The 56,141-nt window shown below is 66.6% G+C and carries 54 protein-coding genes (1 of these 54 only partly in view); 8 read left to right on the top strand and 46 right to left on the bottom strand.

The annotated features are described in order from the left end of the window. Positions 1-28: 28 nt before the first annotated feature. From ftsA to dksA, 18 genes are all read right to left on the bottom strand, one after another. Entirely contained in the window at positions 29-1,258 is a 1,230-nt protein-coding gene (ftsA, locus tag BMW87_RS21875) for a cell division protein FtsA (protein WP_007832444.1), read from the bottom strand. 30 nt (positions 1,259-1,288) lie between these two features. After that, a complete protein-coding gene (locus BMW87_RS21870) occupies positions 1,289-2,077 on the bottom strand; it encodes a cell division protein FtsQ/DivIB (RefSeq protein WP_093078611.1) in 789 nt (262 codons plus the stop codon). Between the two features lie 2 nt (positions 2,078-2,079). Continuing rightward, a complete protein-coding gene (locus tag BMW87_RS21865; protein ID WP_093056262.1) occupies positions 2,080-3,051 on the bottom strand; it encodes a D-alanine--D-alanine ligase in 972 nt (323 codons plus the stop codon). After that, on the bottom strand, positions 3,048-4,526 hold the full coding sequence (murC, locus tag BMW87_RS21860) for a UDP-N-acetylmuramate--L-alanine ligase (RefSeq protein WP_093056264.1): 1,479 nt from the start codon (positions 4,524-4,526) through the stop codon (positions 3,048-3,050). The genes BMW87_RS21865 and murC overlap by 4 nt, the downstream gene beginning before the upstream one ends. Beyond that, the gene (gene murG / locus BMW87_RS21855) at positions 4,523-5,584 is read right to left on the bottom strand and encodes an undecaprenyldiphospho-muramoylpentapeptide beta-N-acetylglucosaminyltransferase (protein ID WP_093078610.1); all 1,062 of its coding nucleotides are present in this window, start codon (positions 5,582-5,584) and stop codon (positions 4,523-4,525) included. The genes murC and murG overlap by 4 nt, the downstream gene beginning before the upstream one ends. Continuing rightward, positions 5,581-6,879, bottom strand: coding sequence for a putative lipid II flippase FtsW (ftsW, locus tag BMW87_RS21850; protein ID WP_093056268.1), 1,299 nt, complete (start codon positions 6,877-6,879; stop codon positions 5,581-5,583). Before ftsW ends, murG begins: the two co-directional genes overlap by 4 nt. Continuing rightward, positions 6,876-8,975: a UDP-N-acetylmuramoyl-L-alanine--D-glutamate ligase gene (gene murD, locus BMW87_RS21845; protein ID WP_093078608.1), complete on the bottom strand. Its 2,100-nt coding sequence runs from the start codon at positions 8,973-8,975 to the stop codon at positions 6,876-6,878. Before murD ends, ftsW begins: the two co-directional genes overlap by 4 nt. 7 nt (positions 8,976-8,982) lie before the next feature. Beyond that, a complete protein-coding gene (gene mraY, locus BMW87_RS21840; protein WP_093056272.1) occupies positions 8,983-10,161 on the bottom strand; it encodes a phospho-N-acetylmuramoyl-pentapeptide-transferase in 1,179 nt (392 codons plus the stop codon). Positions 10,162-10,176: 15 nt separating this feature from the next. Next, a complete protein-coding gene (murF, locus tag BMW87_RS21835; RefSeq protein WP_093078607.1) occupies positions 10,177-11,613 on the bottom strand; it encodes a UDP-N-acetylmuramoyl-tripeptide--D-alanyl-D-alanine ligase in 1,437 nt (478 codons plus the stop codon). Further along, positions 11,610-13,169, bottom strand: coding sequence for a UDP-N-acetylmuramoyl-L-alanyl-D-glutamate--2,6-diaminopimelate ligase (locus BMW87_RS21830; protein ID WP_093078605.1), 1,560 nt, complete (start codon positions 13,167-13,169; stop codon positions 11,610-11,612). Before BMW87_RS21830 ends, murF begins: the two co-directional genes overlap by 4 nt. 2 nt (positions 13,170-13,171) lie before the next feature. After that, positions 13,172-14,926, bottom strand: coding sequence for a peptidoglycan D,D-transpeptidase FtsI family protein (locus BMW87_RS21825; protein WP_093056277.1), 1,755 nt, complete (start codon positions 14,924-14,926; stop codon positions 13,172-13,174). Further along, on the bottom strand, positions 14,923-15,279 hold the full coding sequence (gene ftsL / locus BMW87_RS21820; protein WP_093056279.1) for a cell division protein FtsL: 357 nt from the start codon (positions 15,277-15,279) through the stop codon (positions 14,923-14,925). Before ftsL ends, BMW87_RS21825 begins: the two co-directional genes overlap by 4 nt. Before the next feature lie 2 nt (positions 15,280-15,281). Further along, positions 15,282-16,205, bottom strand: a complete 924-nt coding sequence (rsmH, locus tag BMW87_RS21815) for a 16S rRNA (cytosine(1402)-N(4))-methyltransferase RsmH (RefSeq protein WP_093078604.1) — start codon at positions 16,203-16,205, stop codon at positions 15,282-15,284. Between the two features lie 8 nt (positions 16,206-16,213). Then, positions 16,214-16,642, bottom strand: a complete 429-nt coding sequence (mraZ, locus tag BMW87_RS21810) for a division/cell wall cluster transcriptional repressor MraZ (RefSeq protein WP_081270207.1) — start codon at positions 16,640-16,642, stop codon at positions 16,214-16,216. Between the two features lie 271 nt (positions 16,643-16,913). Next, on the bottom strand, positions 16,914-18,236 hold the full coding sequence (gene hslU, locus BMW87_RS21805; RefSeq protein ID WP_093056283.1) for an ATP-dependent protease ATPase subunit HslU: 1,323 nt from the start codon (positions 18,234-18,236) through the stop codon (positions 16,914-16,916). A 2-nt stretch (positions 18,237-18,238) separates the two neighbouring features. Beyond that, entirely contained in the window at positions 18,239-18,784 is a 546-nt protein-coding gene (hslV, locus tag BMW87_RS21800) for an ATP-dependent protease subunit HslV (protein WP_042578379.1), read from the bottom strand. 56 nt (positions 18,785-18,840) lie between these two features. Next, positions 18,841-20,523, bottom strand: coding sequence for an STAS domain-containing protein (locus BMW87_RS21795; protein WP_093078602.1), 1,683 nt, complete (start codon positions 20,521-20,523; stop codon positions 18,841-18,843). A gap of 49 nt (positions 20,524-20,572) precedes the next feature. Continuing rightward, complete coding sequence (gene dksA / locus BMW87_RS35530; RefSeq protein WP_256216869.1) at positions 20,573-21,547, bottom strand: RNA polymerase-binding protein DksA; 975 nt, start codon at positions 21,545-21,547, stop codon at positions 20,573-20,575. A 383-nt stretch (positions 21,548-21,930) separates the two neighbouring features. Here dksA and BMW87_RS21780 point away from each other — a divergent pair, with 383 nt between their 5' ends. Continuing rightward, positions 21,931-23,448, top strand: coding sequence for a YdgA family protein (locus tag BMW87_RS21780; RefSeq protein WP_256216860.1), 1,518 nt, complete (start codon positions 21,931-21,933; stop codon positions 23,446-23,448). Between the two features lie 76 nt (positions 23,449-23,524). On the opposite strand, the gene BMW87_RS21775 is transcribed toward BMW87_RS21780, so the two are convergent. The 12 genes from BMW87_RS21775 to BMW87_RS21720 all read right to left on the bottom strand — a co-directional run bounded on the left by BMW87_RS21775 (position 23,525) and on the right by BMW87_RS21720 (position 35,038). Then, positions 23,525-24,577: a CobW family GTP-binding protein gene (locus BMW87_RS21775; protein ID WP_093056291.1), complete on the bottom strand. Its 1,053-nt coding sequence runs from the start codon at positions 24,575-24,577 to the stop codon at positions 23,525-23,527. A 119-nt stretch (positions 24,578-24,696) separates the two neighbouring features. Beyond that, on the bottom strand, positions 24,697-25,911 hold the full coding sequence (locus BMW87_RS21770; protein ID WP_093078598.1) for a class I SAM-dependent rRNA methyltransferase: 1,215 nt from the start codon (positions 25,909-25,911) through the stop codon (positions 24,697-24,699). A gap of 10 nt (positions 25,912-25,921) precedes the next feature. Next, positions 25,922-26,938 (bottom strand): tyrosine recombinase XerC, encoded by a 1,017-nt coding sequence (locus tag BMW87_RS21765; protein ID WP_093078699.1) that lies wholly within the window; start codon positions 26,936-26,938, stop codon positions 25,922-25,924. After that, complete coding sequence (locus BMW87_RS21760; RefSeq protein ID WP_093078596.1) at positions 26,922-27,557, bottom strand: YdcF family protein; 636 nt, start codon at positions 27,555-27,557, stop codon at positions 26,922-26,924. The genes BMW87_RS21765 and BMW87_RS21760 overlap by 17 nt, the downstream gene beginning before the upstream one ends. Beyond that, positions 27,554-28,258 (bottom strand): DUF484 family protein, encoded by a 705-nt coding sequence (locus tag BMW87_RS21755; RefSeq protein ID WP_093056297.1) that lies wholly within the window; start codon positions 28,256-28,258, stop codon positions 27,554-27,556. Before BMW87_RS21755 ends, BMW87_RS21760 begins: the two co-directional genes overlap by 4 nt. Continuing rightward, the gene (gene dapF / locus BMW87_RS21750; RefSeq protein ID WP_093078595.1) at positions 28,255-29,130 is read right to left on the bottom strand and encodes a diaminopimelate epimerase; all 876 of its coding nucleotides are present in this window, start codon (positions 29,128-29,130) and stop codon (positions 28,255-28,257) included. The genes BMW87_RS21755 and dapF overlap by 4 nt, the downstream gene beginning before the upstream one ends. Before the next feature lie 72 nt (positions 29,131-29,202). Continuing rightward, positions 29,203-30,024, bottom strand: coding sequence for an alpha/beta fold hydrolase (locus BMW87_RS21745; protein WP_093056301.1), 822 nt, complete (start codon positions 30,022-30,024; stop codon positions 29,203-29,205). 51 nt (positions 30,025-30,075) lie between these two features. Continuing rightward, positions 30,076-31,677, bottom strand: coding sequence for an MFS transporter (locus BMW87_RS21740; protein WP_093078593.1), 1,602 nt, complete (start codon positions 31,675-31,677; stop codon positions 30,076-30,078). Next, the gene (locus BMW87_RS21735; RefSeq protein ID WP_093078697.1) at positions 31,670-32,068 is read right to left on the bottom strand and encodes a DoxX family protein; all 399 of its coding nucleotides are present in this window, start codon (positions 32,066-32,068) and stop codon (positions 31,670-31,672) included. Before BMW87_RS21735 ends, BMW87_RS21740 begins: the two co-directional genes overlap by 8 nt. Before the next feature lie 5 nt (positions 32,069-32,073). Then, complete coding sequence (locus BMW87_RS21730; RefSeq protein WP_218149765.1) at positions 32,074-33,969, bottom strand: amidohydrolase; 1,896 nt, start codon at positions 33,967-33,969, stop codon at positions 32,074-32,076. Positions 33,970-34,064: 95 nt separating this feature from the next. Next, entirely contained in the window at positions 34,065-34,358 is a 294-nt protein-coding gene (locus tag BMW87_RS21725) for a DUF1427 family protein (RefSeq protein WP_093056394.1), read from the bottom strand. A gap of 26 nt (positions 34,359-34,384) precedes the next feature. Further along, positions 34,385-35,038 (bottom strand): hydrolase, encoded by a 654-nt coding sequence (locus BMW87_RS21720; RefSeq protein ID WP_093078590.1) that lies wholly within the window; start codon positions 35,036-35,038, stop codon positions 34,385-34,387. 198 nt (positions 35,039-35,236) lie between these two features. Here BMW87_RS21720 and BMW87_RS21715 point away from each other — a divergent pair, with 198 nt between their 5' ends. Then, entirely contained in the window at positions 35,237-36,148 is a 912-nt protein-coding gene (locus BMW87_RS21715; protein WP_093078589.1) for a LysR family transcriptional regulator, read from the top strand. A gap of 25 nt (positions 36,149-36,173) precedes the next feature. Here BMW87_RS21715 and BMW87_RS21710 read toward each other — a convergent pair whose 3' ends face one another. Both BMW87_RS21710 and BMW87_RS21705 read right to left on the bottom strand, forming a co-directional pair. Further along, positions 36,174-36,515, bottom strand: coding sequence for a hypothetical protein (locus tag BMW87_RS21710; RefSeq protein WP_093078587.1), 342 nt, complete (start codon positions 36,513-36,515; stop codon positions 36,174-36,176). A gap of 23 nt (positions 36,516-36,538) precedes the next feature. Then, the gene (locus BMW87_RS21705) at positions 36,539-37,168 is read right to left on the bottom strand and encodes a 2-hydroxychromene-2-carboxylate isomerase (protein ID WP_093056311.1); all 630 of its coding nucleotides are present in this window, start codon (positions 37,166-37,168) and stop codon (positions 36,539-36,541) included. Positions 37,169-37,253: 85 nt separating this feature from the next. Here BMW87_RS21705 and BMW87_RS21700 point away from each other — a divergent pair, with 85 nt between their 5' ends. Both BMW87_RS21700 and BMW87_RS21695 read left to right on the top strand, forming a co-directional pair. Next, the gene (locus BMW87_RS21700; protein ID WP_093078586.1) at positions 37,254-38,456 is read left to right on the top strand and encodes an MFS transporter; all 1,203 of its coding nucleotides are present in this window, start codon (positions 37,254-37,256) and stop codon (positions 38,454-38,456) included. A gap of 27 nt (positions 38,457-38,483) precedes the next feature. After that, on the top strand, positions 38,484-39,422 hold the full coding sequence (locus BMW87_RS21695; protein ID WP_093078584.1) for a LysR family transcriptional regulator: 939 nt from the start codon (positions 38,484-38,486) through the stop codon (positions 39,420-39,422). Here the strand turns inward: BMW87_RS21695 and BMW87_RS21690 are convergent. The 4 genes from BMW87_RS21690 to BMW87_RS21675 form a co-directional block, all read right to left on the bottom strand. Further along, positions 39,385-41,514 carry an alpha/beta hydrolase domain-containing protein gene (locus BMW87_RS21690; protein ID WP_093078582.1) on the bottom strand — a complete coding sequence of 710 codons (2,130 nt, stop codon included), beginning with the start codon at positions 41,512-41,514 and terminating at the stop codon, positions 39,385-39,387. The genes BMW87_RS21695 and BMW87_RS21690 overlap by 38 nt on opposite strands. A gap of 132 nt (positions 41,515-41,646) precedes the next feature. Further along, entirely contained in the window at positions 41,647-42,363 is a 717-nt protein-coding gene (locus tag BMW87_RS21685) for an anti-sigma factor (RefSeq protein ID WP_093078581.1), read from the bottom strand. Then, on the bottom strand, positions 42,360-42,884 hold the full coding sequence (locus tag BMW87_RS21680; RefSeq protein WP_371258843.1) for a sigma-70 family RNA polymerase sigma factor: 525 nt from the start codon (positions 42,882-42,884) through the stop codon (positions 42,360-42,362). Before BMW87_RS21680 ends, BMW87_RS21685 begins: the two co-directional genes overlap by 4 nt. 100 nt (positions 42,885-42,984) lie before the next feature. Beyond that, complete coding sequence (locus BMW87_RS21675; protein WP_177192824.1) at positions 42,985-43,554, bottom strand: DUF3455 domain-containing protein; 570 nt, start codon at positions 43,552-43,554, stop codon at positions 42,985-42,987. A gap of 207 nt (positions 43,555-43,761) precedes the next feature. On the opposite strand from BMW87_RS21675, the gene BMW87_RS21670 reads away from it, so the two are divergent. Next, the gene (locus tag BMW87_RS21670) at positions 43,762-44,082 is read left to right on the top strand and encodes a LysR substrate-binding domain-containing protein (protein WP_371258837.1); all 321 of its coding nucleotides are present in this window, start codon (positions 43,762-43,764) and stop codon (positions 44,080-44,082) included. 28 nt (positions 44,083-44,110) lie between these two features. Here the strand turns inward: BMW87_RS21670 and BMW87_RS21665 are convergent, their stop codons facing one another. The 4 genes from BMW87_RS21665 to BMW87_RS21650 form a co-directional block, all read right to left on the bottom strand. After that, the gene (locus BMW87_RS21665) at positions 44,111-44,401 is read right to left on the bottom strand and encodes a putative quinol monooxygenase (protein WP_093078576.1); all 291 of its coding nucleotides are present in this window, start codon (positions 44,399-44,401) and stop codon (positions 44,111-44,113) included. A 147-nt stretch (positions 44,402-44,548) separates the two neighbouring features. Beyond that, positions 44,549-45,484 (bottom strand): AraC family transcriptional regulator, encoded by a 936-nt coding sequence (locus tag BMW87_RS21660; RefSeq protein ID WP_093078575.1) that lies wholly within the window; start codon positions 45,482-45,484, stop codon positions 44,549-44,551. A gap of 83 nt (positions 45,485-45,567) precedes the next feature. Next, positions 45,568-45,894, bottom strand: coding sequence for a hypothetical protein (locus BMW87_RS21655; protein WP_093078573.1), 327 nt, complete (start codon positions 45,892-45,894; stop codon positions 45,568-45,570). An 89-nt stretch (positions 45,895-45,983) separates the two neighbouring features. Continuing rightward, complete coding sequence (locus BMW87_RS21650; RefSeq protein ID WP_218149762.1) at positions 45,984-47,021, bottom strand: hypothetical protein; 1,038 nt, start codon at positions 47,019-47,021, stop codon at positions 45,984-45,986. 267 nt (positions 47,022-47,288) lie between these two features. Between BMW87_RS21650 and BMW87_RS21645 the strand changes: the two genes are divergently transcribed. Together BMW87_RS21645 and dkgB are read left to right on the top strand one after the other, a co-directional pair. Further along, positions 47,289-48,491 (top strand): MFS transporter, encoded by a 1,203-nt coding sequence (locus BMW87_RS21645; protein WP_093078570.1) that lies wholly within the window; start codon positions 47,289-47,291, stop codon positions 48,489-48,491. 41 nt (positions 48,492-48,532) lie between these two features. Continuing rightward, positions 48,533-49,348: a 2,5-didehydrogluconate reductase DkgB gene (dkgB, locus tag BMW87_RS21640; protein WP_093078569.1), complete on the top strand. Its 816-nt coding sequence runs from the start codon at positions 48,533-48,535 to the stop codon at positions 49,346-49,348. Positions 49,349-49,370: 22 nt separating this feature from the next. On the opposite strand, the gene BMW87_RS21635 is transcribed toward dkgB, so the two are convergent. The 3 genes from BMW87_RS21635 to BMW87_RS21625 all read right to left on the bottom strand — a co-directional run bounded on the left by BMW87_RS21635 (position 49,371) and on the right by BMW87_RS21625 (position 51,422). After that, positions 49,371-49,910: a hypothetical protein gene (locus BMW87_RS21635; protein WP_093078567.1), complete on the bottom strand. Its 540-nt coding sequence runs from the start codon at positions 49,908-49,910 to the stop codon at positions 49,371-49,373. Between the two features lie 52 nt (positions 49,911-49,962). Continuing rightward, the gene (locus tag BMW87_RS21630; protein WP_093078566.1) at positions 49,963-50,970 is read right to left on the bottom strand and encodes a patatin-like phospholipase family protein; all 1,008 of its coding nucleotides are present in this window, start codon (positions 50,968-50,970) and stop codon (positions 49,963-49,965) included. Between the two features lie 188 nt (positions 50,971-51,158). Next, positions 51,159-51,422, bottom strand: coding sequence for a hypothetical protein (locus BMW87_RS21625; protein ID WP_093078564.1), 264 nt, complete (start codon positions 51,420-51,422; stop codon positions 51,159-51,161). Between the two features lie 214 nt (positions 51,423-51,636). Here BMW87_RS21625 and BMW87_RS21620 point away from each other — a divergent pair, with 214 nt between their 5' ends. Continuing rightward, on the top strand, positions 51,637-53,472 hold the full coding sequence (locus BMW87_RS21620) for a sialidase family protein (protein WP_093078563.1): 1,836 nt from the start codon (positions 51,637-51,639) through the stop codon (positions 53,470-53,472). A 19-nt stretch (positions 53,473-53,491) separates the two neighbouring features. On the opposite strand, the gene BMW87_RS21615 is transcribed toward BMW87_RS21620, so the two are convergent. The 3 genes in view from BMW87_RS21615 to BMW87_RS21605 are tightly spaced (at most 5 nt apart) and all read right to left on the bottom strand, a layout consistent with a single transcriptional unit that may run on beyond the window. Next, the gene (locus BMW87_RS21615; protein WP_093078561.1) at positions 53,492-53,986 is read right to left on the bottom strand and encodes a nucleoside deaminase; all 495 of its coding nucleotides are present in this window, start codon (positions 53,984-53,986) and stop codon (positions 53,492-53,494) included. A gap of 5 nt (positions 53,987-53,991) precedes the next feature. Beyond that, positions 53,992-55,269 (bottom strand): cyanate transporter, encoded by a 1,278-nt coding sequence (locus tag BMW87_RS21610; RefSeq protein ID WP_093078560.1) that lies wholly within the window; start codon positions 55,267-55,269, stop codon positions 53,992-53,994. Beyond that, a protein-coding gene (locus BMW87_RS21605) for an amidohydrolase family protein (protein WP_093078696.1) crosses the window boundary here: on the bottom strand, positions 55,266-56,141 show its 3' portion. It continues 327 nt past the right edge of the window; 876 of the gene's 1,203 nt are visible here — the last part of the coding sequence; its start codon lies beyond the right edge, outside the window — the gene reads right to left on this strand; it ends in the stop codon at positions 55,266-55,268. The genes BMW87_RS21610 and BMW87_RS21605 overlap by 4 nt, the downstream gene beginning before the upstream one ends.

The raw sequence follows: 56,141 nt of genomic DNA, 5'->3' as shown, positions 1-56,141 counted from the left end.
GCGAGCCAGAGTGGAGACTTGATCATGGCTAGAAATTCCCCACGATGAAGTCTTTGAAACGTCCGAATGCAGTCTTTACCGACCCATTCTTCTGCGCGACCTTGAAGCCACGCATGCGCGCGAACCGTGCTTCTTCGAGCAGGCCCATCACCGTCGCTGCGCGAGGCTGCGCAACCATGTCCGACAGCGCGCTCGAATACTTCGGGATGCCGCGGCGCACGGGCTTCAGGAAGATGTCTTCGCCGAGCTCGACCATGCCGGGCATCACCGCGCTGCCGCCCGTGAGTACCACGCCCGACGACAGCACCTCTTCGTAGCCAGACTCGCGCACCACCTGCTGCACCAGCGAGAAGATCTCTTCGATGCGCGGCTCGATCACGCCGGCCAGCGCCTGCTTGCTCAGCATGCGCGGGCCGCGGTCGCCGAGGCCCGGCACTTCGACCTGCGTGTCGGGGTCGGCCAGCAGTTGCTTGGCATAGCCGTTCTCGACCTTGATGTCTTCCGCGTCCTTCGTCGGCGTGCGCAGCGCCATGGCGATGTCGCTCGTGATGAGGTCGCCCGCGATCGGGATCACGGCCGTGTGGCGGATCGCGCCGTTGGTGAAGATCGCCACGTCGGTCGTGCCCGCGCCGATGTCAACGAGCACCACGCCGAGTTCGCGCTCGTCCTCGGTCAGCACCGCCTGGCTCGAGGCCAGCGGGTTCAGCATCAGCTGGTCGACTTCGAGGCCGCAGCGGCGCACGCACTTGATGATGTTCTCGGCCGCGCTCTGCGCACCGGTCACGATGTGCACCTTGGCCTCGAGCCGCATGCCGCTCATGCCGATCGGCTCCTTCACGTCCTGGCCGTCGATCACGAACTCCTGCGGCTCCACCAGCAGCAGGCGCTGGTCGCTCGAGATGTTGATGGCGCGGGCCGTCTCCACCACGCGGGCCACGTCGGCGGGCGTCACTTCCTTGTCCTTCACCGCCACCATGCCGCTCGAATTGATGCCGCGGATGTGGCTGCCGGTGATGCCGGTGTAGACGCGGCTGATCTTGCAGTCGGCCATCAGCTCGGCCTCTTTCAGGGCCTGCTGGATGCTCTGCACGGTGGCGTCGATGTTCACCACCACGCCGCGCTTCAAGCCGTTGCTCGGCGCAATGCCGAGGCCGGCCAGCTTGAGCTCGCCTCCGGGCAGCACTTCGGCCACGACCACCATCACCTTGGCGGTGCCGATGTCGAGTCCTACGACCAGGTCTTTGTATTCTTTAGGCATTGAGATATGTCCTCGATTTCTCGATGAGCGCTACTTGATTTTTCTTGGGGCCTCTGGCGAGACCGTGGTGACGCCGCGCAGCCGCAATGCATACGCGTCGTTGTGTCGCAGGTCGGCGCCCTCGACGTCGGCCATCGTGCGGCGGTACTGGCCCGCGACCTGGGTCACGGTCTTCAGGAACCGCTGCAGTCGTGCCGTCACCTCCTCGCTCTGGCCGCGGCCGAGCTCTATCTCGGCACCGCTGTCGAGCACCACCTTCCAGCTTCCCCGGCTCGACAGCGTGAGCTCGTCGATGCTCATGTCGTAAGGCTGGAACTGCGGCTGCAGCACGCGGTACATCCCCAGCACCTGGCCGGCCTGTTCGATCGGGCCGTCCAGGCGCGGCAGGTTGTCGTCCACCTCCGCCACGTTGGCCTCGAACACGTCGCCGAAGCCGTTGATCAGCTTCGAGCCCGCGTCGTCGCCCCAGTTGGCAACCGGCACCTGCTCGGTCAGCGTCACGCGCAGCTTGTTCGGGAACTCGCGCCGCACCACCGCGCTGCGCACCCACGGCACCGACTCGAAGGCGGCGCGTGCGCGCCCCAGGTCGATGGTGAAGAAGTTGCCCGTGAGCTGCGGCGCCACATTGGCGCGCAGTGTGACCGCGTTGTTGTGCGTGACTTCGCCGTCCACCTTGATGCCGCCGATGGGGAAGAAAGGCTGCCGCAGCACCCACCACGCACCCGCCGCCAGCAGCATGAGCGCCACCATCGCGAAGGCAATGTTCGCGACGATGTTCATGAGCTTGACGTCGAAGGGAGCGGGGATGCTGTCGGCCATGGCTATAGCGAGCCTCCCGTTGCGTCGAGCGCGGCCGAGGCCAGCACCCGCAGGCACAGGTCTTCGTACGCGATGCCTGCGGCGCGGGCCGACATCGGCACCAGCGAATGGCTGGTCATGCCGGGCGAGGTGTTCATCTCCAGCAGGAAGGGCTTGCGGTCGCTGGCGCGGATCATCACGTCGGCGCGGCCCCAGCCGCGGCAGCCGAGCGTGCGATAGGCGGCCAGCGTGATGCGCTGGATCTCGTGCTCTTCCGCTTCGGGCAGGCCGCTCGGGCACTGGTACTTCACGTCGTCGGTGAAGTACTTGTTCTGGTAGTCGTAGGCGCCTTCGGGTGCGGAGATGCGCACCACCGGCAGCGCGCGCGCGTCAAGCCCGTGGCCGAGCACCGCGCAGGTCACTTCCTCGCCTTCGATGAATTCCTCGCAGAGCACGTCGGCGTCGTACTTGGCCGACAGCGTGATCGCGTCCTGCATCTGCGAGTAGCCCTCGACCTTGGTCACGCCGATGGAGGAGCCCTCGCGCGGCGGCTTCACGATCAGCGGCAGGCCGAGCACGTCGGGCACGGCCATGATCTGCTCGCGGCTTTGCTGGTCGAAGGCCAGGCGCACGTACTTGGGCGTCGGCAGGCCATCGGCCTGCCAGATGCGCTTGGTCATGACCTTGTCCATGGCCACGCTGGAAGCCATCACGCCCGAGCCGGTGTATGGAATGCCGAGCAGTTCGAGCGCACCCTGCACCGTGCCGTCTTCGCCGTGGCGGCCGTGCAGCGCGACGAAGCAGCGCGCGAAGCCTTCGCGCTTCAGGTCGGCCAGATCGCGCTGCGAGGGGTCGAAGGCGTGCGCATCGACACCGCGCGAGCGCAGGGCTTCGAGCACGCCGGTGCCCGACATCAACGAGATTTCGCGTTCGGCGGAACTACCGCCGAACAGGACGGCAACCTTGCCGAAGAGTTTAGGGTCCTGAAGGCTCATGAGGCCCTCCCTTTGCGCGAATCGCGCTGCGATGTTGAGGGTGCTACGGCGGTGACCGCCGCTGCGCCGAGTTCGACGACCTTGCCCGGTACCGCGCCGATGGAGCCGGCGCCCATGGAAAGCACCACGTCGCCCGCGCGGGCGTTGTCGAGAATGGCTTGCGGCATGGCGGCGATGTCGTCGACGAACACCGGCTCGACCTTGCCGGCCACGCGCAGCGCGCGCGCCAGCGTGCGGCCATCGGCCGCCACGATGGGCGCCTCGCCCGCGGCGTAGACCTCGCCGAGCAGCACGGAGTCGGCCGTGCCGATGACCTTCACGAAGTCTTCGAAGCAGTCGCGCGTACGGGTATAGCGGTGCGGCTGGAAGGCCAGCACCAGCCGGCGGCCCGGGAACGCGCCGCGCGCGGCGGCGATGGTGGCCGCCATCTCGACGGGGTGATGGCCGTAGTCGTCGATGACGGTGAAGGTGCCGGCCCCACCTTCGTTATGGCCGCCTTGCACAGCCACGTCGCCGTAGCTCTGGAAGCGGCGGCCCACGCCCTTGAAACCTGCGAGGCCGCGCTGCACCGCTTCGTCGGGAATGCCGAGCTCCACAGCCACCGCGATCACCGACAGCGCATTGCGCACGTTGTGCTCGCCCGGCAGGTTCAGCACGATGGGCAGGTCCGGCAGCGTCACGCCATTGCGGCGCTGCGCGGTGAAGTGCATCTGGCCGCCGACGGCGCGCACGTCGATGGCGCGCACCTGCGCGTCCTCGCCAAAGCCGTAGCTGGTGACCGGGCAGGTCACGTCAGCCACGATCTCGCGCACCGCCGGATCGTCGGTGCAGAGAATGGCCACGCCGTAGAACGGCATGCGGTGCAGGAAGTCGACGAAAGCCTTCTTGAGCTTCGCGAAGTCGTGCCCGTAGGTCTCCATGTGGTCGGCGTCGATGTTCGTGACCACCGCCATCACGGGCAGCAGGTTCAGGAACGAGGCGTCCGACTCGTCGGCCTCGACCACGATGTAGTCGCCGCTGCCGAGCTGCGCGTTGGCGCCCGCGCTGTTGAGGCGACCGCCGATCACGAAGGTCGGGTCGAGCCCGGCGGCGTCGAGCACGCTCGCCACCAGGCTGGTGGTGGTGGTCTTGCCGTGCGTGCCGGCAATTGCAATGCCCTGCTTCAGGCGCATCAGCTCGGCCAGCATCAACGCGCGCGGCACCACCGGAATGCGCTTCTCGCGCGCGGCCAGCACTTCGGGGTTGTCCGACTGCACGGCAGTGGAGGTGACGACCGCGTCCGCGCCGTCGATGTGCGCGGCGGCGTGGCCCACGAAGGTGCCGATGCCCAGGCCCGCGAGCCGGCGCAGCGTGACGCTGTCGGACAGGTCGGATCCGGTGATCTTGTAGCCCAGGTTCAGCAGCACTTCGGCGATGCCGCTCATGCCGGAACCACCGATGCCCACGAAATGGATGTGACGAATAGCGTGCTTCATTTGGCAAGCTCCTCGCAGGCGCGGACGACCGCCTCGACGGCTTCGGTCTTCTGCATGGTCTTGGCCTTGACGGCCTTTTCGATCAGCGCGGTGCGCTCGGTTTTCTGTAGCAAGTCAGCCAGCAATTCAGGAGTGAGGTCGGCCTGCTGCACGAGCCATCCGCCGCCCGCGTCCACGAGGAAGCGCGCGTTGGTGGTCTGGTGGTCGTCGACCGCCGAGGGGAAAGGCACGAACAGCGCTGCTGCGCCGACGGCCGCGATTTCTGTGACGGTGCTGGCGCCGGCGCGCGCGACGATGATGTCGGCGTCGGCGTACGCCTGCGCGGTGTCTTCGATGAAGGGCGTGAGTTCGCCTTCGACGCCGGCCGCCGTGTAGTTGGCGCGCAGCTCATCGATCTGCTTGGAGCCGCTCTGGTGCAGCACCTGCGGACGCGTGGCCGGCTCGATGCGCGCCAGCGCCTGCGGCACAACAGTATTGAGGCCGCGTGCGCCGAGGCTGCCGCCCACCACCAGCAATTTCAGCGGACCGGTACGGCCCGCGAAACGCGTGGCCGGATCGGGTTGCGAAGTGAAGGCCGCGCGCAGCGGATTGCCCACCCATTGCGCCTTCTTCAGCACATTGGGGAAAGCCGTGAACACGCGATCGGCCACGCCCGCCAGTACCTTGTTGGCGAGGCCGGCGACCGAGTTCTGCTCATGCAGCACCAGCGGCTTGTTGAGCAGCACGCCCATCATTCCGCCCGGAAAAGTGATGTAGCCGCCAAGGCCCACCAGCACGTCGGGCTTCACGCGGCGCACCACGCGCAGGCTCTGCCAGAAGGCGCGCAGCAGCTTCAGCGGCAGCAGGAACAGCGTGAGCGGGCCCTTGCCGCGCACGCCGCCGAACTGCACGGGCTCGAAGGCGAAGCCGCGCGGCGGCACGAGTTTTTCTTCCATGCTGCCGGGCGCGCCCAGCCAGTGAACCTGCCAGCCGCGCTCACGCAGGGCCTCGGCCACCGCGAGACCCGGGAAGATATGGCCGCCTGTGCCGCCTGCCATGACGAGTGCGGTACGCGTCATACGCGACCTCCCCGCATCAGCACGCGGTTTTCGTAGTCGATGCGCAGCACGATGGCCAGCGCCACGAGGTTCATCAGGATCGCCGAACCGCCGAAGCTCATCAGCGGCAAGGTCAGGCCCTTGGTCGGCAGCGCGCCCAGGTTCACGCCCATGTTGATGAAGGTCTGGAAGCCGAGCCACACGCCCACGCCCTGGGCCACGAGGCCCGAGAACACGCGGTCCAGCGCAATCGCCTGGCGGCCGATGTGCATGATGCGGCGCGTGAGCCAGAGAAACAGGCCGATGATCAGCAGCACGCCGACCAGGCCGAACTCTTCGCCGATCACGGCCAGCAAGAAGTCGGTGTGCGCCTCGGGCAGCCAGTGCAGCTTCTCGACGCTGCCGCCCAGGCCCACGCCGAAGATCTCGCCGCGACCGATGGCAATCAGCGAGTGCGACAGCTGGTAGCCCTTGCCCAGCGCGTGCTCTTCGCTCCACGGATCGAGGTACGCAAAGATGCGCTCGCGGCGCCACGGGCTGCTCGCGACGATGGTGCCGAAGGCCACCACCACCAGCGCGGCAATCACGAAGAACATGCGCGCGTTTACGCCGCCCAGGAACAGGATGCCCATGGCGATCACGGCGATCACCATGAACGCGCCCATGTCGGGTTCGGCCATCACCAGCATGCCGACCACCACCACCGCGATGCCCATCGGCAGCACGGCGCGGAAGAAGCGCTCCTTGATCTCCATCTTGCGCACCATGTAGCTGGCGGCGTAGAGCACCATCGCGAGCTTGGCCAGCTCCGAGGGCTGGAAGCGCATGAAGCCCATCGGCAGCCAACGACGCGCGCCGTTCACGTTGATGCCGATGTGCGGAATGAGCACGGCCACCAGCAGCAGCAGCGAGGCCACGAAGAGCCAGGGCGCGGCGCGCTCCCAGGTCTTCATCGGGATCTGGAAGGCGAGCAGCGCGGCGATGAACGCGAAGATCACCGAGGCCGCGTGCCGCGTGAGGAAGTACGAGGCGCTGTAGCCCGCGCGTGCGAAGCGCGGGTTGTCGGGCAGCGCGATGGAGGCCGAATACACCATGATCAGGCCCCAGGTCAGCAGCGCGACCGTGACCCAGACCAGCGCCTGGTCGAAACCCAGCACGCGCATCGGCGTGGCTTTTGTCTGCGCGATGCCGGCGCCGCCCAGCCGCACGGGCAGGTGCACGGGCAGCGAGTCGATCCCGCTGCGGGCGCGCCTGAACCAGCCGCCGAAGCGGCTGGTGGATGCGTTGGGCGTGGCGCCTGAGGCGGCAGAGTTCAAACCGTGTCCTCCGTCGTCGAACCGCCCATGCCGCGCGGGCTGTCCTCGTAGGCCTGCACGGCCTCGCGGAACACCTCGGCGCGGTGCGCGTAGTCCTTGAACATGTCGAAGCTCGCACAAGCCGGTGACAGCAGCACGGCGTCGCCGGGATTGGCGCGTGCGGACGCGAGCTTCACGGCCTCGTCCATCGAGGCGGCATGCAGCAGCGAGACGCCGGTCGATGCCAGCGCGGCTTCGATGAGCGGTGCGTCGCGGCCGATGAGCACCACGGCGCGCGCGTACTGGCGCACGGGCTCGGCCAGCGGTTCGAAGTCTTGTCCCTTGCCATCGCCGCCGAGGATGACGACCACGCGGCGCTCTTCGCCCAGGCCGATCAGCGCGGCCACGGTGGCGCCGACGTTGGTGCCCTTGCTGTCGTCGAAGTACTCGACCTCGTCCACGATGGCGATCGGCTCCACGCGGTGCGGCTCGCCGTGGTATTCGCGCAGGCCGTAGAGCATGGGGCCCAGCGGGCAGTCGGCGGCGCTGGCCAGCGCGAGTGCGGCCAGCGCGTTCATGGCGTTGTGACGGCCGCGGATGCGCAGCGCGTCGGCGGGCATCAGGCGCTGCAGGAAGATTTCTTCTTCCACCACGGCGCCGCGCTTGCGTTTCTGCGTTTCGTCGGCTTCCAGCGCGCGCACCAGCCAGGCCATGCCGTTGACGCGCTCGATGCCGTAGTCACCCGGGCGCAGCGGCATGGTCGCGCCGAAGGTGACGTGCGTGCGGATTTGCGGGCGCTGCAGCTTGACCCTGACGGGCGCGGGCAGCATCGCCATCACGCCGGCATCGTCGCGGTTGAGGATCATCAGCCCATGCGCGCCGAAGATGCGCGCCTTGGCCGCCGCGTAGGCCGGCATGTCGCCATGCCAGTCGAGGTGGTCCTGCGTGAGGTTGAGCACGGTGGCGGCCGTGGGCTCGAAGCCCTGCACGCCGTCGAGCTGGAAGCTGGACAGCTCCAGCACCCACACGTCGGGCAGCGTGTCGGCATCCATGTGCGCCGAGAGCGTGTCGAGCAGCGTCGGGCCGATGTTGCCGGCCACGGCCACGGTCTTGCCCGCACGTTCGACCAGCTGGCCGGTGAGCGAGGTGACGGTGGTCTTGCCGTTGGTGCCGGTAATGGCGAGCACCGCGGGCGTGTAGCCCTTGGGGGCTTCGGGCTCGACGATGGGCGCCAGCTCGAGCTGCGGCGATTCTTCTTCGACGGCAGCCGAGGCCGGATTGGTGGCGGAGATTTCGGCGATCTTGGCGACGAACTCCGCGGCCTCCCTGGCGGCGGTCGGGACGTAGGGCTTGCCGGTGACGGGCAGGCGGGAAGCGGTGGCGGGTGCAGGAGCCGAAGCCTCGGAGGACTCCGGGACAACGGCGGGCACTTCCGGCGCGGGCTCGGCCGCCGGCTCGACGACTTCTGCGGCCTCGGGCGGCAGCGGCACGGCGACGCTCATCGACGGATCGCGCGGCATTGCTTCAGCCTGCGCGGGCACGGTCGGCTCGGACGCGGCTTCTGCGGCGAGTTCGGGCGCTTCGGCTTCGACAGGCTCGGGCTGTTGCTCCGGCTCGGCCACGGCTTCAGCCTGCTCGACGTGCGCGGGCTCGTCCAGCGGCAGTTGCGCCTGCGCCTCCGGCTCGGCGGTTTCCACGGGCGCTTCTGCCACCGGCTCGATGGGAGCTTCAGTCTCGGGTTCCGGCTCAGCCTCGACCACCGGCACTTCCACCGTCCGCAGGTCCAGCAACGCACGCGCGAACAGATCCAGCTCGCCACCGACCGGCAGCCCGACAGCACGCGCCGCTTCCACCACCGGCGCAATGGTCGCGGGCGACAGCCCCGGCGAGCGATACACCGCGCGGACCGGCGTGCCTTCGACCAGCGCAGCCGTGAACGGCCCGCCGACGAACGTCACCCCGGGCAGCTCCGCCTGCAGCGTCGCGAGCAATGCCGGCGCCTCGCGCGTGTCGGCCACGGTCACGACGGCGCCGTGGCGCGCGCACCAGCGCGTCATCGCCAGCCCGGACGCACCGAGGCCGAGGATGAGAACGGGGAGGTCTTTCAGATGCCGCATGGTTCCGTTACCGCAGCTTCAGCGTCGAAAGACCCACGAGGCACAGCAGCATCGTGATGATCCAGAAGCGCACCACGACCTGCGTTTCGCGCCAGCCGCTCTTCTCGAAGTGATGGTGCAGCGGCGCCATCTTGAGCACGCGGCGGCCTTCGCCGTAGCGCTTCTTCGTGTACTTGAAGTACATGACCTGCGCCATCACCGAGATCGCCTCGACCACGAAGATGCCGCCCATGATGAAGAACACGATCTCCTGGCGCACGATGACCGCGATGGTGCCCAGTGCGCCGCCCAGCGCCAGCGCGCCCACGTCGCCCATGAAAACCTGTGCCGGGTGCGTGTTGAACCAGAGGAACGCGAGCCCCGCGCCGGCCATTGCCGAGCAGAACACCAGCAACTCGCCCGAGCCCGGGATGTTGGGGAACAGCAGGTACTTGGAGTACACCGCGCTGCCCGTGACGTAGGCGAACACGCCCAGCGCCGAGCCCACCATCACCACCGGCATGATCGCCAGGCCATCGAGGCCGTCTGTCAGGTTCACCGCATTGCTCGCGCCCACGATCACGAGGTACGTGAGGATCACGAAGCCGATGCCGCCCAGCGGGTAGCTCACCTCCTTGAAGAACGGCACCAGCAGGTTGATCTTGGGCGGAAAGTCGAGGTCGAAGCCTGACTGCACCCACGCGAAGAACAGCTGCACCACGCGCCAGTTGGAGCTCTCCGAGATGCTGAAGAGCAGGTAGAAGGCCGCAATCAGGCCGACCACCGACTGCCAGAAATACTTCTCGCGCGAGCGCATGCCTTCCGGGTCCTTGCGCACCACCTTGCGCCAGTCATCGACCCAGCCGATGGCGCCGAAGCCCATCGTGACCCACAGCACGATCCACACGAACCGGTTCGAAATATCGAACCACAGCAGCGTGGCGAAGGCGATGGCGAACAGCACCAGCACCCCGCCCATGGTGGGCGTGCCGCTCTTGGTCAGGTGCGTTTCCATGCCGTAGCCGCGAATCGGCTGGCCGATCTTGAGTGCGGCCAGGCGGCGGATCACGTACGGGCCGGCCACCAGGCCGACCACGAGCGCGGTCAGCGCAGCCATCAGCGCGCGGAAGGTGAGGTATTGAAAAACGCGCAAGAACCCGAACTCGGGCGAGAGCGTCTGCAGCCATTGGGCCAGGGTCATCAGCATGTGGTTTCGCGCGGCTCATGCGTCATGACCGGCCTCCTTTTGTTGTTGTGGTTGTGCTTGCGCCTCGACGACCTGCACCACGCGCTCCATCTTCATGAAGCGCGATCCCTTGACGAGCACGCTGCCGAGTTGCGGCAGGCGCGCGAGCACGGCCGCGCCGAGCGCGTCGAACTCTTCGAAATGGCGTCCGTCGGCACCGCCGAAGGCAGCGGTGGTGTGCGCCGTCGCGGCGCCCAGCGTGTAGACGGACTCGATACCGCGCTGGCGCGCCCGCTCGCCGACTTCGGCGTGGAACTCGGGCGAGCGGTCGCCCACCTCGCCCATGTCGCCGAGCACCAGCAGGCGCGGGCCCGGCAGGGCGGCAAGCACGTCGATGGCGGCAATCACGGAATCGGGGTTGGCGTTGTAGCTGTCGTCGACCAGCGTGAGCGCATGGCCACCGGCCAGCACGATCTCGTTGGCGCGCGAACGGCCCTTGACCGGCTCGAAGGCCGACAGGCCCGCTGCAATGGTCTCGACCGACACGCCGGCCGCGAGCGCGCAGGCCGTGGCGGCCAGCGCATTGACGACGTTGTGCCGGCCCGCGATGTGCAGGCGCGCATCGAAGGCGCCGATCGGCGTGCGGATGCGCACGGCCCAGGCACCCTGCTTCCATTCGGCGCTGTCGAGCGAGATGTCGGCATCTTCCGATTCGCCGAAGGTCATGCAGCGGCGCGAGCCGCCGGCGTGCGCCATGTCGGTCCACAGAGAAGTGAAGGCGTCGCCATAGGGGAACACGGCGGTGCCGCCTTCGGGCAGCACCGCGAACACGGCGGCGTTCTCGACGGCCACCGCCTCGACGGTGGCCATGAACTCCTGGTGCTCGCGCTGGGCGTTGTTGACGAGTGCGATGGTCGGGCGCGAGATGGCGGCCAGCCGCGCGATCTCGCCCGGATGGTTCATGCCCAGTTCGAGCACCGCGCGCTGGTGCTGCGCGCGCAGGCGCAGCAGCGTGAGCGGCACGCCGATCTCGTTGTTGAAGTTGCCGGCGGTGGCCAGTGCGCGTTCTGCGCGGAAGGCGAACAGCACGGCCGCGATCATCTGCGTGACCGTGGTCTTGCCGTTGCTGCCGGTCACGGCGATCAGCGGCAGTTCGAACTGCGCGCGCCAGCCCGCGCCGAGCGCGCCGAGCGCGGCCAGCGAGTCGGGCACTTCGAGGCCGCTGAGGCCGGCCGCTTCGAGGCCGTGGTGCGCAATGGCCGCAACGGCACCGCGCTTCTTGGCGTCCGCCAGGAAGTCGTTGGCGTCGAAGCGCTCGCCCTTGAGCGCGACGAACAGGTCGCCCTGCGCGAGCGTGCGCGTGTCGGTGTGCACGCGGGCGATGACGGTCGAAGCGTCACCCACCAGGCGCGATCCCGGAATCCATTGCTGCACCTGAGCCAGCGTGATGTTGAGAGGCGTCGTGTCGGTCATGCCGCGGCCCCCCTCTTTGCCAGCGCCTGCAGCGCATGGGTCTTGTCTGAAAACTCGATGCGCCGGCCGGCGATTTCCTGCCAGGCCTCGTGGCCCTTGCCAGCGATCAGCACCACGTCTTGCGGGGCCGCCTGCGCGATCGCATCGGCGATGGCGGCGGCGCGGTCGGGCTGCACCTGGGCGGCCTCGGGGCGCGAGAAGCCGCGCAGCACCTGGCTGATGATCGCGTCGGGCTTTTCGCTGCGCGGGTTGTCGCTGGTGACGACAACGCGGTCGGCCTGGCGCTCGGCGACGGCGGCCATCATCGGGCGCTTGATCGGGTCGCGGTCGCCGCCGCAGCCGAACAGGCACCAGAGCGCACCGCCACGCTGCTTTGCCAGCGGGCGCAGGCCGATCAGGGCCTTGTCGAGCGCGTCGGGGGTGTGGGCATAGTCGACCACGGCGAGCGGCGCGCCTTCGCCGGTGCCTGCGCGGTCCATGCGGCCCGGCACGCTGGTGAGGTTGGCGCAAGCGGCCACGGCCTGGGCGAGCGTGAGGCCCAGCGCGCGCAGCGTGCCGAGCACGCCCAGCAGGTTGGCCACGTTGTACTGGCCGATCAGGCCGGTCGACAGGCGCTCCACCGCGGCGGTGCCGTGCTCGGCCACCGAGAACTGCAGGCCCTGCGCGTCGTAGCCGATGTCGCGCGCCACGAGGCGGGCCGGCTTGCCGCCGGCCGAGACGGTCCAGACGTCGAGCGCGCCGATGCCGGCGTCGATCAGGTTCGCGCACAGGCTGGCGCCGTGCGTGTCGTCGATGTTGATCACCGCCGCGCGCAGGCCGGGCCAGCGGAACAGCTCGGCCTTGGCTTGCCAGTAGGCGTCCATGCTGCCGTGGTAGTCGAGGTGGTCCTGCGTGAAGTTGGTGAACACGGCCACGGCGATCTGCGCGCCGTCGAGGCGGCGCTCGGCGATGCCGATGGACGAGGCCTCGATGGCGCAGGCGCCGAAGCCGCGCGTGACCAGCGAGCGCAGCTCGCGCTGCATCATCACCGGGTCGGGCGTGGTGAGGCCGGTGTAGGTCAGCTCGGGCGGCACGCCGATGCCGAGCGTGCCCATCACCGCGCAGGGCGACGGCGCATCGCGCTGCATGGTGCCGTCTGGCCGCATCGCGCGCACGCCGCCCGCCGCGCGCAGCGTGGAGAGCGATTCGGCCAGCCACCAGGCGGTGGAGGTCTTGCCGTTGGTGCCGGTCACGGCCAGCACGTCGAGCAGGGCCGAGGGGTTGTCGTAGAAGGCCGAGGCGATCGGGCCGGTGGCGGCCTTCAGGCCGGGATAGCTCACGATGCGGTCGTCGCCTTCGAAGCCGAAGGCCTCGACACCCTCGTTCTCCACCAGGCAGACCGCCGCACCCTGTGCCAGCGCGGCCGCCACATGCTTGCGTCCGTCGGTGGCGGCACCGGGCCAGGCGATGAAAACGTCGCCCGCGCCCACGGCACGGCTGTCGGCGTGCAGCGCGGCCTGCGGCACGCGCTCCTTGAGCCAGGCCGCGGCGAGTTGTGGGGAAGTGAAGCTCAGCATGTTCAGAAACTCTCGTCGACGCCCTGCGTCATCACAAGCGGTTTGACCGCCAGGTCGGGCGGTACGTTCATCATGCGCAAGGTCTGCTGCACGACTTCGCTGAACACGGGCGCCGCGGCGACGCCGCCGAAATACTGGCCGTCGCTGGGCTCGTCGATCATCACGGCGACGATGATGCGCGGCTTGTCGATAGGCGCCATGCCGGTGAACCAGGCGCGATATTTGTTACTCGCGTAACCCTTGCCGACCTGCTTGTGGGCCGTGCCCGACTTGCCACCGACCGAGTAGCCGACCGTCTGCGCGCGCGTGCCGGTGCCGCCGGGGCCAGCGGCCATCTGCAGCATCTTGCGCACCGCCAGCGCGTTCGACGGCGAGAACACGCGCACGCCGACCGGCGGCTCGGAATTCTTCAGGATGGTGACCGGAATGATCGAGCCGTCGTGCGCGAACGAGGTGTACGAATGCGCCATCTGGAACAGCGACGCCGACAGGCCGTAGCCGTAAGCCATGGTGGCCTGCTCGACCGGCTTCCAGGTCTTCCACGGGCGCAGCCGGCCCGTCACGGCGCCGGGGAACTGGATCTGCGGCTTCTGGCCGTAACCGAGCGCGGTGTAGGTGTCCCACATCTCGTGCGGGGTCATCTTCTGGGCGATCTTGAGCGCGCCGACGTTGCTCGACTTCTGGATCACGCCTTCGACCGTCAGCGTGCCGTAGTTGTGGGTGTCGCTGATGGTGAAGCCGCCGATCTGGAATCGGCCGGGGCCGGTTTCGATCAGGGTCGAGGGCTTCACGCGGCCGGCTTCGAGCGCCATGCCCACCGTGATCGGCTTCATGGTCGAGCCGGGCTCGAAGGTGTCGGTGAGCGCGCGGTTGCGCAGCTGCTCGCCGGTGAGATTCTGGCGCTTGTCAGGCACGTAGCTCGGGTAGTTGGCCAGCGCCAGCACTTCGCCGGTGACGGAGTCGAGCACCACCACGCTGCCGGCCTTGGCCTTGCGCGCGGTCACGGCATCGCGCAGCTTCTGGTAGGCGAAGAACTGCACCTTGCTGTCGACGCTGAGCTGGATGTCCTTGCCGTCGAGCGGCGGCACGGTTTCGCCAACGCCCTCGACCACGCGGCCCAGGCGGTCCTTGATGACCCGGCGCGACCCGGCCTTGCCGGCCAGCTCCTTGTTGAATGCGAGCTCGATGCCTTCCTGGCCGTTGTCTTCCACGTTGGTAAAGCCCACCACGTGCGCGGCAGCCTCGCCCTCTGGGTACTGGCGCTTGTATTCCTTGCGCTGGTAGATGCCCTTGAGGTTCATGGCCGCGATCTGCTTGGCGATGGGCTCGTCGACCTGGCGCTTGATCCAGACGAAGGTCTTGTCCTCGTCTTCGAGCTTCTTGTCGAAGTCCTTCTGCGACATCTCCAGCAGCTTGGCGACCTGCTTGAGCTTGGCGCGCACCTCGGGGTCGTCGCGCTCGATGTCTTCCGGAATGGCCCAGATGCTGGGCGCCACCACGCTGGAGGCCAGGATGAGCCCATTGCGGTCGAGGATGCGGCCGCGGTTGGCCGGCAGCTCGAGCGTGCGCGCAAAGCGCACTTCGCCCTGCCGCTGGAAGAAGCTGTTGTTGAGCACCTGCACGTAGGCCGCCCGGCCCGCCAGCATGACGAAGCCGAGCGCAATGCCCGCGACGATGAACTTGCTGCGCCACACCGGCGTCTTGCTCGCGAGCAAGGGGCTGGTGGTGTAGCGCACGCTGCGGTTGCCCCGGTTCATCGCGCGGCCCTCGCTGCGGTGACCGGCTTGGCCGCCGGCTTGGGCGTGGTCGGCGCAGGCGCCACCGGCGCGACCGCGGGGATCACCGTGCCGTCAGGGCGCACGTACTGCGTGATCGCTGGCGAAGTGGTGCGCATCTGCAGCTGCTCCTTGGCGAGCTTCTCGACGCGCAGCGGCGTGGCCTGTGCGCGCTTCTCGACCTGCAGGCGATCGCGGTCGGTCTCCAGGCGACGGGCTTCCTGCTGCACGCGGTCGAGCTCGGTATAGAGCTGACGCGACATGTACTGCGTGTGCACGAGGTACAAAGCCGTCGCAATGACGGCCAGCAGCAGCAGGATGTTGAGGCGGGCCATGGTCAGCTGGCCCCGGTGCGTTCTGCGACGCGAAGAATGGCGCTGCGCGAGCGCGGGTTGCCGCCCACCTCGGCGTCGGACGGCTTGATGCGCTCCAGCGCGCGCAGTTTCATGACCTTCGGGGCGGCAAACGGCGCGCGGCGGTCGTAGACCTCCTTCGAGTGCTTGGCGATGAACTGCTTCACGATGCGGTCTTCCAGCGAGTGGAAGCTGATCACCGCGAGCCGCCCCTGGGGTTTGAGCACGGACAGACTCGCTTCTAGCGCCTGTTGCAGCTCTTCAAGCTCGGCGTTGATGAAAATCCGAAAAGCCTGAAATGTGCGCGTTGCAGGGTTCTGGCCCTGCTCGCGGGTTTTGACCGTGCCAGCCACGAGCTCGGCCAGTTCGGTGGTGGTTGAAATTGGGCCCCGTTCTTGTCGGCGAGCAACAATCGCCTTTGCAATCTGAACAGCAAACCGTTCTTCGCCATAGTCACGGATCACCTCTGCAATCTGCTGAAGTTCGGCCGTTGCCAGCCATTCGGCCACGCTCTCGCCGCGCGTGGTGTCCATGCGCATGTCGAGCGGGCCGTCGAAACGAAAACTGAAACCGCGCACCGGGTTGTCGATCTGCGGCGAGCTCACGCCCAGGTCCATCAGCAGGCCGTCGACGCTCGCGTCGGGCAATTCGCCCAGCGAGCGGAATCCCTGGTGACGGATAGAAAAACGCGCATCGGAGATGCGCGCTGCTTCGGCCACTGCTTCCGCATCCTTGTCGAATGCGATCAGCCTGCCTTCCGGCGCCAGCCTGGAGAGGATTGCACGCGCATGCCCTCCCCGCCCGAAGGTAGCGTCCACGTAGGTGCCGGTTGCCGCCGTGCTGCCGGAAAGAAGGGCTTCCACCGCTTCGTTCAGCAAGACGGTCGTATGGGTCCATGGGGTGTTCACTTGGGTCCTCAGAACGCAAAGTCCTGAAACACATCCGGCATCTCGCCCTGGGTGGCCTCGGCCTCCTTGGCCTCGTACGTGGCCTTGTCCCAGAGTTCGAAGTGGTTGCCCATGCCCAGCAGCAGCGTCTCTCGCGTGATGCCGGTGGCCGCGCGCAGTTCGGGCGACACCAGGATGCGGCCGGTGCCGTCCATCTCGACGTCCATCGCGTTGCCGAGGAAGACGCGCTTCCACCACTGCGCCGACATCGGCAGCGCGGCGATGCGCTCGCGGAATTTTTCCCATTCGGGACGGGGGAACACCATCAGGCATCCGTGCGGATGCTTGGTGATCGTGAGTTGGCCGCCTGCCGTCGCGCTCAGGACGTCACGATGCCGGGTCGGCACGGAGAGCCGCCCCTTGGCATCCAGACTGAGCGATGAAGCGCCTTGAAACACGACCACGAACCCCTGTGTTGGGAGTGCTGCAGCACCCGAAAGGGGCGCTACCCGCACTTTTTCCCACTTAACTGCACTTTTTTGCACTGTAGCAGGAAACACTTCGGAAGCAACTGGCCGTTTGGGCTATTTTTTGTAATGGAATCAACGACTTAGCGCCGATTCCAAAACCATGGAATCGGCGAATTTCGTTGAAAATGAAGTACTTAGCTCACGCAATGAATGTGATGCGTGAAGGATTCCCCCGTTACAGGGGGAAGGAGAAGCGGCTTCAGAGAATGAAGCGCGAAAGGTCTTCGTCGTGACTTAGTGCCGCAAGGCGCTGGTCGACATAAGCGGCATCGATGCGGATCGATTGCCCTTCGAGGCGGGTCGCGTCAAAGCTTACCTCATCCAGCAGGCGTTCCATCACGGTCGACAAACGGCGTGCGCCGATGTTCTCGGTGCGCTCGTTCACCTCGAAGGCGATGGCGGCCAGCCGGTTCACGCCTTCGGGCGTGAATTCAAGCGTCACGCCCTCGGTGGCGAGCAGCGCCTGGTACTGCTTCACCAGCGACGCGCGGGTCTGCGTGAGGATGCTTTCGAAGTCCGCCACCGAGAGCGACTGCAACTCCACGCGGATCGGAAAGCGCCCCTGCAGCTCGGGGATCAGGTCGCTCGGCTTGCTCAGGTGGAAGGCGCCGCTCGCGATGAACAGCATGTGATCGGTGCGCACCACGCCGTATTTGGTGGTGACGGCCGTACCCTCCACCAGCGGCAGCAGGTCGCGCTGCACGCCCTGGCGCGACACGTCGGAGCCCTGCGCTTCGCTGCGCGTGGCGACCTTGTCGATCTCGTCGATGAAGACGATGCCGTTCTGCTCGGCATTGGTGATCGCCTGCGTGCGGATCTCGTCCTCGTTCACCAGCTTGGCCGCTTCCTCGTCGATCAACAGGCGCAGTGCCTCGGCGATCTTGAGTTTGCGCGTCTTGCGCTTGCCGCCGCCGATCTGGCCGAACATGCCGCGCAACTGCTCGGTCATTTCCTCCATGCCGGCCGGGCCCATGATTTCCAGCGGGGTGCGCGTCTCGGCGAGGTCGAGTTCGATCTCCTTGTCGTCCAGCTGGTGCTCGCGCAGCTTCTTGCGGAAGGCCTGGCGGGTGGCGTTGCCCGTGTCGGCCACAGCGCCATCGGCACCGCGTGCGGGGGGCAGCAGCACGTCGAGGATGCGGTCTTCGGCGGCGTCTTCGGCACGCGCGCGCACCTTGGCGCTTTCCGATTCGCGGGTCTGCTTGACGGCGATTTCGGCGAGGTCGCGAATGATCGAATCGACGTCCTTGCCCACGTAGCCGACCTCGGTGAACTTGGTGGCCTCGACCTTGATGAAGGGCGCATCGGCCAGGCGCGCGAGGCGGCGGGCGATCTCGGTCTTGCCCACGCCCGTGGGGCCGATCATGAGAATGTTCTTCGGGGTGATCTCGTGGCGCAGCTTGTCTTCGACCTGCTGGCGGCGCCAGCGGTTGCGCAGGGCAATGGCCACGGCGCGCTTGGCGGCCGGCTGGCCGACGATGTGGTTGTCGAGCTCGGAGACGATTTCCTGGGGGGTCATGGACATGGTCAGAGCGCTTCCACCGTGTGGTTCATGTTCGTGTAAATGCAGATTTCTCCGGCGATCGCCAGCGATTTGCGCACGATCTGCTCGGCCGAGAGGTCGGTGTTGTCGATCAGCGCCTTGGCCGCCGACTGGGCGTAGGCGCCGCCCGATCCGATGGCGATCACGCCGTCTTCGGGCTCCAGCACGTCGCCATTGCCGGTGATGATGAGCGAGGTGGTGGCGTCGGCCACGGCGAGCATGGCCTCGAGCTTGCGCAGCACGCGGTCGGTGCGCCAGTCCTTGGTGAGTTCGACTGCCGCGCGGGTCAGGTGCCCCTGGTGCTTTTCGAGCTTGGCCTCGAAGCGCTCGAAGAGCGTGAAGGCGTCGGCCGTGGCGCCGGCAAAGCCGGCGAGCACCTTGCCGTGATAGAGGCGGCGCACTTTGCGCGCCGTGCCCTTGATGACGATATTGCCGAGAGTGACCTGCCCGTCCCCGCCAATGGCGACCTGGTCGCCTTGGGGGGTCTTGCGGCGCACGCTCACGATGGTGGTGCCGTGAAACTGTTCCATCGCAGCCATCTGGGGGTGCGCCGCGGCAATGCAACCGCCATAGGGCGGCGCAGGTTTTAGTTTTTCCTAACCGTCACTGTCGAATGATCGGCAATGCCTACCAGGTTGAACAGCGCAGCAATCAACCGGTGCGCATCGACGAACTGCACGCGCTCGCCATTGGCATCGCGTGCGCGCACCCAGCTCAGCAGCGTGCCCACGGCGGCCAGGTCCATACGCAGCAGCGCGGCACACGAAATGACCGGGGCCGTGGTGTGGCGCAGGTCGTTGTCCAGCCGTTGCCAGCTCGACAGCGACTCGCCCCGCAGATCGCCCGCCAGCGCGGCAAAACCGCTGTCGGTGGACGGGAAGCTCTCCGAATCGCCACCGACCGACAGCAGCGACCACACCGAGCTGGGCCGGCTCGCGGGCGGCGCGGCCAGCGTGGTGCATTCGCCCTTCGGGTCCTGCCAGGAAGGCGGCGACACCTCGTAGGTGATGCAGTAGTTGAGCGCCACCAGCTCGAAGTCGTCGGGCAGGTGCATCAGGCGCAGCGCCGCAAGGTGCAGCTGCCACCAGATGTCGTCGGTGCCACGCTCGTTGTTGGGTGCGGCCTCGGACAGCACGGCCAGCAGCTGCGCCGAGCCCATGAAGCGCAGCTGCACCGGCGAATCGGCCCAGTGAGTGAACAGCACGCGCAGCGGCGCAGCAGCCTCAGGCTCGACGGCGTGCAGCCCGCGCCAGTCCAACGTCCACACCGAGCCTGCCTTCGACAGCGCACGGGTGAGCTCCATCAGGCCTTCGCGCGCCAGGCGCGTGGGGCAGGTCCAGTCGGCATGGGCGCTGCTGCCTTCAGCAGCGGCCCCGGCCGCCTCTTCGCTGGCAGTGACGGCCTTGACGCTGCGGGCCAGCTCATCGAGCGAAACCCAGTCGGGGCCCATGCGCCGCATGCGCTGCGCATAGCGCATGCGGGCGGCTGCGAACTTGGCGGCGTCACCGGTTGCGCGGTACAGATCGAACAGGGCGCGCCAGCGGTTGTCGTCGCGTTCGGCCGCGGCGTCGTGCCCGCCCTCGGTGGGCGTCGTGCCTTCGGTGGAGGCCAGGGCCTGCAGCAGGATGGCTTCGGCGCCGGTGTCGTCGCTGTGCGCGAAGCGGATCACCGCCTCTTCCAGCGCGCCGTCGTGCGCAAGGCGCGACGACAGCAACGGCACGCTGGCGGCCACCGCCGGGGCATCGTCACCAGCCTCGGCTGCAGCCGCTGGCGGGATGATGGGCAACACGGCGGGCTCGGACAGCAGATCGTCGGTATGCACCGGCGGCAGCGTCTCGGCGCCGGCGTCAGGCGGCGGGTTGACCAGCGTTTCGCCGTTCGGGCCCCGCCCCTTCCACCACTGCTGCGACATCTGCTGCTCGATCTCGTCGATCTTCTTGAGCGTGAGCGCGCGGCCTTCCGATTTCTCGGAGGTGCTGTTGATGTTGAAGGAAGACGGCGTAACCGTCGCCTCGAAGGCATGGGCGGCGGCCTCGCGCTGGCGCAGCTTGCGCAGCATGTCGAACTCGCGCCGGCGCACGAAATCGTTGCGCTGGCGCCGCTCGATCATCTCCTTCAGCATCTCGCGGCTGTAGGTCTGCTGGGCGGGCAGCGAGGAGTCCGAGGTCGAGGCGGAGGCAGGGGCATCCAGCTCCGACCAATCCTTCAGGGGATTGCGGACAAATTTGGCCACCTTGGAAAAAAGGCGGCCCGATTCTTCCTTAGGCATTCGGCGAAGGCTATCGAAGTCGCTGGGTTCTATCTACCTTGACCCTGTTTCAATCCCCGAACATCTTTTGCTTGAGTTCGCGGCGCTGTTGCGCTTCGAGCGACAGCGTGGCAGTCGGGCGGGCCAGCAGGCGGCCGACACCGATGGGTTCGCCGGTTTCGTCGCAGTAGCCGTAATCGCCGGCGTCGATGCGCTGGATCGACTGCTCGATCTTCTTGAGCAGCTTGCGCTCGCGGTCGCGGGTGCGCAGTTCGAGGGCATGTTCTTCCTCGATGGTGGCGCGGTCGGCCGGATCGGGCACGACCACCGTGTCTTCACGCAGATGCTCGGTGGTCTCGCCGGCGTTCTCGAGAATGCCGCGCTTGAGTTCTTCGAGCTTCAGGCGGAAGAACGCCATCTGCTTTTCGTTCATGTACTCGTCGTCGGGCATGGCGATGACTTCAGCGTCGCTCAGCTCGGAAGGAGTCTTGGTCTTCCAGTTGTTGGCCAGCTTCGGGTCTTTCTTCACGGCCAGGGGCGGCGGCGGCACCAGCGCGGTGGAAGGCGCCTGCGAGAAGCTGGACTTGGCGGCAGTCGATGCGACAGATTGCGGCATCGAGGGCACGGTAAGTTGCGACAGCCGGGACACGCGGCCACCACGCGCGGCGGGTGCGGGCGTGGGGGTTTGAACGGGCATCGAGGGTGTCGCCGGGGCGGAAGTGGAGGCGGCAGCCGTTTTTTTCATGGGGATCGAGGGGGCAGAAGGAACGGCAGCAGGGCGGCCGACGGGTTTGGATGACGATGAGCCCGCGCCTGCGGTCTTGGTGGCGGCAGTTGCAGGCTTGGCGGACTTCTTGGTCGCAGCGGTCGCGGCCTTGGCCGGTGGTGCTGCGGGCTTTTTGGACGGCGCGCTTTTCTCCTTCGCTGCGGGGCCATGTGCGGTGGCGGAAACCTTTTTGGCCGCAGGTACAGCCTGCTTCGCAGCCGGCGCCTTCTTTGTGGCGGGCTTGGGTGCTGGCGTGGCCTTGGCGGCGGGTTTCTTCACGGTGACTGGCTCCTTGGTCGAACTGGAACGCGCTTTCACTGGGTGTCTCCTCCCATGGGAGCCACTTGCGGCTTTCAGACCACGCAGGCTCCCCGTTGTCGGGGTGCTCGCCAGTGGCGAACCCCGGGGTTATACCCCCGAAAGCCCACCAGGAACGTGCGGCGCCCCGTGCCGGAAGTCACATCTTGTCCACGAGAACTGGACATGGCTGCCGGAACAGGCGCGCGATTGTATAGAGAACTCGCAGGCGCGGGCGATGTCTCGGCGTGCCGGCCAACTCCGTTAGCATCGCGCGGCGCTGTCTGTGGGAGCAGCGCGGCCCCGGGCCTTTGTCCATATGGCGCAGGGGGCCTATCCGTTCATTCGCAAAAAGAAAGCAAGTCTTGAACAAGAAAGTAGTTTTGGGAGTCCTGGCCGCGGCTATCGCCGTCGCCTACGGCGGCAGCACCTGGTGGGCCGGCACGCAAATCAAGTCGCGCTACGACATCGCCTTCGACGAATTGCCGAAGCAGACCGCGCTGGTGCGCGTGACCGAGCGCAAATATGAACGCGGCTTCTTCGGTGCCGTCAGCACCGTGACGCTGGAAATCGGCTGCGCAGCCGATGCCGCCGCCCCGGCAGCAGCAGCACCCGCCGCCGCCGACAAGCCCGCCGAGGGCGAGGAAGCCGAAGCAGACGAAGAGGAAGACGCAGGCGGCATCAAGCCGCCCAAGCAGCTGCGCCTGACCATCCGCGACACCATCCATCACGGCCCGCTGGCCGGCGGCACGCTGGCAGCGGCCACCATCGACAGCGAACTGGTGCTCGACGAGAAGACGCAGGCCGCGGCGAAAAAGCTGTTCGGCGACGCCAAGCCCCTGAGCGCGCGCACCAAGGTCGGCTTCAGTGGCGCCTTCACGACCGACCTCACCGTCGCCCCCGCCAAGCTGGTCGAAGAAGGCAAGGGCCGCCTCGACTGGCAAGGCGTGCAGGCCCGCCTGGAAGTCAACGCCGCGCGCACCCAGGCGCGCTACGACATGACCATGCCCGGCCTCGACTTCAGCGAAGCGCGCAGCGGCGTGACCATGAAGATGGGCAAGCTCGCCGCCAAGGCCGACATGGACATGAGCGCCGGCTGGTTCCTGGCCACCGGCAAGACCGAAGGCCGGCTCGACACCCTCGAGTTCGCCGTCAAGAAGAAGGCTGCCGAGGACGGCGCCGCACCGGCAGAACCACCAAAGGCGCTGCCGGCAGTCGTGCTCCAGAACATCGAACTGGTCGGCGAAGCCAGCACCAAGGACGGCCTCTATGCGTCGAGCGGCACGTTCAGGGGCACCGGCAAGATCGGCGAGACGAAGATCGACAAGTTCGAACTGACCAGCGGCGCGCGCCGCATCCATGCCGCCGGCTACAAGAAGCTGGCCGACGCCTGGATGCAGTCCAGCGCCGCCAGCGGCTGCGGCAAGGGCGGCAGCAAGGCATCGCAGGCCGCCATGCAAGCGCTGGCCGAGCAGCTCGCCCCCGACCTCAAGGCCATGGCGAAGTACGGCCCCGAAGCCGGCCTCGACAAGATGCTGGTCGAAATCGACGGCAAGCGTGCCGAAATCGGCTACACGGTCAGCATGGCCGGCGTGACCGACGAAGACCTGCAGATGCCCGGCACCGCGCTGCTCATGAAGCGCGGCGTGCTCAAGGCCCACGCGCGACTGCCCATGAAGTGGATCGAGAAGCTGGCCGAAACCGGTGCAGAGAGCGGCCAGACGCCTCCGCCCGAAATGGTGGCCGGCCTGGTCGAGCAAGGCGAGCAGAGCGGGTTCGTGAAGCGTGACGGCGACGACGTTACCGCCCAGGTCGAGTACAGCGAAGGCAGCCTGAAGGTCAACGGCAAGCCGCTGGGCGGGATGGGCGCAACCGGCAAGTAAGCCGGCCCCGGCCCGAATGAAAAACGGCGCTGGCCTTTTGGGGCCAGCGCCGTTTTTATTTCAGCAAGCCTTCAGCTCAGACCAGGCACTGCTCCAGCCCCTGCTCCAGGATTTCGCGCGGCAGCTCGATGCCGATGAACACCATGCGGCTCTGGCGCGCCTCGTCCTTGCCCCACTCGGGGCCCAGGTCGCTGCCCATCAGCTGGTGCACGCCCTGGAAGATCACCTTGCGCTCGGTGCCCTTCATGTTCAGCACGCCCTTGTAGCGCAGCATGCGCGGGCCGTAGATGTTGACGATCGCGCCCAGGAAGTCTTCCAGCTTGGCCGGGTCGAAGGCGCGGTCGGCCTTGTAGACGAAGCTCTTGACGTCATCGTCCGTGTGGTGATGGTGGCCGTGGCCCTCGTGCTTGTGCGAGGGGTGGTCGCACGCCTCGCCATGCGCGTGGTCATGGTCGTGATGGTCATGGTCGTCTTCCTTCAGGAAGTCGGGGTCGATGTCGAGCTTGGCGTTCAGGTTGAAGCCGCGCAGATCGAAGATGTCCTTCAGCGGCACGTCGCCGAAATGCGCCTTCTGCTGCGGCGCGCGTGGGTTCATGTGCTTCAGGCGATGAATGAGCGCATCGGTCTCTTCGGCCGACACCAGCTCGCTCTTGCTGATGAAGATCTGGTCGGCAAAGCCCACCTGGCGGCGCGCTTCCTGGCGGTCGTTGAGCTGCTGCGGCGCGTGCTTGGCGTCGACCAGCGTGAGGATCGAGTCGAGCAGGTAGCTCTCGGCGATCTCGTCGTCCATGAAGAAGGTCTGGGCCACGGGGCCGGGGTCGGCCAGGCCCGTGGTCTCGATCACCACGCGGTCGAAATCGAGCAGGCCCTGGCGCTTCTTGGCGGCCAGCATTTGCAGCGCTTCGCGCAGGTCTTCGCGGATGGTGCAGCAGACGCAGCCGTTGCTCATCTGCACGATCTGCTCCTTCGATTCGGTCACGAGGATGTCGCTGTCGATGTTCTCTTCGCCGAACTCGTTCTCGATGACAGCGATCTTCTGGCCGTGGGCCTCGGTCAGGATGCGTTTGAGCAGCGTGGTCTTGCCCGAGCCGAGAAAGCCGGTGAGGATGGTCGCGGGAATGAGGGCCATGGGGATAGTGCTCCGGAAGCGGAAAACAGGAGATGGGGGCGGGAAATGGGACGAAAAGGCGTGGCCCGGCAGTTTAGCCAATGCCACTGAGTTGCGTTGGCGGCAGGGTCAAGACGGCGTCAGGCGGGCTTCCTGACCACTACCAGGCCCTTCAGGTATTCGCCCTCGGGAAACTCGATGGTCATCGGATGGTCGGGCGCGGCGCCCAGGCGCTCGGCGATGTAGCCGTCCACGCCCGCATCGAGCCCCGCCGAGGCCACGATCTTGTGGAACAGGTCGGCGCTGATGCCGCCCGAGCACGAGAAGGTCAGCAGCACGCCGCCCGGCTCCAGCAGCTTCAGCGCCAGCCGGTTGATGTCCTTGTAGGCCCGCGCAGCGCGCTCGGCATGCGCCACCGTGGGCGCGAACTTGGGCGGATCGAGCACGATGGCGTCGAAGGTACGGCCCTGGTCGATGAACTCGCGCAGCACGGTGTTGACGTTGGCGTCGAGAAACTCGGTCTTTATGCCCTGCCCCTCGAAACCATTGAGCGCGAGGTGGCCACGCGCCCGCTCCAGCGCGGGCAGCGACGAATCGACCGACACCAGCTCCACGCCTTCGAGCGCGCCCGCGGCCTTCAGCCCCGCCAGCGCCGCAACGGTGAAGCCGCCCGTGTAGCAGAAGCAGTTCAGCACGCGCCGGAAGCGCCGGTGCTGCGCCAGCTCGGCAAAGCGCTGGCGGCTGTCGCGCTGGTCGAGATAGAAGCCGGTCTTGTGGCCGGTCGCGATGTCGAGCGAGAGCTTCCAGCCGTGCTCGCGAATGATGATTTCGGTGGGGCCATCGCCGCGCAGCCAGCCCGTGACGGGCTTCAGGCCTTCGCGCTCGCGGCCGCTGGCGTCGGAGCGTTCGTAGAGCTTGCTCAGGCCCGTGGCCTTGAGCAGCGCGTCGGCCAGAACATCTTTCCAGCGCTCGACGCCGGCCGAGAGGAACTGCGCCACCAGCGTGTCGCCATAGCGGTCGACGATCAGCCCCGGCAGGCCGTCGGCCTCGCCGTGCACCAGCCGCACGCCGTCGCTCTGCAGGTCGAACAGGCCGCGGGCGGCCACGGCGCGCGCGCACACCGAGGCGAAGAAGGCAGCGTCAATGCGCTGCGTTTCGACGAAGCTCCAGGCCCGCGCGCGGATCTTTGAAACGGGGCTGAAGGCCGCCCATGCGAGGAAGGCGCCGTCATGCGACTCGACGCGCACCGTCTCGCCGGAATCGGCGCCACCGCGCGCGATGGCCGATTCGAAGACCCACGGATGGCGGCGCTGCATCGAGCGCTCTTTGCCGGGTTTGAGGCGAAGTGTTTTCATTGTTCTTTGCTTACTTGTCGTTCTCTGGCTTGGCCTTGGCACGCGAGGACTCGGGGCGCGCCTTCGCGCGCGGATGTGCCGCGTCATAGACCTTGGCCAGGTGCTGGAAATCCAGCCGCGTATAGACCTGCGTGGTCGCAATGTTGGCGTGCCCCAGCAGCTCCTGCACCGCGCGCAGGTCGCTGCTCGATTGCAGCACGTGGCTCGCGAAGGAATGGCGCAGCATATGCGGATGCACCGGCGCAGCGAGGCCGGCCTTGAGGCTGCGCTCGCGCAGCAGCTTCCACACCGCCTGCGACGACATCCGCATGCCCTTGGCGCTGATGAAAAGCGCGGCCGCCGCTTGCGGGTCGCGCAGCCGGGCGGTAGTCAGCCCGGCGCAATCGCCGCGCACCGCGAGCCAGTCGCGCACCGCCTCGGCCGCCTTGCTGCCCATCGGCACGATGCGGCGCTTGCCGCCCTTGCCGAGCACGCTGGCTTCCATCGCATCCAGATCGACCCAGCCCCGCGCCGTGTTGCTCGCCTGCGCATCGAGCCCCGTGAGCTCGCTCACACGCAGGCCGCAGCCATAGAGCACTTCGACGATGGCGCCATCACGCGCTTCGGTCCATGGGTCGGCCTCGGGGTCGTACAGCTCGGCGAGGCGCACCGCGTCGTCCACGCCCAGTGCCTTGGGCAGCGGCCGGCCGGCCTTGGGTGCGTGCACGTCCTGCACGGGATTGAAGCCGATCAGCCCTTCATTGCCCAGCCAGCGATAGAAGCTGCGCCAGCACGACAGCACCAGCGCAATGCCGCGCGGCTCGCGCCCGGCGCTGTGCAGTTGCGCCATCCAGCGGCGGATGTGGGCGGTCTGCACGCGGTCCAGCGGCAGCTTTGCCTCGGCGGCACGCTCGCGCAGGGCCTGCAGGTGAAAGGCATAGAGCTCGACCGTGCGCGCCGCGAGCCGACGCTCGACGCGCACATGCTCCAGGTATTTTTCGATCCAGTCCGGGGGAGTGGACGCGACCGGCTCAGAAGAGATAGCCATGGCCGGCATTGTTGATGATGGCTGCCGGCTCGCGCAATGCGCCTTTCGAGAACGGGCCCAAGGCCCGCCAGCACGACGTGGGCGCCGCCGCGTACTGCACGTCGAAGCTCTGGTCGAAGCCGCTCTTCTTCACCAGCCGCTCGATGCGCCACAGATGGAAGGGCTCCGACACGATGACCACGCTGCGCACGCCGGCTGCCAGCAGCAGCGGACGCGACAGCGACAGATTCAGCCGCGTGGAGGTCGATGCCGGCTCCAGCACCATCGGCCCCGCAAAGCCCGAGGCCACCGCGTGTTCCCCCATCGTGATGGCCTCGATGCGGCTGTCCTCGGAATCCACGCCACCCGAAAAAGCCAACTGCCTGACCAGGCCGGCTTTCGCCATTGCCAGGGCCACGTCGACCCGCCCCGTGAGGCACGGATGCGGCTTGCCGTCGAGGTACGCGCGGCTACCGAGCACCAGCGCCGCATCGGCCGGGCGCTGCGGTGGGTGCGCCAGCAGCTCTTCGGCATGCCACCAGAGGAAGGCTCCGATGGCCGCATACACCAGCGCCACGGCCAGCACCCCGCCGGCCAGCACGACCTGCCACGGCCGCCGCAACCAGCGCGGGCGCTTCAAGGACGAAGCCGCGAAAGTCCGCCCGAGGCCAGCTCGGCGATGCGCTCGAGAAAGTCGGTGCCCATCTCGGCGTTGAAGCGCTGCGCATCGGGCGACGCCAGCACCAGCATGCCGAAGGCCGGCGACTCGGCATCGGGGCGCAGCGGAATCAGCGCGATCGACATCGCGGCCTGCGGCTCGGGCAGCCAGTTGGCCGCCTCGAAGCCCGAATTGAGCCCGCAGTACGGCGAGGTCAGCGAGGTGGCCAGCGCCTTCACGTCGTCGCTCACCCACTGGGCATAGGCTTCGTTGAGGTATTCGCTGCCGCAGTCCCACACCTTGATGGCCGTCTGCGGCACCAGGAACAGCGACTGCAGGTCGACCGCGATACGGTACGGCAGGCTGCGCGGGTCGCGCGTGGTCAAGAGGCCCTTGGTCCAGCGCTGCAGGCGGTCGGCAATGACGACGTTCTCGGTGCCGTGGCGCACCATGTCCATCAGGCGGTGCTCCAGCGCCTTGATCTTTTCGCGCAGCATCTCGGCCTGGCGCTCCTGCAGGCTCACGGCACGGTTGCCGTGCGGGCTGGTGAGCTGCACCTGCGCCAGCAGCTGGGCATGGCGCTCGAAGAAGTCGGGCGTGTTCGCCAGGTAGTTGGCGATGTCGTCTTCGGTGATCGGGTTCATGGCGTTGGCGTCGTTGTTGTTCGTGAAGTTGGTCGTCATGGCAGCTCCGGCACCTCGATGTCGCCTTCGAAGACTGTGGTGGCCGGCCCGGTCATCAGCACCGGCTGCCCTTCTCCCTGCCACTCGATCGTGAGAATGCCGCCGTGTGTCTGCACGTCGACCCGGCGCTCCAGCAGGCCAAGGCGAATGCCCGCCACCACCGCCGCGCAGGCACCCGTGCCGCAGGCCAGCGTTTCGCCGGCGCCGCGCTCGAACACCCGCAGCCTGATGTGCGAGCGGTCGACCACCTGCATGAAGCCCGCATTCACCCGCTGCGGAAAGCGCGGATGGTGCTCGATCTGCGGGCCCTGCTCGGCCACGGGGGCGGTGTCGACGTTGTCGACCACCTGCACGGCGTGGGGGTTGCCCATCGACAGAACCGCTACCGAAACGATAGCGGTGCCCGCGCGCGTGCCAAGGGCAAGGTGCCACTTGTGCCAGGCGCCTTCGGGCTGCGGGTCGAGCCCGGCGATGTCGAAAGGCACGCGCTCGGTTTCGAAGACGGGGGCGCCCATGTCGACCGTCACGCGGCCGTCGGCGCCCATGCGCGGCTCGATCACGCCGGACAGCGTCTGCACGCGCACTTGCGTCTTGTCGGTCAGGTGGTGTTCGTTGACGAAGCGCATGAAGCAGCGCGCGCCGTTGCCGCACTGCTCCACCTCGCCGCCGTCGGAGTTGTGGATCACGTATTGAAAGTCGACGCCTGCCGCGGGCGAAGGCCGCACGGTCAGGATCTGGTCGGCGCCGACGCCGAAGTGGCGGTCGGCCAGAAAGCGGTATTGCGCGGCACTGAGGCCCAGCGTGCCGCGTGTTTCGTCCAGCACGACGAAATCGTTGCCGGCTCCCTGCATCTTGGTAAAGCGGATTCGCATCCCGGGATTATCGCCACCGGCACTACCCTTGGCGACCACGGGCCCAAGCCCGTGGCCACGAAGACGGAACGATCAGGCCTGGATGAACGCCAGCAGATCGGCGTTCACCTGGTCCTTGTGGGTGGTGCAGGTGGCGTGCGGCGCACCTGCATAGACCTTGAGCTGGCTGCCCTTGATCATCCCGGCCGCAAGCTTGCCGGTGGCCTCGAAGGGCACGACCTGGTCGTCGTCGCCGTGGATCACGAGCGTGGGCACGTCGATCTTCGCCATGTCGGGGCGGAAGTCGGTTTCCGAGAACGCGGTCACGCAGTCGATGGTGGCCTTGATCGAGGCCTGCAGCGCGATCTGCAGCGTCTGCTTGAAGACGCCCTGCGACACCTTGGCGCCGGGGCGATTGGTGCCGTAGAAGAGCGTGCTGAAGTCGTCGAGGAACTGCGGGCGGTCGGCGGCCAGGCCGGCGCGGATGCCCGCGAACAGCGAGGCGTCGGGGCCCACGGGGTGGTCGGCCGTCTTCATGAACAGCGGCGTCACGGCGCTGATGAGCGCGAGCTTGGCCACGCGAGCGCTGCCCTTGCGCGCGATGTAGCGCGTCACGTCGCCGCCGCCCATCGAGAAGCCCGCGAGGATCACGTCCTTCAGGTCGAGCTTTTCGATCAGCTCGGCGATGTCGTCGGCGAAGGTGTCGTAGTCGTAGCCGGTCCAGGGCTGGCTCGAGCGGCCGAAACCGCGGCGGTCGAACGCGATGGTGCGGTAGCCACGCTCCGCGAAGAACAGCATCTGGGCGTCCCACATGTCGGCGCTGAGCGGCCAGCCGTGGCTGAAGAGAATGGGCTGGCCCGAGCCCCAGTCCTTGTAATAGAGCTCGGTGCCGTCGCGCAGTGTGAGTGTGGTCATGGTTTTCCAGTGGAGTGAAAAAAAGAAAGAAGGAAGGAAGGGAAGGAAAAATCAGATCGCAAGAAAGTGATGCACCTCGGGCTTGCCCGGCCCGATGTGAAAGCGCAGCGCCTCGCCCTGCAGGTCGGCATCGGCCTTCGACACGCGATGGTGCTGGCGCAGATGCTCAGCCCACGATTCGACGAGGAACCACTCCATCACCCGCTCGGGGTCGGCCGTGTGCTCGTGCACGCCCCAGGCATAGGCGCCGTCGCGGCGGCGTTCCAGAGACAGGCGCTTCATCGCATCGAGAAACGCAGGGCGGTCTTCCTTGCGGATGCGGTACTCGACCTGGATCATCACCGGCCCGCGGTCGTTCGCCACCGGTTCGGCGAGCAGCGGCTCGGGCCAGTGGTTCGATGCCTGCAGGTCAGCCTCGCCGGCCGGCAGCCGCACCCGATGGAAGACCAGCCCGGCCACCACGAGCCCCACAGCCCCCGCCACCAGCGTGGCCGGCACGCCGATCTGCTGCGCCACCAGGCCCCAGCCCAGGCTGCCCGCAGCCATCGCGCCGTTGAACACCGTGAGGTACACGGCCAGCCCTCGCCCTCGCACCCAGTTCGGCAGGATCGACTGGGCCACGCCGTTGAGCGTGGTCAGCGCAACGATCCAGCCCAGGCCCAGCAGCAACAGCAGCAACACCGCCAGCCATTTCGGCGGCGCGAAGACCAGGCTGCCCATCACGGCCGCGGTGAGCAGCGCGGCCAGCAGCAGCATGCCGTCGGCGTCGAGCCGGGCGCGCAGGCGCGGCAGCACCAGCGCGCCGCCAATGGCGCCCGCGCCCACGGCGCCGAGCAGCACGCCATAGAAGCCGGCGCTGCCGCCGAGCATCTGCCGCGCCACCAACGGCAGCAGCGCCCATACCGAACTGGCGAACAGGAAGAACACCGCCGCGCGCAACAGCACCACGTGCAGCTCCTTGCTGGCGCGCGTGTAGCGCAGGCCGGCGCGGAAGGCGCCGAAGAAGTTTTCCGACAACCCGCTGTCGACCGGCGCGGGGCGCTTCCACCACAGCAGCGCCGCAATCACGAACACGTAGCTCAGCACGTCGACGCCATAGGTGGCGGCCGCGCCGAAGCTCGCAAGAATCAGCCCGCCCGCAGCCGGGCCGATGGAGCGCGCGATGTTGATGCCCAGCGAGTTCAGCGCCACCGCGCTCTTCAGATCGCTGCGCGGCACCAGCTCCGGCACGATCGATTGCCAGGTCGGCCCCATCAGCGCCGCGCCGATGCCGCCCACGAAAGTCAGCGCGATCAGGTATTCGACCGTCAGCGCGCCTGTGTGCGAAAGCACCAGCAGCGCACCGCTCACGGCCGCGAGCACCACCTGCACGAAGATCAGGAAGCGCCGCCGGTCGAGGATGTCCGACAGCACCCCCGCAGGAATCGCAAGCAGGAAGATCGGCAGCGTGGCCGCCGTCTGGATGAGCGCCACTGCCGTCGGGTTGGCCGACAGGTCCGTCACCAGCCACGAGCTGGCCACGTCGCGCATGAAGCTGCCGATGTTGCCGAGCACGGTGGCAGCCCAGAGCACCGCGAACACCGGCTGGCGCAGCGGCGCGAAGGCGCCGGGTTGCGGTGCCGGTGCGACCGCACTGTGCGAAGGTTCAGACATGGGCGCGCTCCTTCAGGTCATGCCAGGCGACGAGCAGAAAGCCGCCGACCAGCCCGAGATGTTCGAAGAAGGAGTTTGCCGCCATGAAGCGCTCCTGCCCGATCGGCATCTGCCAGAAGCGCAGCGCCACGAAAGTCGCCATCAGCGTGAAGCCCGCAAGCGCCAGCGCACCGAGCCAGCGCAGGCGACCGGCGAGGATCAGCGCCGAGGCCCCGAGCTCCAGCACGATGACCGCCACGGCCAGCGGGCCGGCGGGCGACAGGCCGAAGTGGTTCATCTCCGCGAGGGCCGAGTTGAAGTCCATCGCCTTGTTCAGCCCACCCTGAAGATAGGCGGCGCACAGCAGCAGCAAGGCGATCCAGCGAAGCGCGGGCGAAGTGGTCCAGCGCATCGTCATCACACCGCCCAGCAGGCGCAGCCGAGCGCGCCCCAGAAGCTCTTCAGGTCGGCAATGGGCAGCTTGCTGCTCCAGGCCGTGGCGTGCTGGTGGCCGTGCACGTTGCAGTTGTTGGCGCAGGCGCAGGCCGCGGCGGCATTGCGCAGAACCTTCTGCATCGGCGCGCCCTCGGCGGTGTCGGCCCAGCCGGCATAGCCGCCGAAGGTGCGCGCGGGCGACCAGTCGGGCATGGCCGGCGGTGGCGTGCCTTCGTCGTGCGCGGCGAAGGGGCCGGCACCGTAGACCACCTTGCCGCCCACCATCGTGAGCAGCGCCGTGGTGTCGGCAATCTCCGATTCGGCGCAGGCGAAGAAGTCGCGGTCGGGCACCACGAGGTCGGCGAGCTGGCCGGCCTGGATGCGGCCCTTCTTGCCTTCCTCGTTCGAAAACCATGTGACGTTCTCGGTCCACATGCGCAGCGCCTGTTCGCGGTCGATCAGGTTGCGCTGCGGCGTGATCTGCATGCCGCCCACCGTCTTGCCCGTGACCAGCCACGACAGCGACACCCACGGGTTGTACGAGGCCACGCGCGTCGCGTCGGTGCCGGCCGACACCTTCAGGCCCTTTTCGAGCATGCGCTTCACCGGCGGCGTCGCCTCGGCCGCGCCCGGGCCGTAGCGCTCGACGAAATACTCGCCCTGGTAGGCCATGCGGTGCTGCACCGCGATGCCGCCGCCCAGCGCCGCGATGCGGTCGATCGACTGGTCGGAGATGGTCTCGGCGTGGTCGAAAAACCAGTTCAGGCCGGCCAGCGGCGTGTCCTGGTTGACGCGCTCGAACACGTCGAGCGAGCGGCTGATGGTCTCGTCGTAGGTGGCGTGCATGCGCCAGGGCCAGCGGTTCTGCACCAGCACGCGGATCACTTCCTCCAGCTCGCCTTCCATCTCTGGCGCCATGTCGGGGCGCGGCTGGCGGAAGTCCTCGAAGTCGGCGGCGGAAAACACGAGCATTTCGCCGGCGCCGTTGTGGCGGAAGTAGTCGTCGCCCTGCTTGTATCTGGATGTCGCGGTCCAGTTCAGAAAGTCTTGCTTCTCCTGCTTGGGCTTCTGCGTGAACAGGTTGTAGGCCAGGCGGATCGTCAGCTGCCCGTCGTCGGCCAGCTTCTGGATCACGGCGTAGTCGTCGGGGTAGTTCTGATTGCCGCCGCCCGCGTCGATGGCACCGGTCACGCCCAGCCGGTTGAGCTCGCGCATGAAGTGGCGCGTGGAATTGAGTTGGTAGTCGAAGGGCAGCTTGGGCCCCTTGGCCAGCGTGGCGTAGAGGATGGCCGCGTTGGGCTTGGCCAGCAGCAGGCCCGTGGGGTTGCCAGCGCTGTCGCGCACGATCTCGCCGCCGGGCGGCGCGGGCGTGTCCTTCGTGTAGCCGACCGCGCGCAGAGCAGCGCCGTTGAGCAATGCGCGGTCGTACAGGTGCAGGATGAAGACCGGCGTGTCGGGCGCAACGGCGTTCAGTTCCTCGATGGTCGGCAGGCGCTTTTCCACGAACTGGTGTTCGGTGAAACCGCCCACCACGCGCACCCATTGCGGTGCCGGCGTGTTCGCAACCTGCCGCTTGAGCATGCCCATGGCATCGGCCAGGCTGCGCACGCCGTCCCAGCGCAGCTCCATGTTGAAGTTCAGGCCGCCGCGAATGATGTGCAGGTGGTTGTCGATCAGCCCCGGCAGCACGCGCTTGCCGTGCAGGTCGATCACGCGGGTGGCGCTGCCGGCCAGCGGCAGCACGTCTTCGGCGCGGCCGACGCGGGTGAAGCGGCCGTCCCTGATGGCCACGGCGTCGGCCACGGGGTTGGCGCGGTCCAGCGTGGTGAAACGGCCGTTGTGCAGGATCAGGTCTGGGGTTTCGGTGTTGGTGGTCATGTTGTCGGAGAAGGAGGCGACGGCAAGGCCGGGAGCTGCGAGGGTGGCGCCGAGCGCTCCGAGGAGGCGCCGGCGGCTGGGGTCTGCGGACGGCTTCATGCGTCGCGCCTGCCGGAAGACCGGGCTTCGGCGGTGTTCACCGCCGTCGGCTGCGCACACTTCGGCAGTTCGCCGAACACGTGCGGCTTGACCTGGTGGTGCAGCCACGAGGTGGCCACCGCATCGGGCTTGATCACGCTCTTGATGAGCGGCGGGATCTGCTCGCCGAGCAGGATCCCGAGAAGCCCCACCAGGGCGATGACCGGCGGCGCCGGCGAGCGCACCTGGAACAGTGCGTAGATCACGCCGACCAGCAGGCCGAGCGCGAGCGACAGGACATAGGGCTTCATGATTTCGTTCGCCTCGGCGTTGTCGATCAACCTTCGTGTGCGCCGAACATGGTCTTGGCGTAGGTCACGCCCAGGCCGTAGGCGCCGCCCACCTTCTTCGCGACGCCGGTGGTCAGCTCGTAGGTGTCGCCGCGGGCCCAGTCGCGCTGCAGCTCGAGCAGGTATTGCAGCGAGGTCATCGGCTGCGCGCCAGCCTGCACCATGCGTTCCATCGCGCGGTTGTGCGCTTCGGCCGACACGTCGCCGCAGGCGTCGGCAATCACATACACCTCGAAGCCCTGGTCGAGCGCCGACAGTGCCGGCCCCACGATGCACACGCTGGTCCACAGGCCCGCCAGCACGATGCGCGGCTTGCCGATCTGGTTCACGCGCTCGATCACGGCGGCGTCTTCCCAGGTGTTCATCGAGGTGCGGTCCAGCATCTTCTGGCCCGGGAAGGCGTCGGTGATCTCGCTGAACATCGGGCCCGAGAAGCTCTTCTCGGCCACCGTCGTGAGAATGGTCGACACGCCGAAGCCGGCGGCCGCCTGCGCCACCAGCGCGGCGTTGTTGCGCAGGTTCACGGCGTCGATCGAGTGCGTGGCAAAAGCCATCTGCGACTGGAAGTCGATCATGACCAGCGTGTGGTCGGTGGGGGTGAGCAGCTTGGCGCCGGCGGTGGGGGTGGCCTTGATGGACATGTGAAGCTCCTTGCGGTTGAGTGGATATTCGATTGAATTCACAATTGCTTTCGGAGGGAATCTCCTTGGCATGGACTGAATCATCGGGTCCGCATCAACTGTCATCGACGAAACTTTTCACAGGCAATGATCGAAGTTTTCGATCATTCCTTTTTCACCCCTTTCTCACCCCTTTTTTCTTCTTCAAGGAACCGCAGCGTGCTCAAACTCAGCCTGGAAGCCATCGAGGTCGTCGACGCCATCGCCCGCCACGGCTCCTTCGCCGCCGCCGCCACTCGCCTGAACAAGGTGCCCTCCACCATCTCGTACGCCGTGGGCAAGCTGGAGGAGCAACTGGGCATGCTGCTGTTCGAGCGCAACGGCCCGCGCGTGACCCTCACCGCCGCCGGCGAAGAAATGCTCAAGGAGGGCCGCTGGCTGCTCAGCGCCGCGAGCGACCTCGAATCGCGCATGCGGCTGATAGCCACCGGCTACGAGTCGGAGCTGCGCCTCGTGCACGACTCGCTGATTCCCACGCAGGCGCTCATCGACGACATCCGTGCCTTCGAAGACCTGCGCTGCGGCACGCGGCTGCGCATCGGCTGCGAGGCGCTCACCGGCAGCTGGGAGGCGCTGCGCGAGGGCCGCGCCGACATCGTCATCGCCGCGGGCGAAGGCCCCGCCGGCGGCGGCTACCAGGCGGTGACCGTAGGCAGCCTCGACTTCGCCTTCTGCGTCGCGCCTTCGCACCCGCTCACGCGGCTCGGCCGGCCGCTGCAGCGCGGCGACCTGCTGGAGTGCAACGCCATCGTGGTGGGCGACAGCGCGCGCACGCTGTCGGAGCGCACCGTCGGCCTGCTGGCCGGCCAGCCGCGCATCACCGTGCCGTCGATGCCCGCGAAGATCGCCTGCCAGGTGGCCGGCCTGGGCCACGGCTTTTTGCCGCGCGCCTGCATCGTGGGCGAGCTGAAGCGCGGCACGCTGGTCGAACTGCCCACCGAGGAACCGCGCCCGCCCGAGGCGTTCTGGCTGGCCTGGAAGACCGGCGCGCAAGGACAGGCGTTGCGCTGGTGGCGCGAACGGATGAACCGCACGCTGGTGCCGGCGCTGCTGCCGCGCTCGGCCTTCTGAGCCGCCGCGGCAGCGCCTTGCGGACCTACCCGGCCGTGCCCGGATAGTCGGACACGAAACCGCCGCCTGTCGGATATCTCGTGAAGAACCACATGGAAGCCTCGTCATCCAGACGGATGCAGAACAGCTTCTCGTCGCGCTCAGTCAACCTCAGCCCGTAGGCGTAGATCCGTTCCTCGACCTCATCGAGCAGCGAAAGCGCGCCTTCATCGACGAGGCTGTTGTACTCATCGATGAGCGCGACCAACTCCTGCGGGAACCGGTTCTCAAGAATCCGGGCGGAGAAACAGTACGGGATGTCTTCGTCAGCCCTGTAGTCGATGACGGCGACGACCTCTCCGTGCTTCGACAGGATGCGGTCGATCATCGAGCCGGCCTTTGCAGGAGCGCTCAGCCGGCCGCGCGCAACTTGTCCAGCGCCCGGTCGAGGAACGCCAGCCGGTCCTGCCCCCAGAAGCGCTCGCCGTTCAGGATGAAAGTCGGCGCCCCGAACACGCCCGCCTCCACCGCCTCCGCGCTGTAGACCCGGTAAGCCGCCAGCGTCTCGGCCGCCTGCTCCAATGCCTGCAGCGAAGCGCCGTCGTAGCCGGTCTCATCGGCCACCGCGATGCGCACTTCGGCCTGCGAGGTGTCGCGCTCCTCGGCCCACAGCGCGCGCAGCAGCGCATGCGACAGCGGCTGTGCGTCGAGCCCCTGCAGCTGCGCGGCGATCACCATCCAGCCCGGGTACTTGTTCCAGTTCGGGTCGCTCGGCGCGCCCTTGGGGTAATGCGCGGGCGCCAGGTTCATGGGCATGCCGAGGTAGTCGCTCCAGCGGGCGAGCTCCAGCGCGTGGTAGGTGCGGCGCGGCTCGGGCCGGGTCTTGAGCGGAATGCCGCCTGTCTGCGGCACCACGGCCTGGAAGTCGTACGGTTTGAGCGTGAGCCGCACGTGGTGGCGGCGCACGATGTCTTGCAGTTGCGGGCCGCCGAGGTAGGCCCAGGGGGAGGAGAGGCTGTAGTAGCAGTCGAGCGCGATCATGTTTCGATTATCTTCAGCGCATGCCCGACGCCACCGCGCTCCCCACCCTTCTCCCCTTGGGGTTTGCGCAGGCCATGCCGGCGCGATGAAGTTCCCCGCTTTTCTCTTCTCGCTTTTTCTCTCCAGGCTGGCCGACCAGATCCTGTTGTTCCTGGTGCCGCTCGTGGTGTTCCAGGTGACGCAGGACGTGGCTTGGTCGGGCTATGCCTTCGCGGCCGAGACGCTGCCGCGCTTTCTCTCGTTTCCCGTTTGCGGCGCGCTGTGCGACCGGGTGTCGCCGCTGAAGCTGCTGCGCGGCAGCCAGATCTTTCGCGCGCTGGCCTGCATGCTCGGCGTGCTGGCCAACGAAGCCATGGGCGGCATCTGGTGGCTCGTGGGGCTGTCGGCCGTGTGCGGCGTGCTCACCACGCAGGGAATGATGGCCCGCGAGGTGATGCTCCCGCAGATCGCCAGCGGAACCCGCGGCCTGGGCTTCGACAAGGTGCTGGCCTATGCGCAGACCGCCGACCAGACCGGCATGGTGCTCGGCCCCCTGCTGGCGGCTGCGCTGATTGCCGTGTGGCCGTGGCAGGCGGCAGTGTGCGCTGCGGCGGCGCTGTTCCTGCTGGCCGACGTAGCCACTGCCTGGTGGCGGCGCGGCAACCCCGTCGAGCTGCACGAGCCGCAGGGCGAGCCGGGGCAGCATCTGCTGAAACCCATCGCCACCGCACTCGGCCATCTGCTGCGCCTGCCGGGCCTGCTGCGGCTGACCATGCTGACAGCAGGCGTGAACCTGATGCTGGGCACCACGCTGGCCTCTTCCGCCGCGATGGTCACGGGGCTGCACCAGCGCTCCGCCACCTACTACGCCGGGCTGCAGACACTGGGGGCCGTGGCCACCATCGTGATCCTGCTGGCGATCATCCGGGGATCGATCGCGCTGAAGCACATGGGCATCACCGCCTACCTGCTGATACTGGCCGGCGGCCTGCTCACGGCCGCAAGCACCAGCCACTGGGGCTATGCGGCCGGCTTCCTGCTGGTGATCGGGTTCGACAAGATGTTCAGCATCTACATCCGCATCCACCGGCAGCGGATCATTCCTGCGAAGGACTACGGCAAGACCACCGGCGTGATCGTGCTGCTGAACAACCTGACGCAGCCGCTTGCGGGGTTGATCGTCGGTGCGTTTGCCGATGCGACGCAGACGCGTGGGGTGATCTTTTCGGTGTGCCTGCTGGTGGGGGCCATCGGCATCGTTGCCGCCGTTGTGGCCAGTAGGAGCGCCGCTGCTGCTGCAGAGCCTTGATGGCAGCGGTGGTCAAATCCAACCGCCATGCTCAACCTGAACCGTTTCGATCTCATCTCCCTGCGCCTTTTCGTCGCAGTCGTCGATGCAGGGAGCCTGACGGCGGGCGCGGATCGATTCGGCGTTTCGCTCCCGGCGGTGAGCAAGCGCATCACCGACCTCGAACGGCATTGCGGCGTCGCCCTGCTTCAGCGGGGGCAGCGCGGCGTGACCGCAACGCCGGAGGGACAGACCCTGCACCGGCACGCCATCGAGGTAATCGCGCGGCTGGAGCAACTCGTGCAGGCCGTCGACGATCTTCAATCGGGTGCCACCGGCCACCTGCGGTTGTGCGCCAATCCTTCAGCCTTCGGAGGCTTCCTGCCGAGCGTGCTGGCAGCGTATGCCCGCCGCTATCCCCATGTCGTGATCGACATGGAAGACGCATTGAGCGAGGACGGTATCCGCGCCGTGCTTAAAGGCACGGCGGAGCTTGCCGTCATCGGCGACAACGTTCCGCGTGAAGGCCTGGAGACCATCGTCTGCAATATCGACCAGCTGGTCCTGCTCGTGCCGGCAGGCCATGCGCTGGAGGGCCGGCAGAACGCCTCCATCGAGGACGTGTTCGACCACGACCTCGTCACGCTGGCACGAAGCGCGTCGCTCACGCGCAAGGTAATGGCGGCGGCAGACGCGGTACAGCGCACGCCCCGCATCCGGGTGCAGGTACGCAGCTTCGATTCGATGTGCCGCATGGTCGCATCGGGGCTGGGTCTGGCGATCCTGCCGCGCGCGGCCGCCGCCCTCTATGCCCAGGCCCTCGGCCTCGTGCAGGTTGGCCTCGAAGGCATCGAGATGGAGCGCGTGCTGCTGCTGGCCATGCGCAGCCGCTCGGAACTGTCCGTACCGGCAGCCGCCCTCGTGGAGATGATCGAAGGCACGGCCGCGTTCAGCGAAGCACAGCGCTCTCGGACGCCTGCCGGATGAGCCGGTCACGATCGGCAGGCAGAAGAAAGCCCTCGGCAAACGCCTTGCCGGCTGCGGCGCGAACCGCAGCCTCGTAGCCCTCGTGGCTGCCGTAGCGCTCCTCGAGCGACAGGCGCGGGTCGCCGCGGGCGATGCGCTCGGCACGCGTTCGCGCGAACGGCACATAACCGCCCACGTAGTTGCACACCTGCCCCTGATGAAAACCCCCGGCGGTGATGTTGAAGCCCAGGTAGGTGCCCAGCGGAGCCATCACGAGCACGGTGGACACGCCCCCGATCTCGTTGCCGTCGGCATCGGCCTTCGGCACCTTCATCGGGATGACCTTCCTGATGACCGGCGGCACGTTGGTAGGCACGCCAGAAGCTTCCGCGTGATCGAATTGCGGGCCCCAGTCGTAGTCGAACACCGGAAACGCAAAGTTCTCCCGCTGGAAGATCGAGTCCGGAACGCCGGGCACGGCGCCCGGAAAGCCCATTGCCGCCTTGTTCGCGTCAACCAGCGTCTTGCCCGCCAGCGTGGGCCATCGGCTCGGCGGCGGCGGTGTGCCCTTCAACACCCAGTCGCGCATGGCCATGCGCAGCACGTTGGTGATCTCCGTGTGCGGCACCGGGTTCGCCGCCAGCGTGCCGCGGCCAAAGCTGTTGCCGGGGCAGATGGGACTGGCGGCAGTCTCCGGCGGCATGTGCGCGAAGCCACCAGATCCGCCGCCGTGGCTGCTGCTCGGCACGTAGTAGCGGCGAACGTTGCGGGGCAACGGAATGTCCGCGTCGCCGGCCGTGCCGATCCATTCCGGCGTCAGCTTCAGCGCGTACACCTCGGCCGACCCGAAATGCTCGATCACCTTCGGGCAGGTGCTGTTCTTGTCGCAACGCGAGAAGATGCTGCCGGTGGGCTGCTTGCGCACCGGGTCTGGCCAGTCCGCCCACCACTGCGGGCCTTCGCTGCCCTGCTGGTAAAGCTCCAGCACCCCGTCCGGCTGGGCCCAGCGCGAGTTCGCGGCCACCCGGCGGCCCGCGATGATCGGCCAGGCTCCGTCATAGACCATGCGGTTGCGTTCGTCCTGGTTCAGGCCCATGAAGATGAACTGCCGCACCATGTTTCCGGACTGCGACACACCCCGCACGGCCATGCCCTTGACGAAGCCTGCAACCGGATTGCGCGTGCCGGAGTCGTCGGCGGCTTCGTAGCGGAAGAAGGTGCCGACGTCGCGGAATGCCGCCATCCCCACGCCCAGGACGTAGGCGTTCTGTGCCGGATACACCACCTGGTACAGCAGCTTGGGATCGAAGCCGTTGCGCAAGCAGATATGCACCGGCAGGTTGCCAGGTGCGTTGGCGGGGTTGTTGTCGATCGGCGTACCGGGAAACGGGTTGCCGGCGTCGCATTTCGCGAATGCCCAGTCGCCCGGGGCGATGTCAGGCCCCTCGGTGACAACGCCGTCGACAGTCTCCTTCGTGTGCGTCTTCAGCGTCGCCTTGGTCGTGTCCAGCGTGGCCGGGAGATATGGCACAGGGTTCGTCTGCACCATCAGCGGCTTGGAGTCCGGGCCGCTCTGATTGACGATTCGCGCGAGCACATTGCCTGAGACGGCCACGCCACCCACCTTCGCGATGGGCGCCGCCACCCAATGATTGGTACCCGAGGCGCGGTTGACAGGAACGCCCGTGTTGCCGGCGTTGTCCGCCTGCCAGCCGCTGCGCAGGCCAATGTCGCCCAGTTCGCGCTCTTCGACGACGATGGTTCCGGCGCCGCCGCGATTGGGTACGTCATGCCAGAGAAAGCCGCTGGCGCGGTTCATGTCGACCGGCTTCACCAGATTGAACGAGGTTTCGTAGCGCACCTTGCCATCGGCATCTGCCCCCAGCTTGATGTCGGTAACGATGCTGTTGTGCGGATCGTTCGGGTCGAGCTCGCCGAAGGCGCGACCGCGGATCTGCTCGTACGGAATCGACTGCCCCGTGAGCGCCGAGACATCGTCGATCACGATGCGGGTGACACGAGCCTCGGCCGGTGCGGCAGCCACGATCGCCGCCACGGCCGCCGCGAGCCAATGCAGGCGTAACCGGCGCCCGCTCAGGTTTCTGGGGTGCATGCTGTCTCCTGTTTTTATGCTGCTCCGAACGTGTCGGCGCCTTGCATCCTCACGATTCGGAGGCGCGCCGACAATTCGCGTCTTGTTTAGCCGGTCTTAACCGATGGTTAAGGACAGGCGCAGCGAGCGCTGCTACATCACCTTGACCGCACGCCCGATGAACTGGATCGGCCCCGTCGGCCGGTCGATAGGCGAGCCGTTCTCAGGCTCCAGCGTGAGTTCGAACAGCTGGTTCGGCTCCAGCGGCGGCAGCTTGTCGATGGGAATGCGCAGCGTCTGCCCCTGCTTGACCAGCCCCAGCGACACCGGTCCGCGCCACTGATCGGCCTTGGTCCAGAACTGAAGCGCTTTCTGCGGCGGCACCTCGAACGTGCCCAGCGGCACCAGGCTCAGCTGGCGCGACGAGGTGGTCTGAATCACCCAGCCCGGCGACTTGTCCTGCGGGGCGACCAGCACCACCATGTACTGCGGCTGAGGCAACGGGCGAGTGACGAGCACCGCAACCATCAGTGCGGCGGCAGCGAACCCGCCAGCGGCCAGGCCACGCCAGAGCTGAAGGTTGTTCCACCAGCTTGAGAACGCCGACGGACGCGCGGGCTTCGGCTTCGCTACGTTGCCAAGGCTCTGCTCGATGCGCGCCCACAGCGCAGGCGACGGGTCCGCTGGCGGCGCAAGCGCGGTCAGTGGCAACAGCCGTGCCTCCCAACCCTGCACGGCTTCGCGCAAGGCCGGCTCGCTATGAATGCGCGCTTCGACCGCCGCACGCGCGCCAGCCGACAGCGTGCCCAGCACGTACTCGCCCGCCAGTGCGTCGATGTCGTCATCGGCCGGGTTGTTGCTGCCGCTCATGCCATGCACTCCCGCAGCGCGCGCATGCCGCGCTGGATCCAGGCCTTCACCGTGCCCAACGGCGTTTGCAGCCGCTCGGCAATCTCGCCATGCGAGCAGCCTTCGACATACGCATAGAGGATGCAATCGCGCCGCGCCGGCTCCAGCCCTTTCAGGCAGTTGTCGAGCCTGCCCAGATCGGCGCGCAATTCGAATGGATCGCCAGCCGAGGCGTATGCCGCCAGCGCGGCCTGGTCGTCGATGGCTTCGGCGGCGTCTTCGCTCACGTCCACCTGGCGTGCGCCGCTGCGCACCATATTCAGCGCCGCATTGCGCACCACGCTGTAGACCCACCCGCGGCCTTCGCCGCGCGCCGGATCGAAACTCTCCGCGCGCTGCCAGATGCTGATGAAGGCATCGTGCAACACGTCTTCGGCCTGCTGGCGCTGGCGCACGATGCGCAGCGCCACGCCCATCAGGTAGCGGCTCTCGCGCTCGTACAGCTGCTGCAAAGCCTGGCGATCGCCGCGTGCGCAAGCCATGAGAGCGGCGTCGTAGTCGAAGGGCGCGGCGGTGGGCGGCGGGTTTTGCACCGGCCGATGGTAGTGGAGCCGAGGGCTCCACCGCTGAATCACCCGCCGATCAGGACGCCTTCCAGAAGATGTAGTCGGCCTGGTACTGCACGACCTGCTTCTGGCCCTTGGTGGCCGGAGTGCACGGCGCCGCAGCCGGAGCCACACCGCCCTGCAGCGCTACGCGCTGGATATAGGTAACGCCAGTCATCGCGCCCGAGCCCACGGCCGGATTGGCCTTCACGAGCTGGAACGGCAGGCTGGTCGGCCCCGAGGGCGCGACGGCCAGTTGCGTAGCCGTGAGCTTGGAGCCGTCGTTCGACTCCCAGGTGGCCGGCGGGCCGTAGTACTTGCCGACCTGCTTGCCGCCGCGGTCCCACAGCTTGGCATCAGGGCCGACGAACACCCATTCGGTCTGGCCGGGGGTGTTGGCCTTGTCGCGGCATTCGTAGGTGATGTCGCCTTTGCCGACGGTTTCCATGGCGACCTTGTTGCCGGCCGGCACCTGGATGGTCGGCGGCAGGCTGGACTGGTTGAAGGTGGGGCCTGAAGACATCGAGCCGCAGGCGGCGAGTAAGGCGGCAGCGGCGGAGACGGTGCCGAGAACGGCGAGCGAGCGGGTGGGACGGGAGGTGTGCATGGAAATACTCCTGGGTTGTAGATGGGCAGCAGCAGCTCCTCGCTGCTGAAGGGTCTACACGCCAGGAGTGGGTTTGGATGCAGGGGGAGCGAAAGATTTTTTGGACGAGCAACGAGCTCTGAATCGAATGTGGGTCGCACCGTGAAATACGAACGGCCGTTTAACGATAGACACACGCTCTGCTACGTCGACGGGAAGACCGACACCATGACCTGGCCCAACTGGCGCATGTGGATGGCCGCGGCCGGCGTCGATAACAACTTCGACGACAGCCGGTGCGTGGGCTTTGCCGATTCGAGCTACGTGGTGCAGGCCGTGGTCGAAGGCGGCGCAGTGGGGCTGGCCGACCTGGACATGATTGCGGGCGACCTGGCGCAGGGGCGGCTGGTGCGGCTGTTCGACGTCGGCGTGCGCATTGCGGCGCCGTATGCGTATCACTTGGTGTATCCGCAGGGGAGCGAAGAGGATGCGCGAGTTGTGGCGTTTCGGGATTGGCTGCTGGGGGAAGCAGGCGCACCGACCGCCTGATTGACCGCCCGCGCCCCACGGCGCCGCATCAGAGCTCGTTGCAATAGCTGCTGACAGGCGCCCCAGCCAGCTCAGCCGCCATCGTGTCCCAAGCACCGGACGACACCACGCCCGCGATATGCGCCTCATGCTTGCTCCGTGACTCCCACGACTCGACCAGCGTGAACACGCAGTCGTTGTCGGCGCGCCCGAACAGCTGCACGCCACGGCATCCATCCGCCGATGGCAGCGACTGCTTGACCCGCTGCATGAGTTTGGCGAACGCGGATGCGCGCTCGGGCTTGGCTTCGAAAGTGATGATGACGTTGATCGGGTTCATGGAAATTTCTTTGTCGTTTGCTTGAAGAAAAAAGCAGACGGCAGGTTAGCCAGCGCCCTCCTCCGCGCCAAGGCGCGAAGCTGCGAAGAAATTGACCATGGCTGCGAAAGACGCAGCCGCCCCCACGTCGGTGAGTCAGTCAGTCAATCAGCCCGACTGAACGCGCCGCACGTACTCCGCAGGCGTTGCCTCGAAGCGCCTGCGAAACGCGCGATTGAAATGCGCCGCGCTCTCGAAGCCCACCTTCGCGGCCGCATCGCCGGGCCGCAGCCCCGCGCCCAGCATCAGCATGCGCGCCTCTTCCAGGCGCAGGTCGCGAATGCAGCGCATCGGCGTGACCCCGGCCACCTCGCGAAAACTGTGCGCGAAGTGCGAAGGGCTCATGTGCACGTGGCTGGCAATCTCGGCCACCGACAGTGGCCGGCCCAGATGGCGGCGCATGAAGGCGATGGCCGTCTGTATGCGTGCGCCGGCCTTGGTAACGGCGCCCGCGCTGCGAATGGCGGCCGCGGCCTCGGAGCGCAGCAGCCGCAGCACGATTTCTTCAACCGCCAGCGGCGCGAGCGTGCGGCGGTCCACCGGGTCGTCGGCCGCCAGCAGCAGGCGGGTAAAGGCCTCGACCACCTCCGGCCCCACCGCAGCCGTGAAGTTCTCGGTCACACGGGCAGGCTCGGCCAACGTGCCGCTTTCCGCCAGCGCGACAAAAGACTTGACCAGCATGTCGGGCGGCAGGTCGAGATGAATAGCGAGGTACGGATGCTCGGCGCTCGCCCCGACGACCGTGCCGAGGCACGCGACCTCGGCCCCGAGCACCATGCACTGCGTGGCGCCGTAGTCGAGCGAACGACGGTCGCCACGGTGCGCGGTCTTGCGGCCCTGCAAGACCACCACCACGCCCGGCGTGAGGCGCTGGGTTTTCTCGTAACGCACCGGGCGCGAGAACCGGTAGCAGCGCAGCCCCGGATACAGCGCATCGGTACGGCCGTCCGCAGGGGTTCGCGCCGCGACCATGTCGCGTAGACGGGCCCAGGCGGCGGTGGGAATGGCCTCGGGCTTGTTGTCGGCGACGGGCGCAGCTGGCATCGGTTTTGTTGTGGGGGAAGAAAAACGAAGTGCGCAGCGTAGTCGGTCGGCGCGTGCCCGTTGCCAAGGGCGCGCAGCTGGTGCTATTGGGTGCTGCCGATGTTCTGTCGCAGCGCTTCGCGCACTGCGCTGGTGGCGCCATTGACGGTATCGATGCGGACCAGCAGCGCGTCGTTGAGCACGCCCAGCAAGGCGCTCAATTCAGTGCGGCTGGGGGTGAGCACTTCGCTGTCGTTCAGGGCGCTGGTGTCGACGAGCTTCTTGAGTGCGCTGTAGGCGCGCATCACGTCGTTGAGATTGTCGGCGTCGTCGCAGGCTTGTAGGGCGAGGTCGTCGAGATCAATTGACGCGGGGTTGAGAGAAGCGGAAGGAACGCGAGATTGCGCGCGGGTGCGAGCAGATTCAGCCATGAAATGGGCTCCAGGATTCGCAGGGGCCTCATCAGGCTTCCAAACCCGGCCGCACCACCTAGCGCGACGCTCAGCAGTATATCTACTGGTTATGAGATACCTTCGAAATCAACAGACGCGCGCAACACCCTGACCAACCGTCTGAACTCTGCATCGTCGCTGCTGCTTTTCCATCGATTTATAAATCGACAAACGATTTGAAGATTTCCTGCAGCATAGTGGCCGTCGCTGTCGATGCGGTCCAGCGAGCATTGCAGTTCTGGATCATCAATTTGGCCTGGATACTGAAATCGCAGCCCCGAAATTGCGCATAGACCTTCTTGGTCATTCAGGAGGTTACGCAGGTATACCCGCATCTCCTCATCTGAATCAAAGCCAAACTCTTTATTCTTCACCTTGGCAAGTACTTCTTGGCCATTGGCACGTGAGGCGGTATCTCGAGCTTGTGAAGCCATCAGCGCAATGGCAGCCTCGACAGGACTCAATACTGTGCCCCTAGAAACGCTACGCCGTGCTTCAAAAACCCGCCAATCTGTTGTCCCGTGCCAAGGCGAAAGATCCGTTCCCTGCAGCGGAGCCAATGAATAGTCGGCATAGCCGTGATCGTGGCCAACTTGCTGCAATGTTCCCTCGGTAAAAAGAAAAGTTTGGGCTTTAGGGTGAAGGGTTTTCCAACTCAAACGCCTGCCTGTTAAATCTTTGTTCGACCATGGAGTAGTTTGCTTACGCCGCACAATTGAATTGGGCGCACTGGGCAGCGCCTTGTATGGTGGACGAACATCTTCTGTGATCGGTTGCGATCCTGAGATGGCCCACCAAAAATCATCCTTCTCGCGATGAATCCAGATGTCCCCAGAGGATTCCGACAGCGTCGTGTGGACGTTAAACCAGCGACTCGCTAATGCACGGTTGGGTTTGAGGCCTCGAACTGTCAATTTGGTACGAAGGCAGTGTTCTATATATCCCCGCCGATTACCCGTCATCCAATAATCCCGTAAATCTTCATCATCAAGAGTTGCAATGCACGGAGTGCTCAAACATTCAGGCCAGAGATAATTTTCTTTGCCAAAGTTCGCGATAAAAACACGGGCGTTGAACGGTAATTCTCCAGGCATGGCGGTGTGCACTCAACTTCGGTATTTACTTAGGCGGTTGTACGCTTTGATGTTCCAAGAACGTCTGCTTTCGGTATGCATGCTTTGCGGCTATTGCCGTCGCACATTGCTACGCGAAGGCGATTATTGTCACCACTAGGAATGCTGCCAACACGGAAGACCATCAGTAGCCAGTCGGACTAGCCCTTGACTCAGATGCAAATATCTTCTGCCCCGACCCCCATTTATCCGCAAAGGTAACCGCAAGACACTCCTCTACATCCAAGAAGGAGTGCTCTCATGCCAATCGCCTTGCTCGCGCTGACCCTCAGCGCATTCGCCATCGGGACGACCGAGTTCGTCATCGTTGGCCTCATCCCCACTGTGGCCGCCGACCTCGGCATCGGCCTTCCCTCGGCCGGCCTGCTGGTCAGCCTCTATGCACTGGGCGTCGCCATCGGCGCGCCGGTGCTCACGGCCCTCACGGGCAAGCTGCCGCGCAAGGCGCTGCTGCTCGGGCTGATGGCGCTGTTCACGGTCGGCAATCTGCTGGCGTGGAAGGCGCCGAGCTATGAATCGTTGATTGCCGCCCGCGTGCTCACGGGGCTGGCGCACGGGGTGTTCTTCTCCATTGGCTCGACGATTGCCACCGGCCTGGTGCCGAAGGAAAAGGCGGCGAGCGCCATCGCGATCATGTTCACGGGCCTCACGGTGGCGCTGGTCACGGGCGTGCCGCTGGGCACGTTCATCGGGCAGCACTTCGGCTGGCGCGAAGCTTTCCTGGCCGTGTCGGCGCTGGGCGTTGTCGCCTTCATCGGCAGCTGGATCTTCGTGCCCAGCAACATCCGCCACACGCCGCCGGCCTCGCTGGCGCAGCAAGCCAAGGTGCTGGCCGAGCCGCGCCTGTTGCTGGTGTATGCGAAGACGGCCATCGGCTACGGCGGCTCGTTCATTCCGTTCACGTTTCTCGCGCCGATCCTCACCGACGTGTCTGGCTTCAGCGCCGGCGCTGTGGGCTGGGTGATGCTGGTGTACGGCATCTCGGTGGCGGTGGGCAACATCTGGGGCGGCAAGCTGGCCGACCGCATGGGCCCGATTCCGGCGCTGAAGATCATCTTCGCGCTGCTGGCCGCGGTGCTGCTGGTGTTCAACTTCGCGGCGCCGCACAAGTGGCTGGCCCTGCTGGCGGTGCTGATGTGGGGCGCGGTGGCTTTCGGCAACGTGCCGGGGCTGCAGGTGTATGTGGTGAAGCAGGCCGAACGCTTCACGCCGCAGGCGGTAGACGTGGCCTCGGGCCTGAACATCGCGGCTTTCAACCTGGGCATTGCCGGCGCGGCCTGGGCCGGTGGGCTGATCGTGACGCACCTTGGGCTGATGCACACGCCGTGGATTGGCGCGCTGGTGGTGCTGGTGTCGCTGGCCCTCACGCAGTGGAGCGGCACGCTCGACCGCCGTGCCGGCATTCCGGTTCGCGCTTCGGGACCGGTGCCGGTTGGTCACTGAACCTCCCCTCTTTTTTTCAACACACAAGGACAACACACATCATGAACACAAACAACACCATTCCCGCCTTCGGCCTCGGCACCTTTCGCCTGAAGGGCCAGGTGGTCATCGACTCAGTGAAGAACGGCCTCGACGTGGGCTACCGCACCATCGACACGGCGCAGATCTACGGCAACGAAGCCGAGGTGGGCCAGGCCATTGCCGAAAGCGGCGTGGCCCGCAGCAGCCTCTTCATCACCACCAAGATCTGGACCGACAACTATGCCAAAGACAAGCTGGTGCCCAGCCTGAAAGAAAGCCTCGCCAAGCTGCGCACAGACCATGTCAACCTCACGCTCATCCACTGGCCCTCGCCCGGCAACGCCGTGCCGGTGGCCGAGTTCATGGGCGCGCTGGCCGAGGCCAAGGCACAGGGGCTCACGAAGCACATTGGCGTGTCTAACTTCAACATCGCGCTGATGAAGGAAGCCATTGCGGCCGTGGGCGCGGAGCAGATCGCCACCAATCAGATCGAGCTGCACCCCTATCTGCAGAACCGCAAGGTGGCTGAGTTCGCGAAGAGCCAGGGCATTCACATCACTTCTTACATGACGCTGGCTTACGGCAAGGTGCTGGGTGACCCGGTCGTCGAGGCGATTGCCAAGGCGCACGGTGCGACCACGGCGCAGGTGGTGCTGGCGTGGGCGATGCAGCTTGGTTATGCGGTGATTCCGTCGTCCACCAAGCGTGCGAACCTTGAAGGCAATCTGAAGGCTCTGCAGTTGAAGCTGACGGACGCCGAGATGGCGCAGATTGCGGCGCTCGACCGCAATGAGCGCCTTACGGATCCAGCCGGTCTGTCGCCGGCTTGGGACTGATCGGCCGCCGGCTTCTTACCTCCTACCAATACACAGGCTTGAACCCCCAGGCCTGCGCCTCGAACCCGGTGAAGCTGATGGGGTTGGCCACGGCGCTCGCTCCAGAGGTGTCGCTGGTGAGCCCGATGACCACCGGCGCCTGCGAATTGCTCGCCCCGAATTTGCTCTGGATGTACCAGTAGCCCGGCACCTCGGTTGACAGCAGGCTCCAGAGCTGCGTGTCGGAGTCGCCCTGCGCCTTGGGCTGCATCACCACCGGCCCCGAGCCGGTGGTGGCATGGGGTTGCAGGGTCATGACGTACTCGGAGCCCATCAGCGTCTGCAGGTACCACCAACCCGGCGCCAGCGGCCCCGCGGGGACGAACAGCCACTGCTGGTTGACGGTCTCGGGCTGGTTGACGGTGAACCCGATGACCTGGGTGTCCTTTGCGGCGCTGTTCCCGTACACGTCCAGCACATAGTGGTTGCCGGGCAGGTATTGGATGTAGTACGGCCCGAGGTTCAGCTCGCCCGTGGAAGTGCCGGGTGCTTTTGCTGCACCCTTTGTTGCGGTAGTCGACATCGTCGTTTCTCCTTTCCAGGAATGCGTTTGCTTGCTTGCTTGTGGATGCCGCTCAGGTCCGCACGGGGCCGAGCACATGGTCGACCCAGTACTTCTCGAGCAGGACTTCCGCATGCGCGGTGTCCGCATGCTTGCCCTTGTCTTGCAGCAGGTCGATGGCCTGCTGGTAGGTCGTGTTCTCCGGAATGAAGAATGGCAGCGTCGGGTTAATGTTCGTGTAGCGGTCGCCCAGCAGCATCTTCGCGATCATCGGCATGAGTTCTGTCGATGTGCCGTTGAGGCACATGTCGAGCATCGGCGAAGGCTTCGCCTGGTTCATGAGGAACGGCGGCGTGTTGTTGAACGGGTTGGCAACGCCGTTCATCCACTGGTCGGCGCCCCACTTGTGGGTGTCGCTGGCAACCCAGTCAGGCATGTAGCCGGTGCCGAAGGTGATGGCCGTGATGTCCTCGAGCTTGTGCCCCGCATTCACGGCCAGCGCGATCGCCGCGACTGTCGGGTCGTGGTTGAAGAAGGCGCCGTCGACGTTGCCGTCGTAAGAGCCCAGCTGCCCGGGCATCGCGCCGCTTGAGGTGGCAGCCTTCGCGATGGTCACGTCGCCGAGGCCGGGTTCCATGTTCGTGTACATCAACGGCTTCCAAGGTATGGGCGTCTGCAGGGAGTTCTTCACCTCGAGCCCGCCGACGTTGAAGGACACGAACAGCACCTTCTTCCCTTCGACAGCCGATACCTTCTTGTCGCCGTGCAGCGCGAACTGCGAGCCGTAGGCGTCCATGATGTCGTACGCGGGCTCCTTCGGATTCGTGTTCATGTTGTCGTAGAACTCGATCTCGCCTCTGCCCGTGCGCTCGGTGAAGAAGGTGATGAGCTGCGGCGGCGTCTTTCCCGCAAGCAGCTCGCTCGTGATGATCGAGCCCGTCGAGCACCCGGCGATGAGGTCGGTGTTGTCGAGGATGTGCGGGAACTTCGTGTACAGCTCGTTCAGGATCGTGACCGACATCAGCCCTCGTATGCCGCCGCCAACGAACGAGAGGATGGTGAATTTCGTGTTTTCCGCCATTGCCAACTCCTTTCAAGAGAAATGACTTCCATGAAATAAATTCCCGGCCGGGGAAGCGGAGTCTGGGCGCTGGTTGTGTTTGTCGCTACGAGTGAAATCCCGTTCAATCCATCAGCGTAATTCCGAAGGCCGCGCAACGATTCGGAACGCACCACAGTGGGACAGAAGTTGCGCGAAGGTACTCGTCTTCATGCAGCTGAGTTGCGAAATTCGTCGAGCGCGTACCTAAGTTCGCGCTCCTCTTCGAGGGTCAGCGCAAGTACCAGTTCGCGAAAGCTGGATTGGTAGCAGGGCAGCATCAGCGCTGCGGTGAGTGCATGGGCGTTACTCGCGCTACTGCTGCTGTTGTTTGCGATGTGTGCGTGGCACGCGGCGATGCTTCGATAGATGGCGAGCGCCTGTGCAACCAGTGCGCAGGGTTGCGTTGTCGCGGTGTTCCTGATGCTGCTCATGCCGACTCCTCATCGCGCGCTTCGTATCGCGCCGTGAGGCAACTCTATTCACGCTGGCTTGCAGTGGGGAGTAACAACATCGTCGTGAATTGCGCTGCGAAGCAGCGATGGCTGGCCTGTTCTTTTCTCGCGGACCATGCGGATACAGTCCACCATGACCGGCCAGGCACGACACAAGGATGATCATCGCCGGCCAATAACAGGAAATAGACGCATGCGATTCCTCCTCGGACTGCTGGCACTCGGAATTTATTGGACGGCTCATGCCAGCATGCCCACGTGGCGGGGCGTCGAGATCCGTCAAATGGTTCAATCCGCTGCGCAGCCGGATTGGGTGTACGCCATGGGCAACGGCCTTGTGTTTCGCTCCGACGATCACGGCAAGACATGGAGCCCGTTGCGAATGCCTCAGCCCGCCGAGTACACCGAACTGCACCTCGACCCGAAGGATGCACGGCACGTGCTGGTGCTTGCTCGCAACACCGATGCCAAGGAGACACCCAAGCTGCAGGAATCATTCGACGGCGGGCTGCACTGGACTCAGCGCGCGCCATTGAAGTTTTCGGAAGCGAATGGCTCGATCGGCGGCGACTTCTTCCCCACGCAGCTGGTCATTCCTGCAGGACGGCAAGCGGGCGACTGGTGGGCCTACGACGGTCGCTGGTTCCGCTCACCCGATGGCGGTCAGACGTGGCTTCGACAACCCGGCGGCCGACCCGTCTTGGGGGTAGTGCGAGGGAACTCGTTCAGCTACAGCCTGGACGACAACGTACTCCAGCGGTCCGGTGATGGAGGGAAGTCCTGGGAGAAAGTCCACGAATTCGAGAGCCAGATAAAGCCTGGCCAACGCGCCCGCACACTGTCCAATCTGATCGCTCTCAGCGACAGCGAACTTGTGGTGCGCAACGCCGAAGGCAATTGGCTTCAAAGCAGCGACCACGGGTCGAGTTGGGCGCCGGCAAGCAATGGCTTCCAGAGTCTGGACCAGCAGCAACCGGCATCTGCAGGCCCAGAGTCTGCGGCCCAGTGGAGAGGGGAGACATGGTGCAGCGCGCAACAATCACCCGCCGTGGCAGACATGCTGCTTGCGCGTTGCATCTGGGACAACGGCTCATGGCCGAGCTCGACCTGTTTTCATGTCAGCACGGATGCGGGACGGTCATGGACACCCCCACGCACACCAGGAAGCAGATCGGACTCGGACTGCTATGCGCCAGGGCTGCGCATAGGATGGGCTCCGACAGCCGTGCTGCTAGACGCGACAGACCCGCAGCGCATGCTTGCCGCTTGGCAGGCCGGTGGCCTCTATCGGAGCGACGACGGGGGCAAGACCTGGCAGACATCGGACACCGGACTCATGTTCCGCAGCCCGCGGGAGACTGCCATCGACTGGGCCGCGGTGGGCGAGCCTCCGCTTATCCAGGCTGTTCTCCACAGAAACCGCGAGTTGCTCATGCGCACGCTTGCGAGTGGCGTCGATATCAACAGTCCGGGTAATCACCTCGGGGGCGTACTCGACGCCGATCTGGCCGCACGCGAAACGCAGACCCGATTGGGGGAACCCATCCACCCGATGATGTGGCCCGAATTGCGCAAAGCGGGTGCAACATCTTTCGCTGTCGTGCGCCCACGCACACGGCTTCTTACACGCGCGCTGGACCTGAAACTGAATGACATCCCGGACGAACTGATCCGCTCGGGTTACGACTGGGGTGCCAGCGCCACCGAACGAACGGATCTTCCCCAGGGCGAACTTTTCGAGCTGCTGCGCCTAAGCGAGCACTTTGGCTTGACACCGGCTCAAGTCAAGCGATGGATAGATATGTACATCAGTGCGGCGCGGTTCCCCTCCGCGGACCAGACGACGCTGGACCTGCTGAACACCGGTCATCCCGAGCTGGCGGTCAGGGTGCTGAAGGCAACCAGTCGACGCACTCCTTTTGATCGCCAGAGCACCGCGCCTCGAACGCCGAGGCGGCTGATTGCAGAGGGGCTTGAGGCGGCAGGGAAGAAGTCCTGGGCCAAGCGGATCCTTGCCACCATGCAATGAGCGGCAGTCGTGGGTGAACTCAAGAACCCCGTCGCGTCGCAGCCCAATCCGAAAGAATCTGCACAGCCTCGCTGTCGAGCTTCTGCTCCGCAGGCAAGCTGCGCTGCGCAAGCGTGGCACCAGCTTCGGCGCGAAGCGCATCGACATCGATGGGGTGCCGCGCCGCCACAGTCACATCCTTGAAGGCCTCGCCAGATTGCGCGAGCGAGGCCGCGTAGTACAGCTTGGCGATGCCCGCGATGTGCATCGCCGCCACGCACATAGCACAAGGCTCGCACGAGGTGTAGAGCTCGCAGCCCGACAGGTTGACGGTGCCGAGCTTGCGGCAGGCGTCGCGGATGGCTTCGACTTCGCCGTGCGAGGTGGGGTCGGAATGGGCGACTGAATGGTTGAAGCCTTCGCCGACGATCACGCCGTCTTTGACGACGACTGCGCCGAAGGGCTCGGTGCCTGGCTCCTGAAGCGCTTTTGCCGAGAGGGCCAGTGCGCGTTGCATGAATTGCTGTTGGTACATGGTGTTCAGGCCTTTCTGGCGCTGCTGTCTAGCGCCGTGAGCGTGTTGGTGGCGTGGTGTGCTTTCGGCGAGAAGAGCCCAGCCGTTGCCGCGGCATAGCGCCGCGGATCGAAGCACAGCATGAGCGGCAGCAGCAGCACCACGACTACGGCAAGGTAAGCCCACGCAAGCGTGAAGCCGCCGGTGTGCTCCCGCACCCAGCCGGTGACGAAGGGCGCGAGTGCCGCGATCATGAAGCCCACGCCCTGCATGAAGCCGGCCAGCGCGCCGGCCTGCGCGGGGTCGGGCAGGTGGTCGAGCGCCAGCACCATGCACAGCGAGAACGCACCGCCGAGGCCGAAGCCCAGCACGACGGCGATGGCGACGGCCGGCACAGGCGCATCGAAGGTCAGCGCGCAGAAGCCCGCCAGTTGCGCAACCAGCGTGAGCACGAGCCAGGGCCGCAGGTCGCGCCCCCGGCTGCGCGCGATGGCGGGCATGGCGAGCGCGGCGACCACCTGCGCGGCCGTCATCAGCGCGAGCACCGAGCCGCCCTGCTGTGCGGTCCAGCCCTGCTGGGCATAGAAGTGCGGCAGCCACGCGACGAGGCTGGTGTAGCCACCGTTGATGAGGCCGAAGCACGCAGCCAGCAGCCATGCGCGGCGGCTTGCGAAGCAGCGCAGCCACGAGAGGTTCTGGCGCGGCGCATCGGCGACTGTGAATTCCATGCGCCGCATGTTGAGCCAGTACAGCAGCGCGAAGGTTGCGAGCAGGGCCCATATCGCGAGGCCCGCATGCCAGTCGGGCTGCGCGCCGCCGAATGCGTGCGCCACCCACGGGCTGGCCATGGCGCCGAGCCCGCCGCCGCCCATGATCGCGGCGGAGTACAGCCCCGTCATCACGCCGATGCGCGTCGGGTAGGCCTGCTTCACCACGCCGGGCATCAGCGCCTGCACCAGCCCGACACCCGCGCCCGCGAGCGCCGCGCTCCACAGCAGCGCAGCCGCGCCGCCCGCCACATAGCGGCTCGCACAAGCGAAGGCAATGGCTCCGAGCCCGAGCGCGACACCGCCGCGCGCGCCGATGCGCTGGCCCACCGCCGCGCCGCACAGCGACGTGGCCCCCATCGCGAACATCGGCAGCACCGTGAGCAGCGCCACCGCATGAAAGCCGATGCCGGTCGCAAGGCGTATGGGTTCGAGCAGCGGGCTGCTCGACGTGAGAAAGGCGCGCAGGTTGAGCGCCACCAGCACGATCACTACCGCGAAGGCGACGCCTCCGTCACGACTGCGCCCTGCCCTCACAAAGACGCCACGTCGGCCTGCAGCACGCCGTTGCGCGCCACGATGCGGCCGCCCGCCACCACCAGTTTGCGCACGGGCCGCGAGACCACGGCCTGCGCGACCGTCTGCGCATCGACCAGCACCAGGTCGGCGCGGTTGCCGGGCACGAGGCCGTAGGCCTCGAAGCCGCAGCCGCGCGCGCCGGAGTGCGTGACGGTGTCGAGTGCGACTTCGATCTCGTCGTCGCGGCGCAGGTTGTAGCGCAGGCCGATGATCATGGCGCGCTCGAGCATGTCGGGGTTGCCGTAGGGCGACCAGGTGTCGCGAATGCCGTCGTTGCCGCCGAGCACCGTCACGCCGGCCTGCCGGCAGGCCATGAGCGGCGGCACGGTGCGCGAGGGCGGCGCGCTGGTGATGAGCACCACGCCGAGCCTGGCCATGCGCGCGAGCAGCGCTTCGCGCTCGCGTTCGCTCACGTCGCCCAGACAGAAGCCGTGGCTGATGGCGACCTTGCCCTGCATGCCCAGCGCCTCGGTGCGCTGCAGGATCAGGTCGAGCGAGAAGGCGCCCATGGCGCCGGGCTCGTGCAGGTGGATGTCGATGGGGCGCTGGTGCTTGTCGGCAATGCCGAACAGCACGTCGAGCGACTTCACCGGGTCGCCGTCGATGGCGCAGGGGTCGAGGCCGCCGAGCACGTCGGCGCCCAGCGCCAGCGACTGGTCGAGCAGCTCGGCCGTGCCGGGGCGGCCCAACAGGCCCGATTGCGGGAAGGCGACGATCTGGATCTGCTGCACGTCGCGCAGCGCCTCGCGCGTGCGCAGGGTGCCTTCGAGATGGCGCAGGCCGGCCTGCGTGTCGACGTCTACATGCGTGCGCAGCCGCGTGGTGCCGAG

Source organism: Variovorax sp. OV084 (assembly GCF_900111625.1).
In the GTDB taxonomy this organism is placed as follows: Bacteria; Pseudomonadota; Gammaproteobacteria; order Burkholderiales; family Burkholderiaceae_C; genus Variovorax.
This window is presented reverse-complemented; position numbering and strand designations above follow the sequence as displayed.

Bases quoted from the DNA above. Each gene is read 5' to 3' on its own strand.
- murG (WP_093078610.1), bottom strand. From the start codon at position 5,584: ATGACGCGTACCGCACTCGTCATGGCAGGCGGCACAGGCGGCCATATC.
- BMW87_RS21635 (WP_093078567.1), bottom strand. From the start codon at position 49,910: ATGTCGACTACCGCAACAAAGGGTGCAGCAAAAGCACCCGGCACTTCC.
- murF (WP_093078607.1), bottom strand. From the start codon at position 11,613: ATGACCGACACGACGCCTCTCAACATCACGCTGGCTCAGGTGCAGCAA.
- BMW87_RS21770 (WP_093078598.1), bottom strand. From the start codon at position 25,911: ATGAAAACACTTCGCCTCAAACCCGGCAAAGAGCGCTCGATGCAGCGC.
- dkgB (WP_093078569.1), top strand. From the start codon at position 48,533: ATGAACACAAACAACACCATTCCCGCCTTCGGCCTCGGCACCTTTCGC.
- murD (WP_093078608.1), bottom strand. From the start codon at position 8,975: ATGCGGCATCTGAAAGACCTCCCCGTTCTCATCCTCGGCCTCGGTGCG.
- BMW87_RS21755 (WP_093056297.1), bottom strand. From the start codon at position 28,258: ATGACGACCAACTTCACGAACAACAACGACGCCAACGCCATGAACCCG.
- BMW87_RS21655 (WP_093078573.1), bottom strand. From the start codon at position 45,894: ATGGCTGAATCTGCTCGCACCCGCGCGCAATCTCGCGTTCCTTCCGCT.
- BMW87_RS21775 (WP_093056291.1), bottom strand. From the start codon at position 24,577: ATGGCCCTCATTCCCGCGACCATCCTCACCGGCTTTCTCGGCTCGGGC.
- BMW87_RS21700 (WP_093078586.1), top strand. From the start codon at position 37,254: ATGAAGTTCCCCGCTTTTCTCTTCTCGCTTTTTCTCTCCAGGCTGGCC.
- dapF (WP_093078595.1), bottom strand. From the start codon at position 29,130: ATGCGAATCCGCTTTACCAAGATGCAGGGAGCCGGCAACGATTTCGTC.
- BMW87_RS21745 (WP_093056301.1), bottom strand. From the start codon at position 30,024: ATGACCACACTCACACTGCGCGACGGCACCGAGCTCTATTACAAGGAC.
- BMW87_RS21645 (WP_093078570.1), top strand. From the start codon at position 47,289: ATGCCAATCGCCTTGCTCGCGCTGACCCTCAGCGCATTCGCCATCGGG.
- BMW87_RS21630 (WP_093078566.1), bottom strand. From the start codon at position 50,970: ATGGCGGAAAACACGAAATTCACCATCCTCTCGTTCGTTGGCGGCGGC.
- BMW87_RS21740 (WP_093078593.1), bottom strand. From the start codon at position 31,677: ATGTCTGAACCTTCGCACAGTGCGGTCGCACCGGCACCGCAACCCGGC.
- BMW87_RS21865 (WP_093056262.1), bottom strand. From the start codon at position 3,051: ATGAGCCTTCAGGACCCTAAACTCTTCGGCAAGGTTGCCGTCCTGTTC.
- BMW87_RS21730 (WP_218149765.1), bottom strand. From the start codon at position 33,969: ATGACCACCAACACCGAAACCCCAGACCTGATCCTGCACAACGGCCGT.
- BMW87_RS21765 (WP_093078699.1), bottom strand. From the start codon at position 26,938: ATGGCTATCTCTTCTGAGCCGGTCGCGTCCACTCCCCCGGACTGGATC.
- BMW87_RS21660 (WP_093078575.1), bottom strand. From the start codon at position 45,484: ATGCCAGCTGCGCCCGTCGCCGACAACAAGCCCGAGGCCATTCCCACC.
- BMW87_RS21685 (WP_093078581.1), bottom strand. From the start codon at position 42,363: ATGAGCGGCAGCAACAACCCGGCCGATGACGACATCGACGCACTGGCG.
- murC (WP_093056264.1), bottom strand. From the start codon at position 4,526: ATGAAGCACGCTATTCGTCACATCCATTTCGTGGGCATCGGTGGTTCC.
- BMW87_RS21695 (WP_093078584.1), top strand. From the start codon at position 38,484: ATGCTCAACCTGAACCGTTTCGATCTCATCTCCCTGCGCCTTTTCGTC.
- BMW87_RS21690 (WP_093078582.1), bottom strand. From the start codon at position 41,514: ATGCACCCCAGAAACCTGAGCGGGCGCCGGTTACGCCTGCATTGGCTC.
- BMW87_RS21795 (WP_093078602.1), bottom strand. From the start codon at position 20,523: ATGCCTAAGGAAGAATCGGGCCGCCTTTTTTCCAAGGTGGCCAAATTT.
- BMW87_RS21620 (WP_093078563.1), top strand. From the start codon at position 51,637: ATGCGATTCCTCCTCGGACTGCTGGCACTCGGAATTTATTGGACGGCT.
- ftsA (WP_007832444.1), bottom strand. From the start codon at position 1,258: ATGCCTAAAGAATACAAAGACCTGGTCGTAGGACTCGACATCGGCACC.
- BMW87_RS21710 (WP_093078587.1), bottom strand. From the start codon at position 36,515: ATGATCGACCGCATCCTGTCGAAGCACGGAGAGGTCGTCGCCGTCATC.
- BMW87_RS21615 (WP_093078561.1), bottom strand. From the start codon at position 53,986: ATGTACCAACAGCAATTCATGCAACGCGCACTGGCCCTCTCGGCAAAA.
- ftsL (WP_093056279.1), bottom strand. From the start codon at position 15,279: ATGGCCCGCCTCAACATCCTGCTGCTGCTGGCCGTCATTGCGACGGCT.
- BMW87_RS21735 (WP_093078697.1), bottom strand. From the start codon at position 32,068: ATGCGCTGGACCACTTCGCCCGCGCTTCGCTGGATCGCCTTGCTGCTG.
- BMW87_RS21675 (WP_177192824.1), bottom strand. From the start codon at position 43,554: ATGCACACCTCCCGTCCCACCCGCTCGCTCGCCGTTCTCGGCACCGTC.
- BMW87_RS21720 (WP_093078590.1), bottom strand. From the start codon at position 35,038: ATGTCCATCAAGGCCACCCCCACCGCCGGCGCCAAGCTGCTCACCCCC.
- BMW87_RS21670 (WP_371258837.1), top strand. From the start codon at position 43,762: ATGACCTGGCCCAACTGGCGCATGTGGATGGCCGCGGCCGGCGTCGAT.
- BMW87_RS21625 (WP_093078564.1), bottom strand. From the start codon at position 51,422: ATGAGCAGCATCAGGAACACCGCGACAACGCAACCCTGCGCACTGGTT.
- BMW87_RS21705 (WP_093056311.1), bottom strand. From the start codon at position 37,168: ATGATCGCGCTCGACTGCTACTACAGCCTCTCCTCCCCCTGGGCCTAC.
- BMW87_RS21870 (WP_093078611.1), bottom strand. From the start codon at position 2,077: ATGGCCGACAGCATCCCCGCTCCCTTCGACGTCAAGCTCATGAACATC.
- BMW87_RS21680 (WP_371258843.1), bottom strand. From the start codon at position 42,884: ATGGCTTGCGCACGCGGCGATCGCCAGGCTTTGCAGCAGCTGTACGAG.
- hslV (WP_042578379.1), bottom strand. From the start codon at position 18,784: ATGGAACAGTTTCACGGCACCACCATCGTGAGCGTGCGCCGCAAGACC.
- BMW87_RS21665 (WP_093078576.1), bottom strand. From the start codon at position 44,401: ATGAACCCGATCAACGTCATCATCACTTTCGAAGCCAAGCCCGAGCGC.
- hslU (WP_093056283.1), bottom strand. From the start codon at position 18,236: ATGTCCATGACCCCCCAGGAAATCGTCTCCGAGCTCGACAACCACATC.
- BMW87_RS21725 (WP_093056394.1), bottom strand. From the start codon at position 34,358: ATGAAGCCCTATGTCCTGTCGCTCGCGCTCGGCCTGCTGGTCGGCGTG.
- BMW87_RS21830 (WP_093078605.1), bottom strand. From the start codon at position 13,169: ATGCTGAGCTTCACTTCCCCACAACTCGCCGCGGCCTGGCTCAAGGAG.
- mraY (WP_093056272.1), bottom strand. From the start codon at position 10,161: ATGCTGATGACCCTGGCCCAATGGCTGCAGACGCTCTCGCCCGAGTTC.
- BMW87_RS21825 (WP_093056277.1), bottom strand. From the start codon at position 14,926: ATGAACCGGGGCAACCGCAGCGTGCGCTACACCACCAGCCCCTTGCTC.